This is a genomic window from Microbacterium hydrothermale (assembly GCF_004854025.1).
GTDB lineage: Bacteria > Actinomycetota > Actinomycetes > Actinomycetales > Microbacteriaceae > Microbacterium > Microbacterium hydrothermale.
In genome coordinates this window covers 111,782-166,675 of sequence record NZ_STGM01000007.1, presented here as the reverse complement: position 1 = coordinate 166,675, position 54,894 = coordinate 111,782, and the positions used below count along the sequence as shown (strand labels likewise).

Annotated in this window: 59 protein-coding genes and 1 tRNA gene (2 of these 60 only partly in view); 31 read left to right on the top strand and 29 right to left on the bottom strand. The window is 71.4% G+C overall.

The features are described 5' to 3' along the window. The 9 genes from tyrS to der form a co-directional block, all read left to right on the top strand. A protein-coding gene (gene tyrS, locus FB047_RS13965) for a tyrosine--tRNA ligase (protein ID WP_136587810.1) crosses the window boundary here: on the top strand, positions 1-1,025 show its 3' portion. Its footprint begins 289 nt before the window's first position; the window shows 1,025 of its 1,314 coding nt (coding positions 290-1,314); its start codon lies off the left edge, out of view; the stop codon is at positions 1,023-1,025. A 1-nt stretch (position 1,026) separates the two neighbouring features. Next, positions 1,027-1,827: a DUF4184 family protein gene (locus tag FB047_RS13960; protein ID WP_136587809.1), complete on the top strand. Its 801-nt coding sequence runs from the start codon at positions 1,027-1,029 to the stop codon at positions 1,825-1,827. A 272-nt stretch (positions 1,828-2,099) separates the two neighbouring features. Further along, a complete protein-coding gene (locus tag FB047_RS13955; protein ID WP_240752823.1) occupies positions 2,100-3,002 on the top strand; it encodes a ParA family protein in 903 nt (300 codons plus the stop codon). Continuing rightward, on the top strand, positions 2,986-3,930 hold the full coding sequence (locus FB047_RS13950; RefSeq protein WP_136587808.1) for a segregation and condensation protein A: 945 nt from the start codon (positions 2,986-2,988) through the stop codon (positions 3,928-3,930). The genes FB047_RS13955 and FB047_RS13950 overlap by 17 nt, the downstream gene beginning before the upstream one ends. Beyond that, positions 3,920-4,585, top strand: a complete 666-nt coding sequence (gene scpB / locus FB047_RS13945) for an SMC-Scp complex subunit ScpB (RefSeq protein ID WP_167494251.1) — start codon at positions 3,920-3,922, stop codon at positions 4,583-4,585. The genes FB047_RS13950 and scpB overlap by 11 nt, the downstream gene beginning before the upstream one ends. Continuing rightward, positions 4,582-5,343 carry a pseudouridine synthase gene (locus FB047_RS13940; RefSeq protein WP_136587807.1) on the top strand — a complete coding sequence of 254 codons (762 nt, stop codon included), beginning with the start codon at positions 4,582-4,584 and terminating at the stop codon, positions 5,341-5,343. The genes scpB and FB047_RS13940 overlap by 4 nt, the downstream gene beginning before the upstream one ends. Positions 5,344-5,398: 55 nt before the next feature. After that, positions 5,399-6,532 (top strand): prephenate dehydrogenase, encoded by a 1,134-nt coding sequence (locus tag FB047_RS13935; protein WP_136587806.1) that lies wholly within the window; start codon positions 5,399-5,401, stop codon positions 6,530-6,532. Then, on the top strand, positions 6,525-7,262 hold the full coding sequence (gene cmk / locus FB047_RS13930) for a (d)CMP kinase (protein WP_136587805.1): 738 nt from the start codon (positions 6,525-6,527) through the stop codon (positions 7,260-7,262). The genes FB047_RS13935 and cmk overlap by 8 nt, the downstream gene beginning before the upstream one ends. Continuing rightward, the gene (gene der / locus FB047_RS13925; protein ID WP_136587804.1) at positions 7,252-8,778 is read left to right on the top strand and encodes a ribosome biogenesis GTPase Der; all 1,527 of its coding nucleotides are present in this window, start codon (positions 7,252-7,254) and stop codon (positions 8,776-8,778) included. Before cmk ends, der begins: the two co-directional genes overlap by 11 nt. A gap of 171 nt (positions 8,779-8,949) precedes the next feature. On the opposite strand, the gene FB047_RS13920 is transcribed toward der, so the two are convergent. Continuing rightward, entirely contained in the window at positions 8,950-9,363 is a 414-nt protein-coding gene (locus FB047_RS13920; RefSeq protein ID WP_136587803.1) for a GNAT family N-acetyltransferase, read from the bottom strand. 80 nt (positions 9,364-9,443) lie between these two features. On the opposite strand from FB047_RS13920, the gene FB047_RS13915 reads away from it, so the two are divergent. After that, positions 9,444-10,346 (top strand): NUDIX domain-containing protein, encoded by a 903-nt coding sequence (locus FB047_RS13915; RefSeq protein WP_136587802.1) that lies wholly within the window; start codon positions 9,444-9,446, stop codon positions 10,344-10,346. A 217-nt stretch (positions 10,347-10,563) separates the two neighbouring features. On the opposite strand, the gene FB047_RS13910 is transcribed toward FB047_RS13915, so the two are convergent. Both FB047_RS13910 and FB047_RS13905 read right to left on the bottom strand, forming a co-directional pair. Beyond that, positions 10,564-10,947: an RNA-binding S4 domain-containing protein gene (locus tag FB047_RS13910; protein WP_136587801.1), complete on the bottom strand. Its 384-nt coding sequence runs from the start codon at positions 10,945-10,947 to the stop codon at positions 10,564-10,566. Positions 10,948-10,989: 42 nt separating this feature from the next. Continuing rightward, complete coding sequence (locus FB047_RS13905; RefSeq protein WP_136587800.1) at positions 10,990-11,568, bottom strand: GNAT family N-acetyltransferase; 579 nt, start codon at positions 11,566-11,568, stop codon at positions 10,990-10,992. 134 nt (positions 11,569-11,702) lie between these two features. Between FB047_RS13905 and FB047_RS13900 the strand changes: the two genes are divergently transcribed. After that, positions 11,703-11,776: transfer RNA gene (locus FB047_RS13900), tRNA-Pro, on the top strand. Between the two features lie 231 nt (positions 11,777-12,007). On the opposite strand, the gene FB047_RS13895 is transcribed toward FB047_RS13900, so the two are convergent. Beyond that, positions 12,008-12,631: a hypothetical protein gene (locus tag FB047_RS13895; RefSeq protein ID WP_167494250.1), complete on the bottom strand. Its 624-nt coding sequence runs from the start codon at positions 12,629-12,631 to the stop codon at positions 12,008-12,010. A 310-nt stretch (positions 12,632-12,941) separates the two neighbouring features. Further along, on the bottom strand, positions 12,942-13,100 hold the full coding sequence (locus FB047_RS16990; protein WP_167494249.1) for a hypothetical protein: 159 nt from the start codon (positions 13,098-13,100) through the stop codon (positions 12,942-12,944). A 286-nt stretch (positions 13,101-13,386) separates the two neighbouring features. Here FB047_RS16990 and FB047_RS13890 point away from each other — a divergent pair, with 286 nt between their 5' ends. Then, positions 13,387-14,235, top strand: coding sequence for a hypothetical protein (locus FB047_RS13890; RefSeq protein ID WP_136587798.1), 849 nt, complete (start codon positions 13,387-13,389; stop codon positions 14,233-14,235). A 218-nt stretch (positions 14,236-14,453) separates the two neighbouring features. Here FB047_RS13890 and FB047_RS16985 read toward each other — a convergent pair whose 3' ends face one another. The 8 genes from FB047_RS16985 to FB047_RS13855 form a co-directional block, all read right to left on the bottom strand. Further along, positions 14,454-14,600, bottom strand: a complete 147-nt coding sequence (locus FB047_RS16985) for a hypothetical protein (protein ID WP_167494248.1) — start codon at positions 14,598-14,600, stop codon at positions 14,454-14,456. Positions 14,601-14,724: 124 nt separating this feature from the next. Continuing rightward, positions 14,725-14,904: a hypothetical protein gene (locus FB047_RS13885; protein WP_136587797.1), complete on the bottom strand. Its 180-nt coding sequence runs from the start codon at positions 14,902-14,904 to the stop codon at positions 14,725-14,727. Next, positions 14,901-15,452, bottom strand: a complete 552-nt coding sequence (locus FB047_RS13880; RefSeq protein WP_136587796.1) for a hypothetical protein — start codon at positions 15,450-15,452, stop codon at positions 14,901-14,903. Before FB047_RS13880 ends, FB047_RS13885 begins: the two co-directional genes overlap by 4 nt. Continuing rightward, positions 15,445-16,056 (bottom strand): TetR/AcrR family transcriptional regulator, encoded by a 612-nt coding sequence (locus tag FB047_RS13875; RefSeq protein ID WP_136587795.1) that lies wholly within the window; start codon positions 16,054-16,056, stop codon positions 15,445-15,447. Before FB047_RS13875 ends, FB047_RS13880 begins: the two co-directional genes overlap by 8 nt. Before the next feature lie 95 nt (positions 16,057-16,151). Then, positions 16,152-16,502, bottom strand: coding sequence for a hypothetical protein (locus FB047_RS13870; protein WP_136587794.1), 351 nt, complete (start codon positions 16,500-16,502; stop codon positions 16,152-16,154). 85 nt (positions 16,503-16,587) lie between these two features. After that, positions 16,588-16,791, bottom strand: a complete 204-nt coding sequence (locus FB047_RS13865) for an alternative tryptophan synthase beta-subunit (RefSeq protein ID WP_205823028.1) — start codon at positions 16,789-16,791, stop codon at positions 16,588-16,590. Between the two features lie 245 nt (positions 16,792-17,036). Next, positions 17,037-17,282, bottom strand: a complete 246-nt coding sequence (locus FB047_RS13860; protein ID WP_205823026.1) for an alternative tryptophan synthase beta-subunit — start codon at positions 17,280-17,282, stop codon at positions 17,037-17,039. Positions 17,283-17,384: 102 nt separating this feature from the next. Beyond that, positions 17,385-17,573: an alternative tryptophan synthase beta-subunit gene (locus FB047_RS13855; protein WP_136587793.1), complete on the bottom strand. Its 189-nt coding sequence runs from the start codon at positions 17,571-17,573 to the stop codon at positions 17,385-17,387. Positions 17,574-17,734: 161 nt separating this feature from the next. Between FB047_RS13855 and FB047_RS13850 the strand changes: the two genes are divergently transcribed. Next, positions 17,735-18,082, top strand: a complete 348-nt coding sequence (locus FB047_RS13850) for a YnfA family protein (RefSeq protein ID WP_136587792.1) — start codon at positions 17,735-17,737, stop codon at positions 18,080-18,082. 328 nt (positions 18,083-18,410) lie between these two features. Next, positions 18,411-18,809 carry a barstar family protein gene (locus FB047_RS13845; RefSeq protein WP_136587791.1) on the top strand — a complete coding sequence of 133 codons (399 nt, stop codon included), beginning with the start codon at positions 18,411-18,413 and terminating at the stop codon, positions 18,807-18,809. A gap of 108 nt (positions 18,810-18,917) precedes the next feature. Here the strand turns inward: FB047_RS13845 and FB047_RS13840 are convergent, their stop codons facing one another. Then, positions 18,918-20,219: an ABC transporter permease gene (locus FB047_RS13840; RefSeq protein ID WP_136587790.1), complete on the bottom strand. Its 1,302-nt coding sequence runs from the start codon at positions 20,217-20,219 to the stop codon at positions 18,918-18,920. Further along, entirely contained in the window at positions 20,216-20,923 is a 708-nt protein-coding gene (locus FB047_RS13835; protein WP_136587789.1) for an ABC transporter ATP-binding protein, read from the bottom strand. Before FB047_RS13835 ends, FB047_RS13840 begins: the two co-directional genes overlap by 4 nt. A gap of 133 nt (positions 20,924-21,056) precedes the next feature. On the opposite strand from FB047_RS13835, the gene FB047_RS13830 reads away from it, so the two are divergent. The 3 genes from FB047_RS13830 to FB047_RS13820 all read left to right on the top strand — a co-directional run bounded on the left by FB047_RS13830 (position 21,057) and on the right by FB047_RS13820 (position 24,262). Then, positions 21,057-22,250: a sensor histidine kinase gene (locus tag FB047_RS13830; protein ID WP_136587788.1), complete on the top strand. Its 1,194-nt coding sequence runs from the start codon at positions 21,057-21,059 to the stop codon at positions 22,248-22,250. Further along, on the top strand, positions 22,247-22,912 hold the full coding sequence (locus FB047_RS13825; RefSeq protein WP_136587787.1) for a response regulator: 666 nt from the start codon (positions 22,247-22,249) through the stop codon (positions 22,910-22,912). The genes FB047_RS13830 and FB047_RS13825 overlap by 4 nt, the downstream gene beginning before the upstream one ends. 267 nt (positions 22,913-23,179) lie before the next feature. Further along, complete coding sequence (locus FB047_RS13820) at positions 23,180-24,262, top strand: hypothetical protein (protein WP_136587786.1); 1,083 nt, start codon at positions 23,180-23,182, stop codon at positions 24,260-24,262. Between the two features lie 153 nt (positions 24,263-24,415). Here FB047_RS13820 and FB047_RS13815 read toward each other — a convergent pair whose 3' ends face one another. The 3 genes from FB047_RS13815 to FB047_RS13805 all read right to left on the bottom strand — a co-directional run bounded on the left by FB047_RS13815 (position 24,416) and on the right by FB047_RS13805 (position 28,293). Next, the gene (locus FB047_RS13815; RefSeq protein ID WP_136587785.1) at positions 24,416-25,363 is read right to left on the bottom strand and encodes a hypothetical protein; all 948 of its coding nucleotides are present in this window, start codon (positions 25,361-25,363) and stop codon (positions 24,416-24,418) included. A 38-nt stretch (positions 25,364-25,401) separates the two neighbouring features. Then, entirely contained in the window at positions 25,402-26,376 is a 975-nt protein-coding gene (locus FB047_RS13810; RefSeq protein ID WP_136587784.1) for an alpha/beta hydrolase, read from the bottom strand. Positions 26,377-26,517: 141 nt separating this feature from the next. Beyond that, complete coding sequence (locus FB047_RS13805) at positions 26,518-28,293, bottom strand: Na+/H+ antiporter (RefSeq protein WP_136587783.1); 1,776 nt, start codon at positions 28,291-28,293, stop codon at positions 26,518-26,520. A 208-nt stretch (positions 28,294-28,501) separates the two neighbouring features. Between FB047_RS13805 and FB047_RS13800 the strand changes: the two genes are divergently transcribed. Genes FB047_RS13800 through FB047_RS13785 form a run of 4 tightly spaced genes read left to right on the top strand, consistent with a single transcriptional unit; the run spans position 28,502 to position 31,012 of the window. Next, entirely contained in the window at positions 28,502-28,768 is a 267-nt protein-coding gene (locus tag FB047_RS13800; protein WP_240752822.1) for an SAV_915 family protein, read from the top strand. Next, on the top strand, positions 28,765-29,061 hold the full coding sequence (locus tag FB047_RS13795; RefSeq protein WP_136587781.1) for a hypothetical protein: 297 nt from the start codon (positions 28,765-28,767) through the stop codon (positions 29,059-29,061). The genes FB047_RS13800 and FB047_RS13795 overlap by 4 nt, the downstream gene beginning before the upstream one ends. Then, a complete protein-coding gene (locus FB047_RS13790; protein ID WP_167494247.1) occupies positions 29,061-30,230 on the top strand; it encodes a hypothetical protein in 1,170 nt (389 codons plus the stop codon). Before FB047_RS13795 ends, FB047_RS13790 begins: the two co-directional genes overlap by 1 nt. Positions 30,231-30,232: 2 nt before the next feature. Next, entirely contained in the window at positions 30,233-31,012 is a 780-nt protein-coding gene (locus FB047_RS13785) for a hypothetical protein (protein WP_136587779.1), read from the top strand. 36 nt (positions 31,013-31,048) lie between these two features. Here FB047_RS13785 and FB047_RS13780 read toward each other — a convergent pair whose 3' ends face one another. The 8 genes from FB047_RS13780 to FB047_RS13745 form a co-directional block, all read right to left on the bottom strand. Further along, positions 31,049-31,522, bottom strand: a complete 474-nt coding sequence (locus tag FB047_RS13780; RefSeq protein ID WP_136587778.1) for an SDR family NAD(P)-dependent oxidoreductase — start codon at positions 31,520-31,522, stop codon at positions 31,049-31,051. 13 nt (positions 31,523-31,535) lie between these two features. After that, positions 31,536-34,880: an ATP-binding protein gene (locus FB047_RS13775; protein WP_136587777.1), complete on the bottom strand. Its 3,345-nt coding sequence runs from the start codon at positions 34,878-34,880 to the stop codon at positions 31,536-31,538. Next, complete coding sequence (locus tag FB047_RS13770; protein ID WP_136587776.1) at positions 34,877-35,611, bottom strand: DUF4194 domain-containing protein; 735 nt, start codon at positions 35,609-35,611, stop codon at positions 34,877-34,879. Before FB047_RS13770 ends, FB047_RS13775 begins: the two co-directional genes overlap by 4 nt. 3 nt (positions 35,612-35,614) lie before the next feature. Continuing rightward, positions 35,615-37,180, bottom strand: coding sequence for a DUF3375 domain-containing protein (locus tag FB047_RS13765; RefSeq protein WP_240752819.1), 1,566 nt, complete (start codon positions 37,178-37,180; stop codon positions 35,615-35,617). A 97-nt stretch (positions 37,181-37,277) separates the two neighbouring features. Then, complete coding sequence (locus tag FB047_RS13760; RefSeq protein ID WP_136587775.1) at positions 37,278-39,263, bottom strand: ArnT family glycosyltransferase; 1,986 nt, start codon at positions 39,261-39,263, stop codon at positions 37,278-37,280. A gap of 182 nt (positions 39,264-39,445) precedes the next feature. Next, positions 39,446-40,858, bottom strand: coding sequence for an APC family permease (locus FB047_RS13755; protein WP_136587831.1), 1,413 nt, complete (start codon positions 40,856-40,858; stop codon positions 39,446-39,448). A 205-nt stretch (positions 40,859-41,063) separates the two neighbouring features. Then, positions 41,064-42,458: an aspartate aminotransferase family protein gene (locus tag FB047_RS13750; RefSeq protein WP_136587774.1), complete on the bottom strand. Its 1,395-nt coding sequence runs from the start codon at positions 42,456-42,458 to the stop codon at positions 41,064-41,066. Further along, a complete protein-coding gene (locus FB047_RS13745) occupies positions 42,455-42,925 on the bottom strand; it encodes an Lrp/AsnC family transcriptional regulator (protein WP_136587773.1) in 471 nt (156 codons plus the stop codon). Before FB047_RS13745 ends, FB047_RS13750 begins: the two co-directional genes overlap by 4 nt. Before the next feature lie 168 nt (positions 42,926-43,093). Here FB047_RS13745 and FB047_RS13740 point away from each other — a divergent pair, with 168 nt between their 5' ends. Together FB047_RS13740 and FB047_RS13735 are read left to right on the top strand one after the other, a co-directional pair. Beyond that, positions 43,094-44,815 carry a cellulase family glycosylhydrolase gene (locus FB047_RS13740; protein ID WP_136587772.1) on the top strand — a complete coding sequence of 574 codons (1,722 nt, stop codon included), beginning with the start codon at positions 43,094-43,096 and terminating at the stop codon, positions 44,813-44,815. A 100-nt stretch (positions 44,816-44,915) separates the two neighbouring features. Beyond that, the gene (locus FB047_RS13735) at positions 44,916-46,949 is read left to right on the top strand and encodes an ArnT family glycosyltransferase (RefSeq protein WP_240752817.1); all 2,034 of its coding nucleotides are present in this window, start codon (positions 44,916-44,918) and stop codon (positions 46,947-46,949) included. Positions 46,950-47,223: 274 nt separating this feature from the next. Here the strand turns inward: FB047_RS13735 and FB047_RS13730 are convergent, their stop codons facing one another. After that, complete coding sequence (locus FB047_RS13730) at positions 47,224-48,024, bottom strand: alpha/beta fold hydrolase (RefSeq protein WP_136587771.1); 801 nt, start codon at positions 48,022-48,024, stop codon at positions 47,224-47,226. Between the two features lie 56 nt (positions 48,025-48,080). On the opposite strand from FB047_RS13730, the gene FB047_RS13725 reads away from it, so the two are divergent. The 6 genes from FB047_RS13725 to FB047_RS13700 all read left to right on the top strand — a co-directional run bounded on the left by FB047_RS13725 (position 48,081) and on the right by FB047_RS13700 (position 51,856). Beyond that, positions 48,081-48,647 carry a mismatch-specific DNA-glycosylase gene (locus FB047_RS13725; protein ID WP_136587770.1) on the top strand — a complete coding sequence of 189 codons (567 nt, stop codon included), beginning with the start codon at positions 48,081-48,083 and terminating at the stop codon, positions 48,645-48,647. Beyond that, complete coding sequence (locus FB047_RS13720) at positions 48,644-49,039, top strand: ribosomal maturation YjgA family protein (protein WP_136587769.1); 396 nt, start codon at positions 48,644-48,646, stop codon at positions 49,037-49,039. The genes FB047_RS13725 and FB047_RS13720 overlap by 4 nt, the downstream gene beginning before the upstream one ends. A gap of 135 nt (positions 49,040-49,174) precedes the next feature. Continuing rightward, positions 49,175-49,471: a DUF1905 domain-containing protein gene (locus tag FB047_RS13715; RefSeq protein ID WP_136587768.1), complete on the top strand. Its 297-nt coding sequence runs from the start codon at positions 49,175-49,177 to the stop codon at positions 49,469-49,471. Between the two features lie 16 nt (positions 49,472-49,487). Continuing rightward, positions 49,488-49,991, top strand: coding sequence for a prepilin peptidase (locus FB047_RS13710; protein ID WP_167494246.1), 504 nt, complete (start codon positions 49,488-49,490; stop codon positions 49,989-49,991). Positions 49,992-50,070: 79 nt separating this feature from the next. Continuing rightward, positions 50,071-51,132, top strand: coding sequence for a YihY/virulence factor BrkB family protein (locus FB047_RS13705; protein WP_136587766.1), 1,062 nt, complete (start codon positions 50,071-50,073; stop codon positions 51,130-51,132). Continuing rightward, positions 51,125-51,856 carry an NAD(P)H-hydrate epimerase gene (locus FB047_RS13700; RefSeq protein WP_240752815.1) on the top strand — a complete coding sequence of 244 codons (732 nt, stop codon included), beginning with the start codon at positions 51,125-51,127 and terminating at the stop codon, positions 51,854-51,856. The genes FB047_RS13705 and FB047_RS13700 overlap by 8 nt, the downstream gene beginning before the upstream one ends. Positions 51,857-51,969: 113 nt before the next feature. On the opposite strand, the gene FB047_RS13695 is transcribed toward FB047_RS13700, so the two are convergent. After that, positions 51,970-52,725, bottom strand: a complete 756-nt coding sequence (locus tag FB047_RS13695; RefSeq protein ID WP_136587765.1) for a glutamine amidotransferase — start codon at positions 52,723-52,725, stop codon at positions 51,970-51,972. A 123-nt stretch (positions 52,726-52,848) separates the two neighbouring features. Between FB047_RS13695 and FB047_RS13690 the strand changes: the two genes are divergently transcribed. After that, the gene (locus FB047_RS13690) at positions 52,849-53,076 is read left to right on the top strand and encodes a response regulator (RefSeq protein WP_136587764.1); all 228 of its coding nucleotides are present in this window, start codon (positions 52,849-52,851) and stop codon (positions 53,074-53,076) included. Further along, positions 53,073-53,717 carry a CYTH domain-containing protein gene (locus FB047_RS13685; protein ID WP_136587763.1) on the top strand — a complete coding sequence of 215 codons (645 nt, stop codon included), beginning with the start codon at positions 53,073-53,075 and terminating at the stop codon, positions 53,715-53,717. The genes FB047_RS13690 and FB047_RS13685 overlap by 4 nt, the downstream gene beginning before the upstream one ends. A gap of 158 nt (positions 53,718-53,875) precedes the next feature. Here FB047_RS13685 and lpdA read toward each other — a convergent pair whose 3' ends face one another. Then, positions 53,876-54,894 carry the 3' portion of a dihydrolipoyl dehydrogenase gene (lpdA, locus tag FB047_RS13680; RefSeq protein WP_136587762.1) on the bottom strand. 379 nt of this gene lie beyond the right edge of the window, so 1,019 of the gene's 1,398 nt are visible here — the last part of the coding sequence; its start codon lies beyond the right edge, outside the window; it ends in the stop codon at positions 53,876-53,878.

The window sequence follows — 54,894 nt, the reverse complement described above, 5'->3', positions numbered from 1 at the left end:
TGGGCGACCCTCGTCCCACGGCCGAGCGCACGCTCAACACGCGCGAGACCGTCGAGGAGTGGGTCGGCAAGCTTCGTGCGCAGGTCGAACGGTTCCTGAGCTTCGATGGCGACAACGCCGCGCGCATCGTGAACAACCTCGACTGGACCGCTCCGCTCAGCGCGATCGACTTCCTCCGCGAGATCGGCAAGCACTTCCGCGTCGGCACGATGCTGAAGAAGGATGCCGTCAGCGCGCGCCTCAACTCCGAAGCGGGCATCAGCTACACCGAGTTCAGCTACCAGATCCTGCAGGGGCTCGACTACCTCGAGCTGCACCGCCAGTACGGCTGCGTGCTGCAGACCGGCGGCAGCGACCAGTGGGGCAACCTCACCAGCGGCACCGATCTGGTGCGCAAGGTCGAGGGCGTCTCGGTGCACGCGATCGGCACGCCGCTGATCACCAACAGCGACGGCACGAAGTTCGGCAAGAGCGAGGGCAACGCGATCTGGCTGGATGCCGAGATGTGCAGCCCGTGGGTCATGTACCAGTTCTGGCTCAACACCGACGACCGCGACGTGGTCGAGCGCCTGAAGGTGTTCACCTTCCTCACGCGCGCCGAGATCGAGGAGTACGCCCGGCTCGTCGAGGAGGAGCCCTTCCGCCGCGCCGCGCAGAAGCGCCTCGCGCGCGAGGTCGTGACCACGGTGCACGGGGCCGAGACGACCGAGAGCGTGATCGCGGCGACCGAGGCCCTGTTCGGTCAGGGAGACCTGACCGCCCTGGATGCCACGGTGCTGCGTTCCGCGCTGCAGGAGCTCCCGCACGCCACGGTGCCGGCCGGGTCGTCGGTGGTCGAGGCGCTGACGGCCACGGGGCTGTCGTCGAGCCTGAGCGACGCGCGTCGTGCCATCGCGCAGGGCGGGGTCTCGCTCGACGGCGTGAAGGTGACCGCCGATGACGCGGCCGTGACGGGCACCCTCCCCGGCGGGGTCTCGGTGCTGCGGCGCGGCAAGAAGACGCTCGCGGGGCTGTTCGTCGACTGACATGCCGTTCACCGTCAGCCATGCGGTCGTCGCGCTCCCGTTCGTGCGGACGCCGCTGGTGCCGGCGGCGATCGCGATCGGGGCGATGACCCCCGACCTGCCGCTCTTCCTGCGGGGCATGTGGCCCGATTACACGCTGACGCACGATCTCGCGTGGCTGCCGGTGACGGTCGTCGTCGCTCTCGTGCTGCTTCTCGTGTGGCGCTGCGTGCTGCGGCCGGCGACCCGGGAGCTGCTGCCGCGCGCGGTCGCGGAGCGGTCGCCGGCGGCGTGGGATGCCGGGGCCGGTGCGGCGGCGCGCGAGACCCTGAACGGGGGAGCCGTCGGCATCCTGTGGCTCCTCGCCTCCCTCGCGCTCGGGGTGGTCACGCACGTGGCGTGGGATTTCTTCACGCACGAGGGCAGGGCGGGCGACGCTCTGTTCCCCGCTCTCGAGCAGCAGTGGGGACCGCTGCTCGGGGTGAAGTGGCTGCAGTACGGCTCGGGTGCCCTCGGGCTCGCCGGGCTCGCGGCGTTCGGCCTGTGGTGGCTGTCGCGTCGCTCGCCCCAGCCGCTGACCCGGGTGCTTCCGGATGCCGTCCGCGTGACGTGGTGGTTGTCGTTGCCGATCGCGCTGGTCGCGGCATCCCTCGTCGCGGTGACGGTCGCGGGAGGTTTCGGTGAGGACTACACCCCGACCCACCTGATCTACGGCGTGCTGGTGAAGGTCGCCGCGGCGTGGGGTCTCGCGACGCTCGTTCTGGCCGTTCTCGTGCAGGTGCGGCGCTCGCGCGACGTCAGTGATTCGCGCAAAGTCGGCTGAGCCTCGCGGTTTCGGGCTGAGGGTGTGCGGATCGCGGAGGATGTGCGCGCGAGGTGGGCTCCGGGGGGCCTGCTCTCGCGCTCGCGCGACGTCAGTGATTCGCGCAGAGTCGGCTGAGTCGCGGCGATTCGGGCTGAGGCTGTGCGGATCGCGGAGGGTGTGCGCAGCGCGCGGCGGGTTCAGCGCGGCGGGCGCAGGCGCGGGGCGGACCTCACCCCCGCCCGCGGGTCACTCCGGGCGGGGGAGCGGGCGGCGACTAGACTCGGGACGTTATGACGAAGGCGGGAGAATCGGTGTCGGCGAGCACGAAGGGCACGAAGTCGGGCGCGGACGAGGTCATCCTCGGCCCCACCGGGCGCCCCTACCAGGGGTTCCCCACCCCGAAGCCGCTCGACGGACACGGTCCCGCCCGCATCATCGCGCTGTGCAACCAGAAGGGCGGCGTCGGCAAGACGACGACGACCATCAACCTCGCCGCCTCGCTGGCCGGCTACGGGCGTCGCGTCCTCGCGATCGACTTCGACCCCCAGGGTGCGCTGTCGGCGGGTCTCGGCATCCAGACGCACGACGTGCCCACCATCTACGACCTGCTGCTCGACACCAAGCGCGACCCGCACGAGGTCATCGTGCACACGCGCGTCGAGGGGCTCGACGTCATTCCGGCCAACATCGACCTGTCGGCGGCCGAGGTGCACCTCGTCAACGAGGTCGCGCGCGAGACGATCCTGGCGCGCGTGCTGCGCAAGGTCGCGGCCGACTACGACGTGATCCTCGTCGACTGCCAGCCCTCGCTCGGTCTGCTCACCGTCAACGCGCTCACCGCCGCGCACGGTGTGCTCATCCCGCTCGAGTGCGAGTTCTTCGCGCTGCGCGGCGTCGCCCTGCTCGTCGAGACGATCGACAAGGTGCGCGACCGCCTCAACCCCGCGATCGAGCTCGACGGCGTGCTCGCCACGATGTACGACCCCCGCACGCTGCACTCCCGTGAGGTGCTCGAGCGCGTGGTCGAGGCGTTCGGCGACGACGTGCTCGAGACGGTCATCGGCCGCACGGTGAAGTTCCCGGACGCCTCGGTGTCGGGAATGCCGATCACGGAGTTCGCCCCCGAGCACGCCGCCGCACAGGCCTACCTGCGGCTGGCGCGGGAGCTGGTCGCCCGTGGCGCCGTCGCCTGACGACACCCTGGCCGATGCCGCGCCCGCGGCGTCTCCCTCCGCGGCTCCCGGTGGCTTCGACAGGCTCAGCCACCTCGCGGTCGGCGGCCCCGAGCCCTCCGAGCACACCGCGGTTGCTGAGCCTGTCGAAGGGACCGGGCCCGAGGCTCCCCGCTTCCGCGTCACCCTGCCCGACTTCGACGGGCCGTTCGACCTGCTCCTCACCCTCATCTCGCGCGCCGAACTCGACGTCACCGAGGTGGCGCTCAGCCGTGTGACCGACGAGTTCATCGCCTACCTCCGCGCTCTCGGCCCCGACGCCGACCTCGACGAGACCTCGGAGTTCCTCGTCGTCGCCGCGACCCTGCTCGACATGAAGATCGCCGGTCTGCTGCCGCAGGGTGAGGTGGTGGATGCCGAGTCGGTGGCGTTGCTCGAAGCGCGCGACCTGCTGTTCGCCCGCCTGCTGCAGTACCGCGCGTTCAAAGAGGTGTCGGCGTGGTTCGCCCGCTGCCTGCAGCGCGAAGACAAGCGGCACACGCGGTCCGTGCGCCTCGACGAGAAGTACCGCAGTGCCGTCCCCGAGCTGAAGTGGACCCTCAACGTCGACGACTTCGCCGCCCTCGCGGTCGTGGCCTTCGCCCCGAAGCAGATCCCCACCGTCGGTCTCGACCACCTCCACGCGCCGCTGGTCAGCATCCGCGAGCAGGCCGCGATCGTGGTCACGCTGCTGCGTTCGGCCGGCACGCTGAACTTCCGCGACCTCGTCGCGGGCGTCACCGAGACGGGGGTCGTCGTCGCGCGGTTCCTGTCGATCCTCGAGCTGTACCGCCACGCCGCGCTGTCGTTCGAGCAGCTCGAACCGCTGGGGGAGCTGACCCTGCGCTGGACCGCCGAGAGGTGGTCGGAAGAGAACCTCGCCGCCCTGGGAGCCGACTATGACCGTTGACCGCACCGAGACGGCGACCGATCCGCGCGCCGCGGAGCCCGCCGTCGCCGCAGCGAACCCTGCGTCCGAGCCGGCGCCCCCCGCGCGGCCGTCCGACCCGGCATCCGTCGCCCGTCGCCTCGAGGCGATCCTGCTCGTGCTCGACGAGCCGCAGAGCCTCGTGAGCCTCGCGGCGGCCGTCGCGGCCCCGGTCCCGGCCGTGCGCCAAGCCGTCGAGGCGCTCGTCGCCGACTACAACGGCGAGACCGGGGGACCTATCCGCGGTTTCGAGCTGCGCGAGGTCGGAGGCGGCTGGCGCCTGTACGTGCGCGAGGAGTACGACGACGTCGTCGGCGAGTTCGTCAACACGCAGGCCCCGGCCCGACTGTCGCAGGCGGCCCTGGAGACCCTGGCCGTCATCGCGTACAAGCAGCCCGTGACGCGCGGGCAGGTGGCATCCATCCGCGCCGTCAACGTCGACTCGGTCGTGCGCACCCTGCTCGCGCGTGGACTGATCGCCGAGGTCTTCACCGACCCCGACACGGGCGCGATCCACTACGGAACGACCGACCAGCTGCTGGTCCACCTCGGCATCAACTCGCTCGACGAGCTGCCGCACATCTCGCCGTTGCTCGACGACGGCTCGGACGGATTCGACGGAGAGGTACTGAAATGAGCGAAGCGGATGCCGAGGGCGTACGCCTGCAGAAGGTTCTGGCGAACGCGGGGGTGGCTTCGCGCCGCGTCTCCGAGCAGATGATCGTCGAGGGGCGCGTGCGCGTCAACGGCGTCGTGGTGACGGAGCTGGGCTCGCGCATCCACCCCGAGACCGACCTCGTCGACGTCGACGGAACGGCGATCCAGCTGGATTCGTCGAAGCGCTACGTCATCCTGAACAAGCCCACCGGCGTGGTCAGCTCGATGAACGACGACCGCGGGCGCCCCGACCTCCGCCGGTACACGAAGGACTGGGACGAGCGCCTGTTCAACGTCGGACGCCTGGATGCCGACACCTCGGGTCTGCTCGTGCTGACCAACGACGGCGACCTCGCGCACGTGCTCGCCCACCCGTCGTTCGGGGTCACCAAGGTGTACATCGCCAAGGTCGAGGGGCAGGTGCTCCCGCAGACCATCCAGCGGCTCATCAAGGGCGTCGACCTCGAAGACGGGCGCATCGCCGCCGACAAGGCCCGTCTGCTGGACTCGTCGAAGGGCGAGAGCCTGGTCGAGCTGACCCTCCACTCGGGCAAGAACCGCATCGTGCGCCGCATGATGGCCGAGGTGGGGCATCCGGTCGTCGAGCTGGTGCGGCGGCAGTTCGGACCCCTTCACCTGGGAACACTCCCGGTGGGCAAGGCGCGCGAGTTGACTACAGTAGAACGTGGTGCCCTGCTCACGCTGTCTCGTCGAGACGGTGACGCTCCGGTGGAGTGAGCCTCCCGGGCGTCTCGCGGTGCGTGCGGCACCGCCCAGGGCAGCAGGAGACCCGATGAGCGAATCGAACGAGGCGTCCGCGCGCGCGGCGGGGCCTTTGGCGACCCGCACGAGCGGCACGGTCCGCGTCGTCGGCTCGGGCCTGCTCGGTGCGAGCATCGGCCACGCGCTCACCGCGCGCGGCGTCGACGTCGTCCTCGTCGACGCGTCGCCGTCCCAGCTGCGGCTGGCCATCGACTACGGTGCCGGTCGTGCCGCACGCGACGACGACGCGCCCTCGCTGATCGTCGTGGCCGTGCCGCCCGACGTCACCGCCGACGTGGTGCAGCGCGAGCTCGCCGCGTTCCCGGATGCCGTGGTGACCGACGTCGCGAGCGTGAAGCTCGAGCCGCTGCGCACCCTGCGGGAGCGCGGGGTCGATCTGCGCCACTACATCGGGTCGCACCCGATGGCCGGGCGCGAGCGCGGGGGAGCGATCTCGGCGCGCGCCGACATCTTCGTCGGCCGACCGTGGGTCGTCTGCCGCGATGGCGAGACCTCGGCGCACGATCTGTCGCTCGTGGAGGGCCTCGCCCTCGACCTCGGCGCGACGCTCATCGAAATGACACCCGAGGAGCACGACGAGTCCGTCGCCCTCATGTCGCACGTGCCTCAGCTGGTCGCGAGCCTGCTCGCCGGACGCTTCGTCGAGGCCCCTGACGGCTCCCTCCGCCTCGCCGGTCAGGGCGTGCGCGACACGACGCGCATCGCGGCATCCGCTCCGGAGCTCTGGGTGCAGATCCTCGGCGCGAACGCCGCCCCCGTGGTGTCGGTGCTCGACCGGCTCTCGGCCGACCTCGCCGAGGTGGCCGAGGCGCTGCGCGACCCCGACGTGCCGGGTGCTCGTCGTGCCGTCGCCGACACGATCCGCCGCGGCAACGAGGGCGTCGAGCGCCTCCCCGGCAAGCACGGCCAGAACCGCCGTTTCGATACGTTCGTCGTCATGGTCGACGACACCTCCGGCCAACTGGGCCGCCTCTTCGGCGAGCTCGGAGACCTCGACGTCAACGTCGAAGACCTGCGCCTCGAGCACTCGCCCGGTGCCCCGTTCGGCCTCGCCGAGATCAGCGTCGTCCCCGACGCGGTCCGCCGAGCCGTCGACGGGCTCCAGCAGCGCGGATGGCGGATTGCGAGCACCACCCATGACTGAATCCCTCCTCAAGCCCGCCTTCGGCGCCCCCGTCGAGGGTTCCTCCGTCGGTGCGCCCGTCGTCGTCGCGATCGACGGTCCCGCAGGCAGCGGCAAGTCGAGCGTGTCGAAGGCCGCGGCCCAGCGCCTCGGGTACGGCTTCCTCGACACCGGAGCGGCCTACCGCGCCCTCGCGTGGCACGCCCTCGAGCACGGCGTCGACACCTCCGACGCCACCGCGGTGCTCGAGGTCTTCGGCGACTTCGACTACTCCATCTCGCTCGACACGGCCGACCGCTGGGTGCGCGTCGGCTCGGTCGACGTCACCGCCGCGATCCGGGAGCCCCGGGTCACCGATGCGGTGAGCGGTGTCGCCCGCGTCGCTCCGGTGCGGCACGCGGTGACCGAGCTGTTCCGTCGGCTCGTGGCATCCGCTGCTCTTCCGGGTGTCGTCGTCGAAGGACGCGACATCACCACGGTCGTGTTCCCCGACGCGCCCGTGCGCATCCTGCTCACCGCGGCGCCCGAGGTGCGCGCCGCGCGTCGCAGCGCCGAGCTGACCGATCAGGATGCCGCCAAGGTGGCCGCCGCGCTGCACAAGCGCGACGCCGCCGACTCCACGGTCGTCGACTTCCTCACCGCCGCCGAAGGCGTCGAGGTCGTCGACTCGACCCACCTCGATTTCGCACAGACCGTCGACGCCGTGTTGAGCGTCGTCGAGAACACGATGGGAGCCCGCGATGGGCGTTGAAGAAGACGAATACGAAGGCGGGCCCGACCAGCTCGCCGAGAAGATGCAGAACCTCGACGAGGCTCTCGCCGAGCAGCGGGCCGAAGCGCTGCGCGCGGGCCTGGCCGACTTCGACCTCGACGAGGACGACGCGGAGCTGCTCGCGGGCCTGGCCTCGGGCGACGGCGAGATCGAGTTCCTGCCGGCGCTGCCGGTGGTCGCGATCGTCGGCCGCCCGAACGTCGGCAAGTCGGCCTTGGTGAACCGCATCCTCGGTCGCCGCGAGGCGGTCGTCGAAGACACCCCCGGTGTCACGCGCGACCGCGTCACGTACAAGGCCGAGTGGCTCGACCGGCGTTTCTCGCTGGTCGACACCGGCGGGTGGGAGCCCGACGCGAAGGGCATCGACCGTTCGGTCGCCGCCCAGGCCGAGGTGGCGATCGACCTCGCCGACATCGTCCTGTTCGTGGTGGATGCCACGGTGGGGGCGACCTCGACCGACGAGCACGTCGTGAAGCTGCTGCGCAAGAGCAACAAGCCGGTGTTCCTCGTCGCGAACAAGGTCGACGACGCCCGTCAGGAGCCCGAGGCCACGGCCCTGTGGAACCTCGGACTCGGTGAGCCGCACCCGGTGTCGGCGATACACGGTCGCGGTGTCGCCGACCTTCTCGACGAGATCATGAAGGTGCTGCCGCAGGTCTCGGCCGTGGCGAAGTACGAGATCGGCGGACCGCGTCGCGTGGCCATTCTCGGTCGCCCGAACGTGGGCAAGTCGTCGCTGCTGAACAAGGCGGCGGGCGAGGAGCGCGTCGTCGTCAACGAGCTCGCGGGCACCACGCGCGACCCCGTCGACGAGGTCGTCGAGCTCGGCGGCAAGCTCTGGACGCTCGTCGACACCGCCGGCATCCGTCGTCGCGTGCACCTGTCGCAGGGCGCCGACTTCTACGCGTCGCTGCGCACCTCGACCGCGCTGGAGAAGAGCGAGGTCGCGGTCGTCGTTCTCGACGTCTCGCAGCCGATCAGCGTGCAGGACCTCAACATCATCGACCTCGTGCTCGAGTCGGGTCGCGCGCTCGTGCTGGCGTTCAACAAGTGGGATCGCCTCAATGACGACGACATGGAGAACCAGGATCGTCGCCGCTACCTCGAGCGCGAGATCGAGCAGGACCTCGCGCACGTCGCGTGGGCCCCGCGCGTGAACATCTCGGCCCGCACCGGCCGTCACCTCGACAAGCTCGTGCCCGCTCTCGAGCAGGCGCTCGAGTCGTGGGACACCCGCATCCCGACCGGCAAGTTCAATGCGTTCCTGTCGGAGCTCGTCGCCGAGCACCCGCACCCGCTGCGCGGCGGCAAGCAGCCCCGCATCCTGTTCGGCACGCAGGCGGCGACGCGCCCGCCGACATTCGTGCTGTTCACGACCGGGTTCCTCGACCCGGGCTACCGCCGGTTCATCCAGCGGCGCCTGCGCGAGATCTACGGCTTCGAGGGAACGCCGATCGTGCTGAACATGCGCATCCGCGAGAAGCGTCAGCGCTGAGTCGCCCCGCGAACGCCCCGGTTTCGGCCGGGGCGTTCGCTGTTGCGGTGGGGTGTCGTCGGGTTCGCGAGACTGCAGGTGCGTGACGTTTCGGCGGCATCCTGCAACCGAGATGTCGGCGGCGTGCAGTCTCGCGGGTGGGACGCGGCTGCGCGTCGGGAGGGCGCCGCGTCAGACGGAGGATGCCGGACGCACGAGGGCGGTCCGGTCGGGCTCGGCGAAGCCGAACTGCCGGTACAGGCCGTGCGCGTCGCTCGTGAAGAGCGTCCAGCGGAAGTGCGGCCCCGGCCCCTCATCGATCATCAGCGACACGAGGCCCTTCGAGATGCCGCGACCGCGGTGTTCCTCGACGACGAACACGTCGGCGAGGTAGCCGAACGCGACGCCGTCGGAGATCGCCCGGGCGAAGCCCACCAGCTCGCCCGTGTCGCGGGTGTAGGCGGCCACGAGGCGCCACGCGCTGTCGAGTTGCGCCTCCACATCGGCGCGCGTGCGCCAGCGGGCCCAATACGCTTCGGTGCTCAGCCACCGCCACACCGCGTCGCGGTCGATGCGCGCGGGGTCGTCGTCGAATTCGTACTCCACGAGAGAAGTCTCGCGCGTTCCGCGGCGGCATGTGACGCGCGCCGGCGCTGTCGCCCCCGGGCTGTGCCAGGCTGGACGGGATGACGATCGAACCTCCCGCCCCGGGCGAACCGCGGCGACCGCACGGGCCCCGCGACCCCGGCGACGCGTGGGTCGTCGCGCCCACCGGCGAGAGGTACTGGGGGCGCTTCGGCGCCGCCGGGCTGCTCGCTCTCGACCCCGCGCGCGGAGTGCTGCTGCAGCACCGGGTCTCGTGGAGTCACTTCGGCGACACCTGGGCGCTGCCCGGGGGAGCCCGGCACGAGGGCGAATCCGCCCGGGACGGTGCCCTGCGCGAGTCGGGCGAGGAGGCGGGGGTGCCGACGGATGCCGTGCGCGCGCGCTTCGAGAGCGTGCTCGACCTCGGCATCTGGTCGTATTCCACCCTGATCGCCGACGTCGTCACGCCGTTCGAGCCGGTCATCAGCGACCCGGAGAGCGTCGCGCTGGAATGGGTGCCGGTGGACCGGGTGACGCAGCTTCCCCTTCATCCGGGGTTCGCGGCGGCGTGGCCCGCCCTGAGCGCGGCACTCGAGGTGCGCCCGGCGATCGTCGTGGACGTGGCCAACGTCATGGGGTCGGTGCCCGACGGCTGGTGGAAGGATCGCGCGGGCTCCGCGACGCGTCTCGCGACGCGAATCTCGCGCCTCGCGGAACGGGGAGTGGATGCCGAGCGCCTCGACCTCTCCGCCACGCGCTGGTTCCCTCGCGTGGTCGCCGTGCTCGAGGGGCAGGCGAAGGCCGCGGATCCTGCGGCTCCGGCGATCGAGGTGCGCCGCGCCGCGGGCGAGGGCGATGACGAGATCGTCGAGGTGGTGCGCGACCTCGCGGCGACGTCGAGCCCCGTGGTGGTCGTCACGAGCGATCGCGGGCTGGCCGCCCGGGTCGAGGAGCTCGGCGCGACCGTGCAGGGCACGCGGTGGCTGTTGGACCAGCTGGGCTGAGGCGGCCGGCCGGGCCGGCACCGGGGGCGCGGCGTGAGTGTGGCCGCCGGGTTCCGTCTAGTTCGCGGTCCCGGTGAGCCGCGGGGCGATGTACCTGTCGCTGCCGAGTACGGTCGGGCTTTGCGGCCGTGCCGAGGGGCGCCTGCCACTCCCGGGTTCCGTTTGTTTCGCTGTCGCGCCGAGCCCCCGGGGTGCGACGCGCGTGCTCTCGCCGGGGTCAGTCGAGCTCGCGGCCGCGCAGCTTCTCGATCTCGCGGCGGTCGCGCTTCGTGGGTCGTCCCGCGCCGCGGTCGCGGACGGGCACGAACGGCATGCTCTCCTTCGACGGCGGCGGGGGAGTGCGATCGTCGACCGACTCCGCGACGAGCGCGGCGCCGACGCGCTTCGCGATGGTCTTCTTGACGATCAGAATGCGATCGAATCCCTGGATCCGCACGCGCAGTTCGTCGCCGGGTCGCACGGGCTGCGCGGCCTTCGCCCGTTCGCCGTTGACGCGTACGTGACCGGCGCGGCACGCCGTGGTCGCGGCCGAGCGTGTCTTGTAGACGCGCACCGCCCACAGCCACGCGTCGACGCGCGCGGTGGTCGTGGCATCCGTCATCTCGGGTCTTCCGTCGGCGAACCTCCATCGTACGTCGGGGTCTCAGTCGCGGAGGGTGAGGGAGACCAGCGCTCGGTCGGGCTGCGGGCGGGAGACGATGTCGAAACCGGCGTCTTGGAACACCGCCACCGTGCCGCGGAACAGTTGATTCGCCGAGCGCTTCGTCACGGTCGGGTCGAGCGGATAGCCCTCGACGACCCGCGCACCGCCCTCACGGGCGTAGCTCACGGCGGCGTCGAGCAGAGCGCGGGTGAGGCCGGTGCCGCGGTGCTGACGTCGGACGACGAAGCACGACACCGCCCACACGTCATCGGCGTCGAAGGGCTCGACGCTCGCGGTCTTGACGTCCCGCGTCCGCGCGATACGCGGCTGCGCGACGCGTGGCCCGACGCGGACCCAGCCCGCCGGCTCGCCGTCGACGTAGGCGACGAGTCCGGGCGCGCTCTCACCCCGGGTCTCGGCGCGGAGGCGCTCCGTCAGCTGCGCGCGCGATTCTTCGCGGAACTCGGCGCTCGTGAGCAGCCACCACTGGCACTGGCAGCCGGGCCCGTCGCCGCTGTCGAGCGCCGTCTCGGCGTCGTCGAAGCGGTCACCGGTGGCGGGGAGGATCTCGATCGTCATGCCGCGACCGTAGCGAGGGGGTCCGACATCGACAAGGGCGCGGGATCGGGGAGCGCCACACGCCCGGGGGGAGGCGTGGTTCGCGGTGGCGCCGGGGAGGGGCTAATATAGGGGAGTTGCCCGCTCGCGGGTAACGGGATGTGGCGCAGCTTGGTAGCGCACTTGACTGGGGGTCAAGGGGTCGCAGGTTCAAATCCTGTCATCCCGACAGATGAGGCCCGAACTTCCGCAGGACTGCGGGGTTCGGGCCTCTTGTCGTTCCTGCGATCGGTCTTCAACCACGACGCAGAATCAAGGCGTCGTTCAGAGCCCCTGTTGCCGATCGTGCTACCGGGGGTGACTCCGCTGTCCTGGTCTTCGACGAGCGGAGCGAGGGGTCGTTCGCATCCGACGGACGGTGATGACGTTGCGCCAGGCGGCGAACCATCGAGGGCCGGCGTCAGTCGCGGATGAGCCAGATACGAGCGCTGACGGCGGTGTCGTTGACGGGAGGGTCGGAGACGTTCGCGTCCCACTGGAAGCTCACGGAGTAATAGGTGCCGGGGCGGGCGAGGTTGTCGACGGTGAGGCCCCAGAGCCGCTTGGATGTGTCGCCGGGGTAGATCTGTTCCCATAGGCGCTCGGAGCGGCGCGTGTAGGGGTGGTTCCGATCCGGGTCGGGATCCCAGGTGGGGACTCCAATGGCTGAGGACCAGGTCTTGTTGCCTTTCCCATCCACCCAGGTGCTATTGCCGGGGGTGGTGAACGCGTCATGTCCGCGGGCGGTGAAGTCCCCACCGTAGGTCCAGTACCGGCAGGTGCCGGTATTGGTGATCCGTGTGGGGATGTGCAGCACTTCACCGACCTCGACTCGATAGACAGGCTCGCGCTTGCCGTTGATAGTCCGGTAGGCGTCTGGTTTCTCCACGGGGTAATTCGCGATATTCGCGTCTACAGCCGCGCCCACTTTTCCCGGCACGGCGATGCATTCGGGTACCCCCACCGCCTGAGCGGCGGTGGGCGCGGCGAGAAGAGTCACGGAGAGCAGGGCTGCGGCAGATAGGCCGACGGGTCGAGCGCGCATGGCACCCCTTCGAGGTCGATGCACCGAACTCTAGGTGCGCGCATCCGCTCGAAGCACCGGTTGCTTCGCGACCTTCTCATCCGGTACGGCTCGCTGACCCGCAGCATTGTTCGACCGCCGACCAGCACCGTGCAAGACGCGGGGGCGAGTCCGCTGCCTGACGAACGGGCCCCGCCTTTGCAATAAGGCGCCCCCGAAGGCGCCGGGGCGCCTCATGCGTGAGTGCTGCCCCGCTCTTAAAGTGCCTGCCGCTGCGCGATCCGCCGACGATGATGACAGCCAGAATCGCTCCAACAGCAGTCCTCGAGCATCACTCTGCCCTTCGCAGTTCAGCCATTGCGTCCCGGTGACGGCTGAGCGCGGCTCCGACCGCGAGGCGGATGATCCAATACGAGATCACCCAACTGATGATCAGGCCGAGCAGACTTCCGCAGACGATCATGATGACGAGGGCTGTGGGTTGATCCATCTTCTGACCGTAGCGGTCGCCTCAGCTCCGTCGACTACGCCGATACGGTCGCCCGGGGCCTAGTCGCGCGTGCCAACCATCCCGGCGTCTCGAACAGCCACCCCGCACCCACACGCGGCGCGAAACGCCCCACCGCGTACGACGCAGCAGAGGCTACGACACCCACCAGCACCGGCGCGCCCCGAGGCGATACGAATCGTCCCCGACCGCAACCTCGACACAAGCTGAGCGGCAGCTATGCTTCCGCTGGGCGCACCTCATGCGCTCACGGGCTTTGGGGGAGCACATGCGCAAGACGTTGGCGGCAATCGGGGCGATCGTAGTGGTCACCCTCTCGCTCATCGGGGGACCCGCGTCAGCGGCAACCACCACCACCTCCGCCTCGGCGGCAGCACCCCGAGCGACATCCGACATCCAACTCCGCTGGTGCTCCTGGGGCAGCGGCGAGCGATGCTACCCCCGCAAGGACGCCGTCGTCCCCTCCGGCGCCACCGTCAACGCAGTCTGCTGGGGAAAGGGCGAAAACGTCACCGGCGCATACCGGACCGACCACTGGATCTACATCGCCTACGGCTCCCTCAAAGGTTGGGCCCACTCCTCCCGCATCGCCAACAGCGGCCTCCACGTCCAAGTCGCCAACGGAGACGACGAGCTCTCGAGCTGCGACGCAACGCGCCAAGACATCTCCGCCACCAACTACGCCCTGCAGTTCGTCAACCGCGACTCCATGCCCAAGGGTCTCGCGCGGGAGCTGTTCCCGGAGGCCGAGTGGGGCTATTCCGGCAAGGCATCACTCGTCGGCCGCCTCTCGGGAAACAGTCCCAAGCTTCCCTACTGGGGCTACCACGCCACCGGCAAGGAGATCCCCGGCGCCGGCAAGGCGATCGACATCTTCAACCAGCACTACTCCGGCAGCGCGACCACCTCGGGTGTCCCCCCGATCGGCGCGCTCGTGTTCTACGGCCCCGACGTCACCAACGGGTTCCAAGGCCTCGAGGGCATCAGCGTCGGCAGCGGCAAGGTGTTCATCGCCCCGGGGAAGCGGACCGAAGACCGCAACTCCCACTCGTGGACCAAGATCGTGGATGTCACGGGCGTGCCCTCCGGCCAGTACCTCGGATGGGTGATGCCCTGAGCGCGACGATCCCGTGGCGCGGGCGGGACGTAAGCGGCCCGCATTTCGCGGTGCAGCTCGATCGTCTGTGGTCGATGCGACCATGAACACACGCCTCGCGGGATAGCCGGTCCGCCTCCTGTCATCCATACAGACGAGGCTCGACTTTCCGCAGAGCCGCGTGGATTCAGCTATCCTCCGTTTCCCCGGCCGCCGCAAAGACGCCTCCACGGCGCCTCCTACTCCCGCCGCCCCCGCCGCTCCGCAGCCGCGACGCCCTGCTGCGCCGCGAGCCGCACGAGGGCGTAGACGGCGAAGATCGCGAGGGCGATCACCGCGAGGACGCCGATGATGATGAGAGCGTGCCAGCCGAGGAGTCCGGTCATCCCTCCAGCCTGCCCCACGAGCCGCGAAATCACGAGGACCCTCACGGCGACCGACGCCCCACGAGCCGTGATATCGCGAGGGCGCCACGGTGACCGCTGCGCTGAGGTCGCGGGCGCCTCGGCCTCACGGCGACCGCCGCCCCGCGGTCGCGGGCGCCGCGAGCACGAGCGCGGTGAGCAGCAGCAGCGCTCCCGCATCGGCATCCGTCGTCAGAAGAGCCGCGCCGGCCGCCGCGCTCGCGACGATCGCAACCCACAGGGCGGCGCGCCACGCGGAGTGAGCGCGCGGGCGACGCCTCGTCATGGGCGCCGGTTCAGCCGCTCGCTGAGGTCGGCGACGGCCAGGAGGTCTCGCGCGAGGCCCTGCAGGTGGGCGGTGTCGGCCTGGATCTCGCCGACGGGCGGCTCGATGATGGCCTCCCAGGCGTCCCGGTGCTCGCGGGTGAGCAGGACCACGCCGCCGTCGGCGAAGCGGAGGAGCACGACGGCGGGATCGATGCCGAGGTCGGGATCGGTGAACGTCAGCTCGGCGGTCATGCCGCTCCCGCGATGATCGCGCACGAACGCGGCGAGGGTCTCGCGCACCTCGGCCAGAAGTTCCTGTGGTCGGACGGGCTTCGGCGCGACGGGGGCCGGCGCCGCCCGCGTGAACACCGCACGCACCTCGTCTTCCTGCGCCGAGGATGCCAGGGGCGTCAGATCGGGATCGAACGCCACGTACCCCTGCTCGTCGAGGCCGACGTATCCGAGCACGGCGGCCCCGCGGCGGGCGAGCCACACCGTGTCGCCGAGTCGGCTGAAGTCGACGCGCGTGCTCCGCTCCTGCCGGGCCCGCGAGAGGTCGTCACGCATCGACGGAGAAGAACCGCTGCACGTGCCGGCGGACGGCGGCGGCCACGTCGACGTCGGCGTCTCCGCGCAGCCACTGCAGGAAGAGGCCCTCCGCCAGTGCGAGGCTCTCCCGTGCGATCTGCGCGGTGGGCACGTCGGTGGTCGCGCGCCCCTCCGCGGACATCACGGCGAACGCCTCGTCGAGGGCGTCCGCAATCGCGGCGAAGCGGCGGGCGAAGTGAGCGTGCGCGGGATGGTCCGGGCGCAGGGCCTCGGCGGACAGCGCCCCCTGCACCCGCATGACGTCGGCGAGCGCCTGATCGCCGTCGAAGAGCGACAGGATGCCACGGACGACGTCGACCCCGCGCCGACCCTCCATGTGCGTGTCGATGACGGCGTCGCATCGGGCCAGGGCGGCGGCGAGCACGTCGGTCTTGGTCGCGAAATGATGCAGGATGCCGGCCCGACTCATCTCGGCGCGTCGAGCGATGCCGTTGATCGTCGCCTCCGCGAAACCGACCTCGATGAACTCCGCGAAGGCGGCATCGACGATCCGCTCGCGTTGCGCGGGGGTTTTCGCGTAGCTCCCGCGGAGCTTCGGAGCGGCGCTGACGGAGGTGCTCATGCCAGGGACTCTACCCGTGAAATCCGACACGTGTGTCGGATTTCACCGAACGGTAACACCGTGCCCCGCCCGCGGTGCGGCGGGGGAGACGCGGCCTACGCCGGGCTCGAGGCGCCCGCCTCCGCGGCATCCGTCCGCTGCTGCAGGTACTCGCAGAGCTTGCCGGTGGTGAAGAGCTCCTCGCCGAGGGCGATGAGGTGGCCACCCTTGAGGGGGAACTCGCCGGACCGCTCGGTGAGGGTCGCGGTCCACGATCGTTCGCAGTCGACGTTGAGGTAGATCGATGCCGGACCGTGATTGAGGTGTACGGCGACGATGCCCGATTCGGTGTGCTCGGGGTCGTCCTGGGGAAGCACGTGGACCGTGGCGTGCGCCACGCGGTCGGTCTTCTCGTAGTCGGCGACCCACTGCGTGATCTCGTCGAGGGTGGGCCGCGTGCACGTCATGCGCCCAGGGTATACGCCCGGCGCGCGGGACCCGCGCTGACCGGGGGGTGCGCTACAGAGGCGCCGTCGCGCGAGATGACCGCGCTCAGCCGTCGACGTGACCAGCCGCCTGCAGGAACTGCACCATCGAGTGGTTGTAGGGGCTGCGGAATCGGCGCTTGGCGCGGATCATCGTGTACCCCTGTGCACGCAGAGCGAGCGCGTTCGGAATGTTCAACCGCTGCTTGGGCACGGCTTCCCACCCGCCCGGCAGTCGATAGGCGTGCGTGATCGTCTGCGATCCTGACACCGGCATTGCCCCCTTGAATGCATCCAACCGATCCCATCGACACTACCCGCCGGGGGAGCGCCGGGGACCGTGCCGACTACCGGGATTGTCCGGGGTCGTTCGTCAGGGTGCGGGCGATCTGAGGGGAGGTCTCCCGGTCGATGGCCGCGGCGGGTCGTGCGCGGAAGGTCCGAGAGAGGGGTCGAGTGGGGCGATCCGCCGGTTGCCGGGCAGGCGCGCGGGTTCGGTGCGGCGCCCGAGGCAGATCAGGCGGCCGACGACCCGGACGGGCGGATGTCGGAGTCGGGCCACTGCGTGGCGCCCGCGGACTGCTGCGTGTACAGCGTGAGCGAGAGCTCCTTGGAGTTCACGAATCCGCGACGCGCGCGTACGAGGGTGTAGCCCTCGTCGCGAAGGGCGCGGGCGTTCTCGGGGGTGAGGGGGCGGTGGGGGAGGTCTTCCCATCCGCCGGGCATGCGGTATGCGTGGGTCACGGTGCGGGGGCGAGTCATGTCCACTCCAAAAGGCAGGCTTTCGAGGGGGCTGCGCCATTGGAGCGGGGGATTACGACGCTACGCGCCGTGGGGGGAGCTGTCTGTCCCCTCTTCGGGGGGTCAGCGGGTCGGGGGATACGCCCGCAGCGAGATCTCTCGCGTATCGAACAGGCCGCGGCGGGCGCGGACGAGCATGATCCCCTGTTCGCGCAGCGCGGCGGCCCGCTCCGGCGTGAGGGGCTCGTGGGGGGCTTTCTGCCAGCCGCCCGCGAGCGTGTAGGTGTGCGTCAAGGTGCGAGGTCGAGTCATCATCACCCCCTCCGGGGAGGCTAACGCGTCGGACCGCGCCTCGACCGAGATTTTCCCTCCGCGTAATCTGCCCGTGAACAGCCGTAACCGGGGCGTCCGCGCGGCGTCTTCCGCGGCCCGCGGATGCCGCGTCGAAACGGCCGGGACGCGATAATGACCCGATGACCACCGTCCGCATCGTCGTGCTGTTCGCCCTCGCCGCGGTCGCCGAGATCGGCGGCGCCTGGCTGATCTGGCAGGCGGTGCGCGAGAACCGCGGTTGGTGGCTGGCGCTGCTCGGGATCGTCGCGCTGGGGGCCTACGGTTTCGTCGCGGCGCTGCAGCCCGATGCGCACTTCGGGAGAGTGCTCGCGGCGTACGGCGGGGTCTTCGTGGCCGGCTCCCTCGCGTGGGGGATCGTCGTCGACGGCTTCCGCCCCACCGTGTGGGACTACGTCGGTTCCGCCGTCGCGCTCGTGGGGGCGGGGATCATCGTGCTCGCGCCGGTCGTGGCTCCGGCGCCGGAGTGACGGCATCCGGAGTCTTTCTCGGGCAGCGCAACGGCAAGTTAGAAAGGCGAGTAGTTAGCTAGACGAGATACCGGCGAATTGTCAACCATCCTCTGACGGGGGCTTTCGCCGGGCACACTCGATCCATGCAGTTCGACACCACGCCCCACGAGGGCATCGCCGACGACTTCTCCGCCTCCGAGCCCGCGCGCCCCTTCGGGTCGTACCTCTCGGTGATCAACGGCGGAGACTGAGCGTCCTCGCGGCCCGTCCCGGGCCTCTCACGACAGGACCGGATGCCGACAGGCTCCGGTCCTTCGTCGTTCACTCAACCCGTATTGGAGGGCGGATGCCGCGCGAACGCGTGATCGAGATCGACGGATCGCGGGTGCACGGCATCTCGTCGCTCTACGCGGAGCTGAACCGCGTGTTCATGCCGGGTGAGTCGTGGACGCTCGGCGAGAGCCTCGACGCTCTCGACGACCTCCTGTACGGCGGCTTCGGGGTGCTCGACGGGTCCGAGCCGGTGCGCGTGCGGTGGCGCGACGCGGCCACGGCGAGGACGGCACTCGGGAACGAGACGACGAAGGCGTATCTGCGGCAGAAGCTCGCCCGTCCGGAGGTTTACGCGACAGCGCCGGCACAGCGCGCCCTTCACGAGCTCGAAGCCGGACGGGGCGAGACGTACTTCGACCTCGTCGTGCGGGTGTTCCGGGATCACGCGAACATCGAGCTCATCCTCGCGTGATCGGGGCCCCGCGCCCTGTGCGGGCCGAGCGTCGCGAACCGAGCGTCTGACGGCTGGGGCGGGGCGCCGAACGGGCCCGAGGTCACCGACCCCGGGCCCGCTCCGCCGTCACTCGTACCGCAGCGACTCCACCGGATCGGCGCGCGCCGCCCGAGCGGCCGGCAGACTCCCCGCCAGGAACGCGATGGCCATGATCGCCACGGTCGTGACGAGGATCGACAGGGGATCGAACGCGATGAGCTGCAGCCCCGGCAGGTCGCTGAACAGGGTCTGACCGAGCTGCGCGCTGACGGCCGTACCGACGCCGATCGCGACGACCGCGCCGATGAGGCTGCCCAGGAGCCCGAGCATCACCGCTTCGAGGCTGAAGAGCGAGAACACCCGGCCGCTGCCCATGCCCATCGCCTTCATCAGGCCGATCTCGCGCGTGCGCTCCTGCACCGACATGAGCAGGGTGTTGACGATGCCGAAGCTCGCCGCGAGCAGGGCGATCACCGCGAACGCGTTCAGCACCAGCACGATGCCGTCGATCACCGCCTTGAACGTGCCCAGCTGATCCGAGACGGTCTGGCCCGAGAACCCGGCATCCGTCAACGCGGTCTTCGCGTCGTCGACTGCCTGCGGCGTCGACGACGACAGGGTGACGCTCGCGCTCGCGTAGCGGTCGAGCTGGTCGGCGGGCACCCCGGTGTTCTGCGCCGCGAAGAGGGCGTCCTCGAGAGCCGGATCGGTGGTCAGCGCCGTGGCGGAGGCGAAGGCGCCCTCGGTCACTCCGGTGATGGTGGCCGAGATCACGTGCTGCGTGCGCACGGGGTCTGAGACGGCGATCGAGAGGGTCGCCCCCACCGCGTCGGCGGCGTCGGCGAAGCCGAGGGGTCCCACGAGCGACTCCGGGATCGCCACCTGCAGGGCGTCGGTCGCGCCGTCGGGCGCGTTGCCCGCCGCGAGCTGCGGTGTCTGCCCGCCGATGAGCGAGCCCGCGCTCGCCACGTACCGGTCGCCGCCGTCGACCTGCACGTAGTCGATCTGCACGGCCTTGGTCGGCGTCACGGCGGCGACGCCCGGGAGGGCGCGGAGGTCGGAGATGTCGGCATCCGTCAACGCCGAGACGGTCGCCGTCGCCCCGGGGCGACCCGGATTCGTATTCGACGCCGACACCGCCTCGGGGTCGTATTTCTGCGGTTCTCCGGATGCCGCCGCCCCGGTGCCCGTCTTCGTCACGGTGAGCACGTCGGCCGAGCCGATCGCCGACACGGTGTCGTCGATGAAGCGGTTGATGCCGGTGCCGAGACCGTTGGTGAGCGTCAGGGTGAAGGCTCCGACGAAGATCGCGAGGACCGTGAGGATCGTGCGGGTCTTCGAGCGGAACGTGTTCGCCGCCGCGGTGGTGACGAGGTCGCCGGTCTTCATGCCGCGCTCCTCTCCTCGGCCACGATCACGCCGTCGCGGATTTGCACCCGCCGGTCGCAGCGGGCGGCGAGGTCGTCGTCGTGGGTGACGACGATCAGGGTGATGCCGTGCTCGCGGTTCAGGCGGAAGAGGATGTCTTCCACGACCGCCCCCGTCGCGGAGTCGAGGTTGCCCGTCGGCTCGTCGGCGAAGATCACGCGGGGGTCGTTCACGAGGGCGCGCGCGATGACGGCGCGCTGCTTCTGCCCGCCCGAGAGGGCCGTGGCCTTGTTCTTCGCCTTGTCTTGCATGTCGAGCTCGGCGAGGGCCGCGAGCCCCCGGCGGCGCCGCTCCGCGCGTCCCACACCGGCGATCTTCAACGGCAGCACGACGTTCTCGAGCACCGAGGCGCTGGGAGTGAGGAAGAACTGCTGGAACACGAAGCCGAACGTCTTGTTGCGCGTGCGGTTGAGGTGGCGTCCGCGCAGGGTCGCGGCATCCTTCCCCTCCAGGCGCACGGTGCCGCTCGAGGGGGCATCCATGAGCGCGAGCAGGTGCATGAGGGTCGACTTTCCCGACCCGCTCTTGCCGACGATCGCGATGCTCTCGCCGCGGTGGATGTCGAGGCTCACGCCGCGCAGGGCGTCGAAGCGGGCCGATCCGCGGCCGTACGACTTGTGCAGGTCGGTGACGGAGAGCAGTGGGGGAGGAGGTTCGGATGCCATGACCTCACTGTCGCTCGCGAGGGCGGTGATCCGCGTCGCTCCGGCGGGGTGAGGGCCTACCCCCGTGGGGGGAGATCGCGTCTGCTCCGAGCGGGCGATGGTGAGACGCCCGCGCGCGCGTCAGACTGGGACGATGCGACCCGACCCGACGACGGACACCGCGCCGCGTCTGATCCCCGCCGGTCGCGCCTGGGTGCTCGACGTTCTCGCGGCGGTGCTCGTGATCGTGCCGGTCTTCGCCCCCGTGCCCTTCCCGGAGCTGCGCGCGTCGAACCCCCTCGAGTACGCGATCGCGATCGTGCCCGCCGTGCTGCTGCCGCTGCGCCGCCGGCGACCGCGCACCGTGCTGCTCACCTGCATCGCGCTGTACGTCACCGCACTCGTGCTCGGTGTGCTCCTTCCCGGGGTGGCGCTGTCGATGGTCATCGCGGCGTACGCGATGGCCGACCGGCTGCCGCGTCGAGAGGCCGCTCCCGTGGCCATCCCGGCGGTCGTGGGTCTGGTGGCCGCGAGCATCGTCGTCGAACTCACGGCCGGACTCGACACCCGCTTCCTGCAGGTGGGGCTGATGGTGAGTCTCGCCGGTGCCCTGGGGGATGCCGCACGCTCGCGCCGGGCGTACGTCGAGGCCGTGATCGAACGCGCCCGCCGCGCCGAGCAGACGCGCGAGGCCGAAGCGCGACGGCGGGTCACCGAGGAGCGCCTGCGCATCGCACGCGACCTGCACGACGCCGTCGCGCACCGCATCTCGGTGATCAGCCTCAACGCCGGGGTGGCGACATCCACGCTCGAGACGCGGCCCGAGCGCGCGCGCGAGGCGCTGTCGACGATCCGCACCGCATCGCGCGACGTGCTCGGCGAGATCGGGTCGCTCCTCGCCGTGCTGCGCGCGCCCGAGGAGGCCGCCCCGCGCGAGCAGCCCGGGCTCGCCCGACTGGACGACATCGTCGAATCCGTGCGCGTCGCCGGCTGCGACGTGGTCGTGCGCGACGAACTCGCCCGCGACGACCCGGCCGACGCGCTGCCGCTCTCGGTCGACATCGTCGCCTACCGCGTCGTGCAGGAGGGGCTCACCAACGCCCTCAAGCACGGAACGGCTCGTCGTGCCCACGTGCTCCTGCGCCGCGACCACGACGAGGTCGAGATCGTGATCACGAACCCCCTCGATCACGCGCCCGCGACCGCCTCGCCCTCGGGCTTCGGTCTCGTGGGTCTGCGCGAACGCGTCGAGTCGGTGGGCGGGCACCTCGACGCCGGGCTCGCACCGGGCGGCTATCGGCTCGCCGCCCGCCTTCCGCTCGCCGCCGCCCCCGGAGGTACCCCATGACCCGCGTGCTCGTGGTCGACGACCAGGCCCTCATCCGATCCGCCGTGCGCGACCTTCTCGACGCCGCCGACGGGATCGAGGTGGTCGGCGAAGCCGTCGACGGAGAGGAGGCCGTGGCGCTCGCCGCGAGCCTCCGGCCCGACGTGGTGGTGTGCGACATCCGGATGCCGCGCATGGACGGCATCGAGGCCACCCGGCTCATCTGCGACGACCCCGCGCTTGCCGAGACGCGCGTGCTCGTGCTCACCACGTTCGAGGAGGATGATTACGTCGTGGCGGCTCTTCGCGCGGGGGCCAGCGGTTTCATCGGCAAGGGGGCCGAGCCCGACGAGATCGTGCAGGCCGTGCTCGCCGTCGACGAGGGAGGGGCGCTGCTGTCGCCGGCGGCCACCCGGGCGATGATCGAGAGGTACGTGCGGAGGACGGAGCCCGCAGCGCCGCGTGACGCGCCCGCCCTGGCGGTGCTGACCGAACGGGAACGCGAGGTGCTGCAGCACGTCGCACGCGGGCGGTCCAACGACGAGATCGCCGCGGCCCTCTTCATCTCTCCGCACACCGCGAAGACGCACGTGAAGAACACGATGCTCAAGCTCGGCGCGCACGACCGGGCTCAGCTCGTCATCGCGGCGTACGAGAGCGGCCTGCTCGTTCCCGGCCAGTGACGGCGGGGCCCGCGGGGTCGCGAGCGGTCGTCGCGGCGGTGGGTCGGAGCGGGCCGGGTGGCGCGCGGGCGGACGCTGCGCGGGGTGGCGGCAGGGCCCGGGGCGAGCGTTGCATGGGGCGGGTGGCACGAGACGCGGGCCGGTCGGTGCGTGCCGTCGGAGGCGTCCGCCGACGGGCGATCCGGTCGAATCCGGCGGCGGCTCATAGGATCGAGGAGCCGGTCATCGTCGAGGGGCCGATGGCGGCGGACCGATCGGGGGGATCGTATGACCGCAGGGCACGGCCGAATCCATATGCGCGCGCTGCTCGGACATCCGCTGCTCTGGGCCGTGCTGTGCGGACTCGCGGCGCTTCGCCTGCTCGGGACGAATGTCGACTTCGCGGGGTTCCTGCTGTGCCTGATCGCCGGCTGGCTCGTCGCTCACGCGGTCGTCCGCGGGCTGATGGCGTTGCGCTCTCCCGGCCTGTCGTTCGGCCTGCACGTCGGCGTCGCCGCAGCTGCCGCAGCAGCTCTGTTCCTTCTGACGCGCGGGGTGATCCCCGGCGCCGTCGACGCGTCGGTGACCGCCGCGCTCTCGTTCTCCGCGGTTCCGGCGGCCGGGTGGATCTGGCTGACCCTCATCGGGCGGGTGTCCGGCCTCGTCCGGGCCGATTCCGCCCGGCGTACGGCCCGGCTCGTGTCCCCGGACTGGACGCGGACGAACGACGTGTGGGAACTGCGTCTGCCCGCCGTCGCGCTGCGCCTGTCGACGTACCGCGGCGTCGTCGGCATCCTGTTCGCCGTTGCGGCGGGCGTGCTCAGCGTGTTCGTGGTGGTCTTCTCCGACGTCGCGATGCGGATGAGCCCGCTGATGATCGTCGTTGTGCTGGGCTGGCTGATCGGCCTGCCGATCTACGGCGCCATCCTGCTCATCGCGCGGGCACGCACGGTCGAGGTGCTCGTCCGCGTCACGCGCGGGCGTCTCGTCATCGAGCGGACGACGGAAGAGAAGACGGATGCCACGAGGGTCGTCGACCTCGCGTTCGGCGAGGTGCGGGCGCTGAGGTGGGCGGCTCGCGACGCGCCGACGCGCGTCGAGGTGCGGCCGGTCGCGGGGTCGGGCGTCGTGCTGCTGTTCGGTCTGGCGCGTCGCCCGGCGGGGATGGCGGCGACCCTGCCGGCGCTGCCGACGGGCCTGCGCCGGCGGCTGGAGGAGGCGGGGCTGTCGGCGCGGGCGTCTCGCGGCGGCGACCCTCGCGGGCTCAGCGGTCGCGACGCCGATCTGCTCCTGACCCGTGACGCCTCGGCATCCGCGCGCTCCCTGACACCCGTGGGGGAGCGGGATCGACAGGCGCCATCCGCGCGGTGATGCGTCGCCGGTGCGGGTCACCGGAGCGGGAGCCGCAGGCGCCGCCCGCGGGGTGACTTTTCGCCGTGAGGGCTAGCGGTTGCGAATCGGTGCGGCGGGTGGTGCGTGACCGCTCGATCATCGATTCGGTGCTCACCTCGTCCGATCACGGAATCACTGCAGCCGCAGGAGCAATCTCGCGGCGAGGAAGCGGGCGCGCCCGCGGGGACTGAGCGGGTCGTAGCCGAGCTGGCGTGTCCACGTCTCGTGGCGAGCCTGCAAGCTGCTGTGGTGCATCGACAGGCGTGTGGCGGCCGCGCGGATGCTCTCACTGTCGACGACGACATCCAGAGCGTTGAGAGCGCGGGCGTCGAGGGCACCGAGTGCCGCGACATCCGGATGTTGCGGCGCGGATGCGTCGAACGATCGCGCCAGCACGATGAGCACCCCGAGGTCGAGGGCATCGATCACCCGATGCCGATCGTCGGCGAGGCGCAGCGCGAGACGAGCATCGGCGCAGGCGCGGGGGAGGTCGTCGAGGTCCTGCGCGACGCTTGTTCCGACGGGGCCGTCCGCCGGGATGACGTCGCCGAGACCGATCCACACCGCCCCCTCGTTGGAGGCGAGCACGGTTGAGGCTCTGTGCGAGTGGCGGGAAATGGGAGGGGCCGCGACGACGCGCACCGCGCCGCTCAGGCGCAGACGATGGGCGGCGGCCTCGCGATCCACTCGCGAGGCCGCCGCGTCGATCACGGTTTCGACTGCGCTCATCGTCGGATCCGCGCGCGCGACGATGATCGAGAGGGCGACCTGCGCGCGGTCGACGATCATGGCGTCGTTCAGACCTGGGCCATCGCGACGATCGAGCCATACACGGGGCGCGTCGACGGCATCCGCCCCTTCGGGCTCGTGCGGCGCGGTGCGCCCACCGTCGACGTCGATGCCGATGAGCCGGCTCCCCACCCGCGCGCCCGCGGGCACTCCGCTCAGGATTGCTGCGGCGCGCACGATCGACTCTGCACCGGCTCCGCCCGCGACGAGCGAGTCGAAGTAACCGATGATCTTCACCGACTCGCTCGCCGCCGGGTCGAGCACCTTCAGTCGTCCCGCCAACTCCTGCATGGGTCACTCCTTCAACGCGCCCAGCATAGGACCGTGGCTCAGCCGAGCAAGCGGCGGATCCAGCGATCGCGCGCGTCTACGGCGTCGTGCGAAAGGGCGGCTTGAGGCGCGAGTGATTCGGAGGCGTGGAACGCTCCCGGCCAGACGTGCAGCTCGGCCTGCCCGCCGGCCGCCCAGATCGCCGAAGCGTAGGCCACGTCCTCGTCGCGGAAAACCTCGGCGCTGCCGCAGTCGATGAACGCCGGGGGCAGGTTGGAGAGATCGGTGGCTCTCGCGGGCGCGGCGTAGATCGACACGTCGTCGGTGGACCGGCGTTCACCGAGCAGCGAATTCCAGCCCAGCAGATTGCTTCCGCGGTCCCACACGCCGACGCCGTCGATCTGACGCGTCGAAATGGTCGCATCGCGGTCGTCGAGCATCGGGTACATCAGCATCTGTCCGACGAGGTGAGGTCCCCGACGGTCACGAGCGAGAAGTGCGACGCCCGCGGCGAGGCCCCCGCCGGCGCTGCCCCCGGCGATCATCAGACGCTCGCTCTCGATGCCGAGCCGTTCGGCGTTCTCGGCCGTCCAGAGAAGGCCCGCGTAGCAGTCCTCAACGGGATACGGGTCGGGAAACTCGGGGGCGAGGCGATACTCGACGCTGACGAGTACGGCGTTGTACCGGTGGATCCACTCTGCGAAGCCGGCGACGCCCGCGAATCGGTCACCCATGATCATCCCGCCGCCGTGCGTGTGGAAGATGCCGGGGCCGATGCCGGTGCGCCCCTTCGACTCGATGACCGAGACGACGATGTCGGCCCCTTCGAACCCCGGGATCGTCACGTCGCGCGACTGAAGCTGCGCGGACTCGAGGATCTCGGCGGTGGTCGGCATGCCCGGAATGGAGCCGGTGCGCAAGGCGGGCAGCATCTCGGCGGTCAGCGTGGGCGGGAGCATCTGGCCGAGCACCTCGAGCATCGGAGCGAGCTCGGGGTCGAAGGGCGGGCGGGACAGGGTACCGGGAACGGTCATGGTGACTCCTTCGTCGGGGACGCAACGTCGCGTACGTTTCGATCATGCGGCTCGACAGTCGCGATGCGTCCCCGCCGACTGGCGGGAGAACAGCGGGTGGATGCCGCCGGCTGGCGGGGCGGGGCGACTCCTCCCGTCGCGTCACTCGCCCGACTTCTCGAGCCCTCGCGCGCGGATCTCCTCGATGTCGAGACCGGCGAGGATACGCCGCGCGACGAGGTCGTCGATCGTGCCCTCCCGACGCAGGCGCAGCAGCACCTCGCGCTTGCGGTCGAGGATCGCGAGCCGCAGGCGCTGCGCCTCTTTGTGACGCAGGAGGGGAGATCGCTGGGTGACGTCGATGTCGTCGCTGACCGCGATCATCTGAAGGGGGCCGGTGAAGGCCGCGCCCTCGGCGTCGTCACCGGCGACGGCGCGGTCGCCGCTGCGCCGGTCGGTGTCGGAAGCGTCGGGCGGAACGGGTCCGGTCGCGGCGCTGTCGTCGTCGAGCGAGGCGTCGAGTTCGGCGAGGTCGCGCTCCTCGATCGCGCGCTGACGGGCGACGGCGCGCGCGTTCGCGAGTTCGAGCCGCTCGTAGCCTTCCCGACGGGCGCGGTCGCGCACCCGGTCGCTGATGCCGTGTTCGACCGCGAGATCGTCGAGGGCCGCCAGGGCCGCACCCGAGATCGCCCGCTCGGCGAGCTCGAACTCCTCGGTGGCCGCGTCGTCGTTGGGCAGTTTCGCCCACCGGATGACCGCCGGCAGCAGGGGCCCCTGCACCAGCAGGGTGAGCACGATGACACCCGCCGTGACGAACACGATCGCGTCGCGGCCCGCCACCGGGTCGCCCGCGGCCGTGGTGACCGGCACCGACAGGGCGATGGCCAGCGACACGGCTCCGCGGAACCCGGCCACGGTGCTCACGATCCGCGACCGATGCCGAAGAGATCGCGAGGATCCCGCGGCGGGACGCGAGAAGGGCGAGAACAGCCATTGGAACAGGTACCGCACCACGAAGAGGGCGATCCAGGCGGCCACGGTCACGAGCAGAAGGATGCCGATCTCCGACCCCGAGATCTCGTGCAGCACGAGCTGCACCTCGAGGCCGATCAGCACGAAGAGCGCGCCGTTGAGGAGGTAGACGCCGAACGGCCAGGTGGCATCCGCCGCCCGCCGCGACATCGCGGTTGTGATCCGCGGCGACACCCACGCCATGATGAGGCCCGCGAAGACGACGGCGAGCACCCCGGATGCGTCGATGAGTTCGGCGATGAGGAACGACACGAACGGCACCAGCACCATCGTGAGGTTGATCGTCAGCGTCGACTGCATCCGTCGCAGGGCGAAGAACGCTGCGGCAGCCACCGCGATGCCCGCGGCCGCTCCACCGAGGTACGACAGCAGCACCATGCCGGTGATCTGCAGCGGGGTGATCTGATCGCCGAGCAGCAGGGCGACGGCGATCGCGTAGAGAACGAGCGCGGTGCCGTCGTTGGTGAGGCTCTCGGCCTTGAGCTTCATGAAGGTCTTGGCGGGCAGCAGACGTCCGAGCGCTGCGACGGCGGTGGCGTCGGGCGGAGCGACCGCGGCACCGAGCACGAGGGCCGCCTCCCACGGCACTCCCATCCAGGTCGCGACCCCGGCGACGGCGAACGCGGATGCCACGACGAGAAGCGTGCTCATCGGGATGATGTAGCGCAGCGACCGGCGCACCGACCTCAGAGAGGTCGTCCACGCCTCGCGGAACAGCATGACGGGGAGGAACAGCAGCAGCACGGTCTCGGGCGGGAGCTCGATCTGACGGAGCTCGGGGATGAAGCCCAGGGCGAGGCCGATGACGAGCAGCACGAGCGGTGTGGCCACGCGCAGTCGCGGTGCCAGGACGGTGCCCACGAGCATCGCGAGCCCCAGCAGAACCGTGATCTCGAGTCCCTGCATGTGTCCCGCCTTTCGCCGTCCCCTCAGCACTCAGCGTAGAGAGCGGCTCGGACATTCCCGGTCTGTGACGTGCGCGAGGCTCGGGGCCGCACAACAGGTGGGCGGGCTTACCTCGACCGCACTAGGCTGTCGGAACGGTTCGGGGATGGGGGGATCTGTGATGTCGCTCGGCGGAACACGGGGAGACACGATGCGGAGTGAGGTCATCGTGCCACCCGCTCTCTACCTGCCCCTGGTGGACGACCCGGAGGGGCGTGGCCAATTGGCCGTCGTGCAGAAGCTGGTCGATGGTCGCCGCGGGCTGCTCGCCTACACGGCGCTCGACCGGCTCGCCGACGCATGCGGGCGCGAGCAACCCTGGATGCTGCTGATGACCTCGGAGCTCGATCGGATCCGCCAGGCGCAACCGTTCGACGTCGTCGCCTTCGACCTCGAGGTGCCCCCTCATTCCCGTCGAGGAGGGCGACTCGGATGAGCGATCCGATCTTCGTGGACCGCGTCAACATGACGCGGCGGATGGGACTCGTCGTCGACGAGCTCGACAGCGTCGACGAGGCGCTCGCCTCCATCCCCGGAGCGGCCGATGGCGGAGCCGCCTCGGCGCTCATCGGCTTCATCGCCGGCGCCGCGGCGGAGGCGGCGAATGAATACGCGGGAGCGGTCCGCCTCGTCGCGGCGGTGACCGACAGCGTCCTCGATGACGTCGAGGCGACGGAACAGCAGACGGAAGACGAGATCTCGCGGCTCGAAGAGGGGCTCGCGGACTGATGCCGATCGACGCGAGGATTCCCGGTGATCCGGCGAGCGTGCGCGCGGTCGCGGACTGGCTCGACCGCGTCAAGGGGGCCTACACGGGCGCCGATCTCGAACTGAGCTACCTCTGGGGCGATTCGAACAACTACTGGACGGGCGAGGCCGGAACCGCGTGGAGGTCGGTCGTCGGCGACATCCGCAGTCGAGCCGATGAGGTGCTCGGCTACCTCGGTGACGCGGTGGAGGTGTTCCGCGCGTACGCCGGACGGCTGGAGCGCGCGCAGGAAGACGTCGCGACGCTTCGCTCCCAAGCTGCGGCGGTCGGCCTCGACGTCGTCGGCACGAACGTTCTGCCACCGTCGACGGCTCTGACGTACTGCCCGGGCCCCGGCGCGCCGGAGGACGATCTCGAGGTGTACGACGAGTACGTTTCCCTCATCGCCAGCTACAACGATCTCGGCGCACAGGTAGGCACGATGACCGGTGAGCTCGACGCCTGGGTCGGCGAGCACATGGCTCCGCTCATCTCGCGTGTGGAGGGCCTGCAGAAGCTCGCCGGGACGGTGTCGGCCATCGCCGCGAAGGGGAACGAGTCGCTTGCGACCTCCGTGCTCGACGGTTACGAGAGCTTCTACGACCAGACGCTGAGCACGTGGCGCAAGGACCACGATGCGCTGCAGTCCGCGGCCGAGACCTTCCGCGACCAACTGCGCTCCGGTAATCCCGCACTGCGTGCGGCCGCTGAGGCCGCGGATCCGCACGGGATGCGGGCAGGGGTGGAGGAGCTGGCGGAGCACATCGGTCGCGTGTCGAGGGTGACCCGCGTGCTCCCGATCGCGGGGAACGTCATCGATGTCGTGTCCCTCGCCGCCGATGTCGCAGATGGTGGTTCGCTCAGTTCCGGCGTCGCGGAGATCGCCGGGGGGATGGCGGGCGGTGCCGGAGGCGCGGCGGCAGGTGGGGCTGCGGCCGTCGCGCTTGGCAGCAACCCGGTGGGATGGGTCATCGGTGGAACCGTGATCGGCGGGCTCGCCGTCGGTGCGGGTGCCCGGTGGCTGTGGGAGGCCGCCGTGCCCCTCGATTCGCGCGAAACCGTCGATGATTTCTTCACCGGTCGCCAGCCACGCCTGGAGGGGTATGTCCCGCCGTCCCCTCGATCGCAGCCCTACAGAGGAGAGAATTGACCGTGGCCATCAGCACCATGTCTCCCCGGCTTCCGTCCACCGACCCGCGAATCCCGGTCCTCCCGAACGGCCGGCGCCCCACCTGGCTCGTCGTCGTCGTCGTTCTCTTCGCGGTGCTGCCCGTCCTCATGGCGGTCGCCGATGAGCGCATCGGTCTGCGCCTCGTGATGGGAGCGCTGACCGTCACCATCCTCGGGGCGGCGGCCTGCCTCCATGTCCTCTTCGGGACGATCCAGGAGCGATTGCTGCGCATCGACCCGTCGGCATCCGGGATCTGGTTCCGCCCCGCCCCGGCTGCCACCGCGGTGCCATTCGTGCTCGGGGGCTTGCTGCTGCTCCCCGCGGTGGCTCAGATCGTCGTCGATGCGGGGGACCTGCCGACCATACCGTCGTTCCTGCTCACGCGTGCGCCCTACGCCCTCGGGCTGCTCGGCCTCGGAGTGATCGTCATGAGCGCTGTGCGTCTGCGCGAGCCGGCCGGGCTGCACCTGACGACCGAAGGACTCACCGGCATCCGCGGTCGTGGCCGCGTCGACTGGCGGTGGGACGAGGTCGCCGAGGTGGGGATCGGCACGGGTCCCGTGGCCAAGCTCCACCTCATCGCCGACGGAGCCGGCCCCCGCGTCGAAGCACCCATGCTGGCGCTGGGGTCCGATCCGAATCAGGTCGCCACGGTGGTGCGGTACTTCCGCGACGTGCCCTCGGCGCGCGCGGACCTGCACGGCCTCGGACCCGTCGTGCTGCGTGGCGTCGACGACGCGCTCCGCGCGCGCGAGGGCTGAGCGCGCACAGCAGGGTGGCCGGGGCCGAGGTGGGCGTCAGCGCGAGGCCGGGCGCATCGCCCGTTCGGCGATCCGCAGGACGAGGCGCTCCGGCAGGACTGCGGCCACGCGCAACGACAGGGCATTGGCCGAGCCGTCGATGACGGTCGGGCGCCCCCGGCGCAGGCCGTTCAGGGCGCTGTCGACCACGCCTTCGGGCGTGCGGCGCGGGCCCACCGAGGTGTCGTCGCCGGCGGTGGCGAAGAACTCCGTCGCGGTGGCGCCCGGGCAGATCGCGACGACATCGACGCCGGTTCCCCGCGTCTCGTGCCACAGCGCGCACGAGAACGACAGCACGTAGGCCTTGGTCGCCCCATAGACCGACATGTGGGGGAGGGGCTGGGACGCCGCGGTACTGGCCACGTTGATGATCGCGCCGCGGCGGCGCTCCAGCATGCCCGGGAGGAGCAGGGCGGTGAGCGCGGTGAGGCTCGTGACGTTCACGGTCGTCTGCGCCGCGACCTGGCCAATCGAGCGGGTGACCTCAGTCCGCGACGCCCACCTTCGCCTTCGCCCACGATCGCCCGCGGGTGTCCTTCAAGATGTCGTACTCGACGTCGACGTGCGGCTCGATCGCGCTGTACTTGTCGTTCGGGGCGCCGATGACGAGCTGGAATCCGAGCCCGCGCCATGCGCCAATCGCGCGCTTGGTGAAGTGCGCGTCGGCCTTGATGAGCGCCTCGTCGAGGAACACCGGGGCGTAGCGCGGACGCTCCGACCCGGCATCCCCGAGCTGGTACCGCAGGGCCGCGCCGACGATGAACGCGATCAGCTCCTGCGATTCGCCGCCGGACTTCTCGCCGATGTGGTCGTACAGGGCCACGTGCTCGCCCGTGTCGGCGCGGAAGCGCTCGGCGCTCACCCGCACGTGGTTGCGCACGTCGACGAGGTCGGCGAAGTCAGGGGCGGTGGGGCGGATGCGGCCGATCAGCCGCGCCATCCGGCCGTACACCGCCTCGCGCTCGTCATCGGATCCGGCCTCGTCGATCGCGGCCCGCACGTCGCGCAGCTCGCGCCGGAACCGGCGTCGCACCTCGGACTGGTTCTCGCGCGGCACGATCTGCAGGCGGTGCTCGTCGTCGTAGAACGGCAGGTCCTGCATGATGTCGTTGATTGGCGCGATGCGCTCGCGGATCTCGCGCAGGGCGCGCGTGAGCGCCGAGTCGAGGCTGGTCAGGTCGTTGCCCGACAGCCGCAGGAGCGAATCGCGCCACTCGGCCTCGAGCTCGTGCAGACCGCTGGCCTCGAGGTCGGCGAGGATGCGCTCGAAGTCGCCGAGCGATTCGTCGGGGTCCGCGAGCAGGTTGGGGCTCGGCCACCGATCGGTGAACGCGGTGAGGGTGCGCCGCAGGCTCTCCCGCTGATCGCCCCAGGTCTCCTGCGCCGCGCGCTGCTCCTCGAGCAGTCGCTTCGACGCGGACTCGAGGGCGGCGTCGAAGCGCGCGAGCAGCTGCGACGGCGAGGCGTCGTCGGCGGGGGCGACGAAGAGCCCGTCGAGGTAGGCGGCTTCGTCTGCGGTCAGCGTCATGGCGGCATCCTCGGCCCGCTCGAGACGCGCGTTGGCGTCGTCCACCTCGTCGGTGATCTCCGCCCAGCGGGCGGCGAGGGCCTGCTGCTCGGTCTTGGCGGCGCCGATCTCCTCGCGCAGTCGCGCCACGCGGGCGCGCGCACCCGAGATCTGCTCCTGCAGTTCGGCGATGCGGGGGTTTCCCGCGGTGACCTCGACGATGGTCTCGTTCCAGCGGTCGAGCTCGCGCTGGACGGATGCCGTGTCGACCTGGTCCCAGGTCAGGTCGACGATCTTCTCGAGGGCGCTGCGCCGTTCGTCGAAGGCGTCGAGCGCCGCGGCGGCCTCGTCGACCGCGGCCTTCGCGGACGCGAGGTCGCGGCGCGCGGTGACGATCTGCTCGCCGAGCTCGGTGAGGCGCACGCGCGACGAGAAGCCGAGGATGCTCTGCCGCGTCGACCCGCCGTGCGCGCCGCGCGCGCCCTGGCTGGTCTGTCCGGCGATCGTGAGCGCCAGGCGGTGGCGCGAAAGGTCGCTCGCGGCATCGACGCAGACGAAGGAGAACTGCTGCTCGAGGCGGTCCTGCAGCCACCCGGTGAAGGGGGATCGCCGGTACTCGAGTCGGCCGGGCAGGGTGGCGGGGTCGAGGCCCGTGCGCTCGGGAAGGTCGGTCGACACGCCCTCGAAGCGCAGTCTCTCGCTCAGTCGTACCCCGTCGATCGCGGAGCGGAAGGATGCCAGGTGGGCGGCATCCACGAGCAGCGTCGTCGCGAAGCCGCCGAGGGCGAGCGTGAACGCCCCGCGCCACGGCTCGTACTCGGTGCGCACGTCGACGAGCTCGGCGACGAAGGGCAGTTCGGCGGCGGTGAGTCCCGCCGCCTCGGCGAGGGCCTCGCGCGCTTCGTGCAGGCGCGGCGGGATGTTGTCGTCGCGGGTCTGCGTGCGCCGGTGCTCGGCCTCGAGCGCCGAGAGCTGCTGGCGCAGGTCGGTGTGCCGGCTGCTCGCGGCGACGAAGGCGTCGCGCACGGCGGTCTTCGCGTCCGCGTCGCCGAGTGTGCGTCGTGCGTCGTCGACGATCGCGGCGAACTGCTTGGCCGACGACACCTCGACCGAGAGCACCGCCAGAGCGGCCTCGAACCTCTCGCGGTCGCGCTGCATGCCGGCCAGTCGCCGCTCGAGGGCGCGGAGCTCGCGCTGCGCGGCGTCGAGCTGGTCGCCCCCGGCCGCGCGCAGTACGTCGCCGAGACCCTCGCGCTCGGCCTCGGCGGCATCCGCCAGCGCCTGCCGCTCGCGCACCAGGGCGTCGGTGGCGTGGGTGCGTTCGCGCAGCTCGGTCTCGACGGCGGTGAGGAGGTCGACGCGGCGCTGCGCGCGCCACAGCGACGCGCGCGATTCGGGGTCGCCGAAGCGTCCGAGCGCGTCGATGAGCCGCAAGCGCTCGGCGGCCTCGTCGATGCGCGTCTTCATCGCGCGGATGGGCTGCAGCGCCCGCACCTGCTGGCGCGCCTCGAGCATGCGCGTGCGCGTGCCCTCGAGTCCGTCGAAGTGCGAGACGACGGCCTCGGCGACCGCGAGGGTCTCGGGCTCCTCGAGCACCATGCGCTTGTAGAGGTCGTCGACCGTGGTGATCTGCTGACCGGCCTGGATGCGGGCGAGAAGGCTCATCGCCTTCGTCCCCGAGCCGGCCGCGCCGATCCCGAGCACCGCGTGCAGGCGCGCCGAGAATTCGCGGTCGGTCGCGAGGGTGTCCAGGCCCGTGGCCCGCACCGCGGAGTCCGACAGGTGGCTCTGCGCCGCCCGCTCCAGCTGACGCAGGTCGAACGCGCCGTGCACGGTCGCGCGCACCTTGACCGCGTCGTCGAGGGTGCGCGCCGCGGCGGGGATGTACCAGGCCCGCACCGCCGTGAACCGCGCCCCGTCGTGGTCGGCCCACGTCATCGCGATCGCCGTCCAGGTGTCGACGCCGTCGCCGCGCAGCACGCGCACCTTCGTGCCCTCGTCGGTGCGCGACTCGTCGAGCTTGCCGCGGCCGTACGAGAGGATGTTGCGCTGCTCCTGCCCGCGCGGGCGTCCCACCACGGCGCCGTTGGACGCGCCGTTGAAGGGGGTCGTGTGCGGCATCATGAGCGCGACGTAGGCGTCCATGAGCGTCGACTTTCCCGAGCCCGACCCGCCGCACAGCAGGGTCGCCGTCGGGGCGAAGCGCACGCGGTGCGTGCCGTCGTAGCCTCCCCAGTTGATCAGCTGCAGGTCTTCGGCGACCCACTGCTGGCCGCGGGAGGCGGCGGGGATGAGTCCGAAGAGGGTCTCGAGCATGGTCATGAGAGCTCTCCCTCAGTCGTTCCGGATGCTTCGGATTCCGCTTCGGGCTCGCGCGTTTCCCGCGCCGGGGGCGCGGCATCCTTCGTCTGCTCGTCCAGCCAGCGCTGCAGCTCGCGCAGGATCTCGGCGCTCAGCACGACCTCGATGAGCGGGCCGATGCGATAGCGCCCCTCGGACTCCTCCTCGATGATCCCCTCGCGGTCGAGGCGGGCGATCGCGGTGCGCACCGCGCGCTGCTGGCTCGCGCGCGTGCCGTCGCTCTCGGAGAAGTACGTCAGCACGGTCTGCTCGACCTCTTCGACGTCGACACGGGCGGATGCCGTGCCCGCGGTCGTCTCGCGCTGGAAGACCGTGCGCAGGTAGACGAGCACGAGGGTCTCGGCGCGCGAATAGGCCTCGTCCTTCAGCAGGATCGGCACGTCGAGCTCGTCGCTGCGCACCTGCTCCTTGTAGGCGACGCCGCGGGCGTGGTCGACGACGAGCCGCACGAACAGGTCGTTCAGGCGCGACTCGATCATCTGCTGGTGCTCCAGCAGCAGCTTCCACTCCGCGGGGGACGACTCGGCGAGCAGGAAGCGACGCTGCAGGATGCGCACGAGCACGCGCCGCACCTCGGCGTCGAGCACTCCGCGGTCGCCGGCGAAGAGCGCGTCGGGGTCGTTCTCCATCGCCACGGGGGCGATGAAGACGGGGGAGTCGGCGTCGGGGACGGACAGGTCCACGTCAGTCATCGATCACACTTTCCTGTCTCGGTCGAGGGGGAGGTCGGGGCTCCGGGGCGGTTCCGCAGGGGCCGCCGGCCCCGGTGGCGGTGCCGGCTCGCGCTCCGTCTCGGACCAGGCCCCACCTCGCGCCGTGACCGCCCCGAAGGCGAAGCGGCGGGTCGTGCCGTCGGGGCGCACGGCCTCGACGATCGAGACCTCGTCGGTCTCGACGAGACCCCCGCGGTGCGCGATCTCGAGCAGCCCGACGAGGTCGACCGGGCGCCGCGTCTCGGCATCCGCCCCGGCGAAGGCGGCGGCGAGGTCGAAGGAGTCCCCGAGACCCGCGACGTAGGCCTCGAGCTCGGCGTAGTGCGGACCGCCCCACGCGCGCGTGTCGACCGCGGCGAACTCGGCGTCGTCGACCTCGGAGGCGGATGCCAACGGCTCCGGCGCCCCGGGCGGACGCACGTCGCTGAGCGATCGGCGCAGGTGCCCGATGTCGGCGAGGGGGAGGGTGCGCACCGGCTCGACGCGACCGGGCGCCCGCGTCTGACTCCAGCGGTGCAGGCCCGCCATCACTCCGCGCAGCAGATCGTCGACCTGGCGGTCGCGGATCGGGTCGTGCGTGCGCACCTGCGCGGTGATCACGTGCGACGCGCGGCGCTGGGCGGTGAGCACCTCCTGCACGCCCGCCTCGACGCGGCGGGCGATGGCGTCGAGCTCGCCACGCTGCTCGGGCGTCATCAGCCGCGAGAACGGCTGCGTGAGCACCGCGTGCAGCTGCTCGGTGAGGTCGTCGATGTGCTCGGGATCGCCGATCAGGCGCAGCGCCCCCTGGAACGCGCGCCCCTCGGGGGTGGCCTGCATCACCTGCCGCCCGCGTTCGAGGTACTCGCGCAGCACGTCGCCGGTGGGGCGCACGTCCCGGCGCAGCTCGGCCACCACGTCGCGCTGCATCGCCGCGATCGACTCCGCCACGCGGGAGAAGTCCGCGGGGAGCTCGCGGGCGAGGTGGATGACGTTCTCGGCCTCCTCGAGCAGGTGCTCGTCGTCGAGCGGCTCGACGATGCCCTCGTCGAGCGCCGCGATCTCGGCATCCAGGGCGGCGCGTTCCTCGAGGAGCGCCTCGCGTCGACGGACCGGATCGCTCTCGGCGTCGCGCGACAGGCGCTCGACCGCGTCGAGGAGGGTGCGCACACGCGAGCGCGAGACCCGCGCGCGCCCGCCGCCCGCGCGACCGGCGATCTCGAGCGCTCCCACCGCGTGCGCCGAGAGGCGGTAGACCTCGACGTCGTCTTCGATCTGCAGCCCCAGCCAGCCGACCCGCACCCACCCGCGGCAGATCTCGCGGGCGGTACCGGCAGGGATGCGGCGGTCGTCGTCGGAGTCGATGCCCGCGGCGCGCAACTCCTCGATCGCCTCCGCGACCTCGACGTGGGCGTCGGCGACCGCGACGGCGGGGCGATCGGGCGTGAACACCACCGACAGCACCGCCACGACGAAGGGGGCGAATCGCCCGTGCAGCAGGTCGAGAGTGGGGTTCTTGAACGCCGTCGCCGAGCGCAGATACGCGGCTTCGGCTCGGGTGCGGGTCACTGGCTGAAGTCTACCGGCGGTGCCGAGGCGACTGCGATCGGAAGACCTTCCCGAGCGCCTCCGGGGGCGTCCTTCCGCACGCGCCGGCCGGCCGCCGTCAGACGCCGCACCCGTAGAGCGTCACTCCCGAGGTCTTGTTCACGTCACCGCCCTCCTTCTTGGACGCGAACGACCAGGCCTTGAGTTCGCGGCATCCGGATGAGGTCGCCACCTCCCGCACCGGGTCGGACTCGGGGGCGCCGTCGGCCACCGCGAACAGGCGGACCCGACCGGTGTGCACGAGATCCTTCAGCCGGGCGGCGGTGAACACCGGCACGTGCCCGGAGTAGCCGCCGTCGGTGAGCACGTCCGCCCCCGTCGCGTCGATGATCTGCGCCGAGATCGCCCACGAATCGGTCACCATCAGGGCCTGCCCGCCCGTGCCGCCGCCGTGGGCGCGCGCGGTGTCGACCAGCTGCGACACCGCCGGGGTCAGTCCCGCGGTGCCGCCCCAGGGGGCCGGGGGCGAGACGGTGAACGTCTCATCGGGGTTGCCCTTCTGCGCGGTGACGCCGACGTAGGCGTCGCCTCCGCTGCCGTCGCGCGCGTCGTCGAGCACCTGCAGGCTCGTGGCGATCGGCAGGCACAGCAGCGCCAGGGCGAGGGCGGCGGGGGCGACGCGGGCGAGCCGGCCGGCCGACACCGCCGCGACGATCCCGACGACCGCGCCCGCGGCCCCCACCGCGACGGCGGGGATCAGAAGGATGCCGGGAAGTCGCGCCTCCGACACGAGCACAGCCCACCAGGCCCCCTGCGCGAGCGCGATCGCGGGGAGGACGAGCCGGCGCGCGCGGGACGCCGAGCGGAGCAGGCGCACCCCCTCGCCCCACGCGACGGCCGTCAGGAGCACGAGCGGCACGCCCAGGGCCGCGACGTACGCGGTGTGCGGAACCCGGGTGAACGACAGCACCGCCGCCGAGGTGACGAGCCAGATCGCCGCGACCGCCACCAGCGCGAACCGAGCGCGCGCGCCGGGCACGCCCTCGTCCGGGCGCGGACCGGTGCCGACACGCCACGCGCGCGGCCACCACCGCCAGAGCCCCAGGACGATACCCGCGATGGCCGCGGGGTAGAGCCAGCCGATCTGGGTCACGAGGGGCAGCTCGAAGAGCTTCGTCGCCGACGACGACGCTCCCCCCGAGGCCGCGCCGTGACCCGCGAGGGCGTGCACGATCGCGCTCAGCGTCGCCCCGACGCCCCCCGTCGAGGTCGACGATCCCACCGAGCCGGGAACGGCGCCCGGGGCGAAGCGATCGAGGCCGTTGTAGCCGAAGACCATCGCGAACACGTCGTCGTCGGTCGAGCCGTCGATGTAGGGACGCGACCCCGCGGGCACGAGGGCGATCGCGGTGATCCACGCGACCGAGGCGACCACCGCAGACGCCGTCAGCGCCCCCGCGCGCACGAATCCCCGACGCAGGCCGTCGCTAGCCAGCAGGGTTCCCACGATGAGGGCGGGGAGCACGAACCAGGCCGACATCATCTTCGCCTGGAAACCGACGCCGATGAAGACCGCGCAGACCACCAGCGGCCACCAGCGCGCCGTGAGCACCGCCCGCTGCCACCACACCACGGCGACCGCGAGCGCCATCGTGAGCAGGCCGTCCTCCATCGGGTGGGCGAACATCGACACGAAGATCGGCGTCGACGCGGCGGCCGCGGCGGCCACGAGGCCCACCCCGCGGCCTCCGAGGCGCAGGCCGAGCACCGCGCACGCCACCACGGTCACGACGCCCTCGATCACCTGCGGAAGCGCGATCGCCGAGATCGACATGCCGAAGAGGCGGATGCTGAGCGCCTGGGGAACGGCGAAGCCGCTGAGCTTGTCGAGGGTCACGGTCGCGGCGGGATCGAACGCGCCGAAGAGCAGCGCGTGCCAGGACGACGCCATCGATCGGGCGGACGCCTCGTAAAAGGAGAAGTCGCCGCCGCGGGCGAGGTTCCAGCAGGTGAGCACGACGAACGCGACGACGATGAGCGCCAGCGATACGCGGGCCCACCTGGGTTCGCGCCACCAGCGCGCGAGGACGACGGGAGAGGTCACGTCGAGAAGAGTGCTCCCGGGGCAACGGCGCGGCGTATGCACAGCCTATCAGCTCGCTGTGACTGCGATCGGCGGGCGCGTCCGGCGCCGTCGCGCGGATGCCGTCCGTCGGCGGATGCACCGAGGCCGCGGCATCCGTGTCGGGATGCCGCGGCCTCGGGTGCTGCGGTGGGGGCGTGCGCTCAGATCTCCGAGCGCGGACCCGGAGCGACCTTGTTCACCCCGGTGACGGGCTGGTTCTCGTCGAACGAGGCGATCGGGCGGCGGAATCCGCGCGTGAGCACGACCAGGTAGATCACGCCGATCGTCGTCCAGATCAGACCGCCGATGAGGGCGTGCATGTCGAGGTTCACCCACAGCAGCGCCGTCAGCAGCAGACCGACGCCGGGCATCACGATGTAGCGGACGATGTCGCCCGGCGTCTTGTGCAGACCCCGGCGGATCGCGAACCACGCGATGACCGAGGTGTTCACGAACGAGAAGGCCACCAGCGCGCCGTAGTTGATGTACGCCGCGATCTGCTCGAGCGTGAACTCGATCGCCAGCAGGCTGACGGCACCGACGATGATGATCGACAGCGTCGGGGTGTGGGTCTTCGGGTTGATGAAGCCGAAGATCCGCCGCGGCAGGACGTTGTTGCGGCCCATCACCATGAGCATGCGCGAGACCGAGGCGTGCGACGCGAGCCACGAGGCCAGGGTCGCCGCGAAGCCCGCGGCGGTGAGCACGGCCTGCAGCACGGGACCGCCGACCTGCACGCCGATCTCGGGCAGCGTGCTGTCTTCGATCGCCTCCTGCGGGAACGCGGTGGAGTCGGGGAAGCGCAGCTGCGTGACGTACGAGGCGATGAGGAAGATGAGACCGCCGACGATGAGGGTCAGCACGATGGCCCGCGGCATGATCTTCGGGGTCTTCGCCTCTTCGGAGTACATCGACACCGCGTCGAAGCCGATGAACGAGAAGCACACCACGGTGGCACCGGCCAGGACCGCCCCGAACTGCACGTCGCTGTGGGCGAACGGGGCGAGCGACACGGCGGTGCCGGCTCCCGCTCCGCCGACCAGCTGCACGACGACCATGACGACGAACACCGTCATGACGAGGATCGAGAACACCAGCAGGATCATGTTGACGTTCGAGGTTCCCCGCATTGTGAGGTAGATCACGCCCGTCACACCCACGGTGAAGACGACGACCCAGATCCAGCCGGGGATGTCGGGGAAGAGCGCCTCCATGTAGCTGCGGATGATGAGCGCGTTCACCATCGGCAGGAGCATGTAGTCGATCAGTGCCGTCCAGCCGACCACGAAACCGACGCCCGGGTGGATCGCCTCGCGCGCATACGTGTAGGCGGAGCCGGCGCTGGGGATGACGCGGACCATCTTGCCGTAGCTGACGGCGGTGAAGACGAGCACGATGAGGGCCACCGCGTAGGCGGCCGGGACGACGTTGTTCGTCTTCTCGGCGACGAGGCCGAAGGTGTCGAACACAACGGTCGGGGTCATGTACCCCAGGCCGAGGCCGACGATCGACCAGAGACCGAGGGTGCGGGCGAGCTTCGCGCCCGGGTTCGCGGGTGCCGTGGCGGCACCGATGTTGTCGTTCGTGGCTCCTCCTAGAGGGTGCGGTGCGCGATCGGGTGTCGCGTCCGTGGGGCTGATGTCGGGGTACAGCGTGCGGAGCACCGCTCGGGGTGGGAGCGGAACGGTCGGCGGGGTGGTGCCGGAGGGTGGGCTTCGACGGGTCGGCCGAAGAGAGGGGGGAGGGATGCCGACCGTCGTGGGGTCGGCATCCCGTGCGTCACAGGCGCGTCCAGGCCTCGGTGAGCGTCGCGCGCAGGATCTGCTCGATCTCCGTGAACTCGGACGGTCCGATGGTCAGGGGCGGCGCGAGCTGGATGACGGGGTCGCCGCGGTCGTCGGCGCGGCAGTAGAGACCGGCGTCGAAGAGCGCCTTCGAGAGGAATCCGCGCAGCAGGCGCTCCGACTCGTCGTCGTCGAAGGTCTCCTTCGTGACCTTGTCCTTGACGAGCTCGATCCCGAAGAAATAGCCGTCACCGCGCACGTCGCCGACGATCGGGAGGTCGAGCAGCTTCTCCAGCGTCGAGCGGAAGACGGGGGAGTGGGTGCGGACGTTCTGCAGCAGCCCCTCCTCTTCGAACACGTCGAGGTTCTCCATCGCGACAGCGGATGACACGGGGTGCCCGCCGAAGGTGTAGCCGTGCGGGAACGACGCATCGCCGTGCGCGAACGGTTCGTACACCCGGTCGCTGACGATCGTTCCGCCCAGCGGCGAGTAGCCGCTGGTGACGGCCTTGGCGAAGGTGATCATGTCGGGCTGGTAGTCGTACGCCTCGGCGCCGAAGTAGTAGCCCAGGCGACCGAACGCGCAGATCACCTCGTCGGAGACGAGGAGCACGTCGTACTTGTCGCAGATCTCCCGCACGCGCTGGAAGTACCCGGCGGGGGCGGGGAAGCAGCCGCCCGCGTTCTGCACGGGCTCGAGGAACACCGCGGCCACCGTCTCGGGACCCTCGAACTGGATCATCTGCTCGATCCGGTCGGCGGCCCACAGCCCGAACTCCTCGGGGGTGCCGCCCCCGAAGCCGCTCTCCTCGGCCCGGTAGTAGTTGGTGTTCGGCACGCGGAAGCCGCCGGGGGTGACGGGTTCGAACATGTGCTTCATCACCGGCAGGCCGGTGATGGCGAGGGCGCCCTGCGTGGTGCCGTGGTAGGCGATCGCCCGTGAGATGACCTTGTGCTTGGTGGGCTTGCCCTGCGTCTTCCAGTACTGCTTGGCGAGCTTGAACGCCGTCTCGACGGCTTCGCCGCCGCCGGTGGAGAAGAAGACGTGGTTGAGGTCGCCGGGGGCGAGGTGCGCCAGCCGGTCGGCCAGCTCGATCGCCGCGGGGTGGGCGTACGACCACAGCGGGAAGAACGCCAGCTCCTCGGCCTGCTTGGCCGCCGCCTGGGCGATGCGGCGTCGACCGTGGCCGGCGTTGACGACGAACAGTCCCGCGAGCCCGTCGATGTAGCGTTTGCCGGTCGCGTCGAAGATGTGGTGGCCCTCGCCCTTGACGATGATGGGCACTCCGGGGCCCTCGGTCATCGTCGACTGGCGGGAGAAGTGCATCCAGAGGTGATCGCGGGCTTTGGTCTGCAGGTCGGCGTGCTGATTCGTTTCGATGAGGGTCATCGCGTTCCCCAGTTGTAGAGCTGACGGTGGAGCTTGAGATAGACGAACGTCTCGGTCGAGACGACGTCGGGAAGAGACCGGATGCGGTCGTTGAGCAGGTCGATGAGGTCGTCGTCGCTCTCGCAGACGACCTCCACGAGCAGGTCGAACGAGCCCGCCGTCGAGACCACGTAGATCACGCCCGGCAGTTCGGTCATCTGCGCGGCGACGACGCGGGTGTCGCCGGAGACGCGGACGCCGATCATCGCCTGCCGGGCGAAGCCCAACTGCAGCGGATCGGTGACCGCGACGATCTGCAGGATGCCGGCATCCTGAAGCTTCTGCACCCGCTGGCGCGTCGCGGTCTCGCTGAGACCGACGGCTTTGCCGATCTCGGCATAAGAACGACGGCCGTCCTCTTGCAGCTGCTCGACGATCGCCTTGGAGACGCGATCGAGGGCGGGACTGCGTTCGGCCGGGGGACTCATGATGGGCGACGGTATCAGCGCATATACGGCTATATCAATGTTGATCTCGACATTTACGGAGGCGTAACAGCGCGGAAACCGTCGTCACGGGGGATGCCGCGCCTCTTCGGCGCGCGGAACGCGCACGCGCGGGTCCCGCGCGCCGCTACGATGACCGCGGAGGTGCGGATGTCGGGGTGGCTCGAACGGTGGTCGTCTGCGCGCCGCACCGTCCGGCGTCTGACCGCCGCGGCCGCCGTCGCCGCGCTCGCCGTGACCGGGGCCGTCACCGGAGCCGTCGCCGCGCCGAACGCGACCGCCGCCACCGCCCTGCCCGGCTGGCTCTCCACCCGCGGATCGAGCATCGTCACCTCGGCGGGCACGCCGTACACGATCAAGGCCGTCGCCTGGTTCGGCATGGAGACCTCCAACTGCGCCCCGCACGGACTCTGGTCGATCTCGCTCGACGAGGGGCTGCGGTCCATCGCCGGCATGGGCTTCACGACCATCCGTCTGCCCTTCTCGAACGAGTGCCTGGCCGCGTCCTCGACGAACTCGATCAACACCTCCGTCAACGCCGATCTCGTCGGTCTCAGCCCGCTCCGGCTGATGGACACCGTGATCGCCCGCGCGAAGGGCTACGGCCTGACGGTGATCCTCGATCGTCACCGCCCCGACTCCGCCGCGCAGAGCGAGCTCTGGTACACGGGCGCCTACAGCGAGAAGCGCTGGATCGACGACTGGAAGATGCTCGCCCAGCGCTACAAGAACGAACCCGCCGTCATCGGCGTCGACCTGCACAACGAGCCCCACGGGCCCGCCTGCTGGAACTGCGGCGACCCGGCGCGCGACTGGCGCGCTGCCGCGACGCGGGCCGGTGACGCGGTGCTGTCGGTCAATCCGAAGCTGCTGATCATCGTCGAGGGCGTCGAGCGTCAGAACGACGGTTCGAGCACGTGGTGGGGCGGCGGTCTGCGCGATGTCGGCGCGGCACCCGTCGTCCTGAAGGTGAAGAACCGCGTGGTCTACTCCCCGCACGACTACCCGGCGACGGTGCACCAGCAGCCGTGGTTCTCCGCGCCGAACTACCCCGCGAACCTCGAGTCGGTCTGGGATGCCAACTGGGGATACCTCGTGCGCAAGAACATCGCCCCGGTGCTCCTGGGCGAGTTCGGGACGAAGCTCGAGACCGACAGCGACAAGGCCTGGATGACGACGCTCGTCGCCTACCTGGCGAAGACGAAGATCAGTTACGCCTACTGGTCGTTCAACCCGAACAGCGGCGACACCGGCGGACTCGTCACCGACGACTGGCGGACGCTGCAGAAGGCCAAGCTCGCGGCGCTGCGACCGATCCTCGCCCCGGTCGCGGTGCCCACGCCGAAGCCGACCGCCAGCCCCTCGGCCTCGCCGAAGCCGAGCACGTCGCCGAAGCCGAGCACGTCGCCGAAGCCGAGCGCGAGCCCCTCGACGTCTCCGAAGCCCAGCACGTCGCCGAAGCCGACCGCGAGCCCGTCCGCCTCGCCGAAGCCCACGATCTCGCCCAAACCGAGCGCGAGCCCGTCGCTCTCGCCCAAGCCCACCGCGTCGACCTCGCCGAAGCCCTCGACGCCCGCGAGCCTCTCGGCGACCTGGGTGCCGCAGAACGCCTGGGGAGAGGGCTACGTGGCCGAGCTCTCGCTGACGGCCGGCGCGGCCGTGAAGGCGTGGTCCGTGTCGTTCGAGGCCCCGGGCACCACGGCGGTCACGAACGCGTGGGGGATGTCCTGCACGCTGAGCGGGTCCACCGTGACGTGCAGGGGAACCGAGTGGGCGGCCTCCCTCGCCCCCGGGCAGAACGTGCGGGTGGGTCTGCAGGCCGCGGCCACGCGCGCCCCGACGACCCCGCGTCTGTCCGTCTCGGCATCCTGAGCCCCCGACGTCTCCCGACGCCCGCCGGGGCGCGAATTCCATCGCTCACGCATAAGCGGCGTGAGGGTTCGTCGAGGGGAGCGCTGCGTACGCTGCGCGGGTGACTGCCGTACTGATGCCCGCCTCGACCTCCGCCGTCTCCTCTCGGACCGCGCGTCGACGTCCCGGCGCGTGGGCCCTCGGCCTCCTCGCGATCGGCCTGTCGGCGTTGGTCCTGACGGGGTGGCAGGTGTGGGCGGGCGCGCCGAGCGAGTACTACGCCTCGATCGCGCTGTCGATGAGCAGGTCGTGGTCGAACTTCTTCTTCGGCGCCGTGGACCCCGCCGGCACCGTGACCCTCGACAAGATCCCGGGGTCGTTCTGGATCCCGGCGCTGTTCGTCCGCGCCTTCGGATACTCGGCCTGGGCGGTGATCCTGCCGAACGCCCTCGCCGCGGTCGGGGCCGCGCTCATCACGGCCGTGACCGCGAGACGACTCGCGGGCGTGCGCGCGGGACTGTTCGCCGGGGCGATCGTCGCGGTGACCCCGATCCTCGTCGCGGTCGCCCGCTCGAATCAGCCCGAGACCTTCTTCGTGCTCGGTCTCTCGCTCACCGCCTACGCCGCGGTGAGGGCGGTCCAGCAGCGCAGCCTCGGTTGGCTGGTGGGCGCCGGAGCCCTGGTGGGGCTGTCGTTCCAGTTCTACATGCTCGAGGCGTGGGCGGTCTGGCCCGCGCTCGCGGCGGCGTACCTCGTCACCCGGCAGTCGTGGGCCCGGCGGCTCGGGCACCTCGTCGTAGCAGGGGTCGTGAGCCTCGCGACGTCGCTGTGGTGGGTCGTGATCGTCTCGCTGATCCCCGCCGGCAGTCGCCCGTACATCGGCAGCACGCTGTCGAACGACCCGTGGGAGATGGTCTTCGGCTACAACGGCCTGGGCCGCTTCAGCGCCACGAGCGACAGCAGCGCGTACGAGTCGTTCACACCGCCGTTCTCGGGCGACCCGGGCGTGCTGCGGTTGTTCAACGCCCAGCTCGCCGGGCAGGTGGCGTGGCTCATCCCCGCCGCGATCGTGGGGATCGCGGTGCTGTGGATCCTGCGGTTCCCCCGCCCCGCGACGGTGCTGCTGACGGTGTGGACCGCGACGTTCGCCGCGATGTTCTCGGCCGTGGCCGGGATGCACCAGTTCTACACCGCGGCGCTGGCCGTCCCCCTCGGTCTCGTCGTGGCGACGGCGCTGGCCGCCGCCCACCGCGCGGGCCGCGCCTGGCCGCAGGTGGCGATCGTGGGCGTGGCGGGGGCGACCGCGCTCGGCATCGGGCTCGCCTCGGGCGGTTACAGCGTGCCGGTCGCGATCGTGCAGGCCGTGGCGGCCGCCGTGGCGATCGCACTGCTTCTGCTCCGCCGGGGTTCGGGGTTGGTGACCACGGCGTTCGTCCTGGTCGGGCTGCTGTTGACCCCGGCCGTGTGGTCGGCGGTGACCGTCGCGCACCCCAATTCGATCAACCCCGTCGCGGGAGGCGTCTCGGAGATGTCGGGCGGCGGTTTCGGCGGGGGAGGGATGCCGGGAGCGGGCCGCGGGGCCGCGGGCTCGGGCGCGTTCCCGGGCGGCGGTGCGGCGGCGGGCGGCAGCGCGCCGGGCGGGTCGGCGCAGGGCGGTAGCGCGCAGGGCGGCTTCGGGTCGGGCTCGAGGCCCGGCGGGTCGTCGGCGCGCGACGGGGCCGGGCGCGCGGCCGGCGACGGCGGAGCGAGCCGCGGCGGAGGGACCGGTGCGGGCTTCGGTGCCGGAGCCTCGACCGCCGACACCGCCCTGCTCGCCTGGCTCGAACAGAACGCCGCGGGATCGACCTACCTCGCCGCGACCTTCGGGGCGCAGTCCGCGGCATCCCTCATCGTCGCGAGCGACGGAGGATCGTTCCTGCCCATCGGCGGATTCAACGGAACGGATGCCGTGCCCACCCTCGACGCGTTCATCGCGCTCGTGAAGGCAGGAGACGTGCGCTACGTCATCGAGGGTCAGGAGCGCGGCGGCGGCGGGTTCGGGGCGTCGGGTACGTCGAGCTCGACCTCGACCACGTCGGCGCAGATCCGGGAGTGGGTCGGGCAGAACTGCGCGATCGACACCAGCGCCCCCTCCACGGTCTACGCCTGCGGCTGAGGTCCCGGCGCGCACTCCCGGGCTCGCCCGCTCGCGCGCCCGTCCGGGCAGTCGCGTGCGCTCGCGCGCCCGTCCGGCACTCGCGTGCGCCCGCGTGCCCAGCCCGGTCCCCGCGTGCACCCACGCGCGCGTCTCGGCGCCCGCGAGCGCCCGCGCGCGCGGCGTCGAGTGTCCAAGACACCCGGAGCGCGGGTAAGTGCGCGGGAGCGCGAAACCGCCCGGGCGCCCCGGGCACTCGGCGGGGAAGATGCGCCGGGGAGCGCGGATGTGCGCGTCAGCCGCGACCGCGGCCGAGGAATTCCAGCCCGGCCTCGCGGAACGCGCGCGCCCCGGGGGCGTTCACGTGGTGGCGGCCGGGGATGTCGGCGAACTCCCCGCGCGGGAGCAGCCCCGCCAGGTGCGCCGACTGGTCGTGGATCGGGTCCTCGGTCCCGGTCGCGATCAGCACGGGCTGCTGCGGGGGAGTCTCGGGGTCGGGATCGGTCTCGCCGAGCCGCATCCCCTCGGCGATCGCGACGAGGGCGCGCAGGTCGTTGCCCGGGACGCGCTCGGCGAGCGAGACGTAGCGCTGGGTGGTGGCATCCTGAACCGGCTCGCCGTGATCGAGGAACGCCCGCGCCTGCTCGACCTTCAACCGCGCGAGGGGGCGACCGTCGGGGATGCCGCCGAGCACGGCGCGCTCGACGTGCTCGGGCGCGTCGACGGCGAGCTGCCAGCCCACGCGTCCGCCGAGCGAGTAGCCGAGGTAGCGCACCTGGTCGACGAGGTAGGTGTCGAGCACGGCGACGAGGTCGGACACGAGGGTCGGCATCGTGTACGACGCGGCGTCGTGGGGCTTCTCGCTCGCCCCGTGTCCGCGCTGGTCGACCGCGATCACGCGGAAGCCGGCGCGCAGCAGGTCGCGCACCCACCCGGTGTTGACCCAGTTGTCGCGCGTGCTCGATCCGAAGCCGTGCACGCACAGCACCGGATCGGCCTCGGGGTCGCCCCACGAGTAGGTGGCGAGGCGCACGTTGTCGCCGACGATGACGAACTGCGCGGGAGGGACCTCGGTGAGGGCGGGCACGGCATCCATTCCTCCGATCCTGGCAGAATCCCGGTGCCGCCCCGGGAAGTGGTCATAGTGGTCTCATGGGTTTCACGCGCGCCGAACTCGAGTCCTTCCGGGATGCCACGGTGCCCGACCTCGTGGAACCCGGGGTGCGCCTGTTGTTCGTCGGCATCAACCCCGGGCTGTGGACCGCGGCGACGGGGACCCCGTTCGCTCGACCGGGCAACCGCTTCTGGCCGGCTCTCGTGGGGGCGGGGATCCTGCCGCACGCCCCGGCCTACTCGGCGCCGCTCGGGGAGGCCGATCGGCGCCTGGTGTTCGACGCGGGCATCGGGGTGAGCAATCTCGTCGCACGCGCCACGGCCCGTGCCGACGAGCTGTCCCGCGACGAGCTGCGCGCCGGCGCTTCGGCCCTCGCGCTCCGCGTCGCCGCGTGGAACCCGCGCGTGGTCGCCGTGGTGGGCCTGACCGCCTATCGTCAGGGGTTCGATCGGCCGAAAGCCGTCGCGGGGAGGCAGGGCGAGGAGATCGCGGGGTGCGAGACGTGGGTCCTGCCGAACCCGAGCGGCCTGAACGCGCACGACACGGTCGCGACCCTCGCCGCCGCGTACGCGGCCCCCGCGCGCGCCGCCGGGCTGATCGGATGACGCGGCGGATCGCGGCCCTCGTCGCCCTCGCCGCGGTGATCGCCGCGGGGCTCGCCGTGCACCGCCTGCTGCCGTCGTCGGTGGCGTCCGACGTGGGCGGCGACGCGCTGTACGCCGTCGCGGCGTACAGCGGACTCGTGCTGCTGTTCCCGCGCGCGCCGCGGCCGGTGCCGGCCGCCGGCGCCGCGCTGTGGTGCATCGGCGTGGAGCTGCTGCAGCTCACCGGGATCCCGCTCGCCCTCGCAGAACGGATGCCGTTCGCCGCCCTCGTGCTCGGCTCGGGCTTCGACCCGCGCGATCTCGTCGTGTACGTGCTCGCCGTGGCGAGCGCGATGGGGATCGATCACGCGGTGTGGACCCGGCGGCGAGTGGAACGCACCGCGCCGCGGTGACGGCGGGCGCGCCTCGGCCGACGCGGCGTCGGGGGGAACACCCCCGCGGTGCACGGCTCCTCCCCGGGGACGGATGCCGCGCCGCTCGCGCGCTCGGGAGTAGCGTGACGGTTCGGCGAGAAGGGGAGGATCCGCGTGATCGTGCAGTTCGAGGGCGTCGTGTTCCGGTGGGAGGCCCGCAGCGACAGCGACTGGTACTTCGTCGCCCTGCCGCCCGTGCTCAGCGACGACATCCGTGAGACCCAGACCTTCCGCCGCGGCTTCGGCGGAGTCCGCGTCGACGCCGTCATCGGGGCGACGGCCTTCCGCACCTCGATCTTCCCCCAGGCCGGTGGGGTGTACGTCCTCCCTCTCAAGCGCGCGGTCCGCGACGCGGAGGGCATCGATCCGGGCGCGACGGTCGTCGTCGAGCTCGTCGTCCTCGACGCGTGAGGCCGCGACGGTGGGGGTGCATGCCGTCGCGTCCGTGCTGACGGCCGGGTCGCGGCCCGGGGAGCCGGCGGCCGTTGCCGCGTACGCCCTGTTCGCCGTGGTGAGCGTCGTTCTCGCGGTGATCGACGTGCGACATCACCGCCTCCCTGACGCCGTGGTCCTTCCCGCGACCGTGTCGGGGGTCGTGCTGCTGTCGCTCGCCGCGGCGGCGACCGGTCGACCGGAACGCGCGACGGAGGTCGCCCTCGGGGCGGCGGGGGCGTTCGCGGCGTGCCTGCTCCTCCACCTCGCCCGCCCCGGGGCGTTCGGGGGCGGAGACGTCAAACTCGCCGGGCTCGTCGGAGCGCACCTCGGCTGGTGGGGCCTCGAGGCCGTGGCATCCGGGATCGGCGTCGGCTTCCTGGCCGCGGGGGTCGCCGCGGCGGGTGTGCTGGCCGCGCGGGGGCGCGGAGTCGACCTGCCGCTCGGGCCGTTCCTGCTCGGGGGCGCCTGGGCCCAGATCCTGGCGCGGGCCGGTTAGGAGACGCCCGCCCTGTCGCGCGACGCGCGGGCGGTCAACCCCGCCGGGCGTCGCCCGCCCGCCCGGATACCCTGACCCCATGGCCGACCTCATCCGTCGCGTCACCGCGTGGGCCCTGTCGCTCCGCCTCGTGCGCGCCTTCCTCGTCTACTCGGGGGCACGCGGCCCCATGCTCGCCGACAGCGTCACCTACCGCACGCTGTTCAGCCTGTTCGCCGCAGTTCTCATCGGCTTCTCGTTCGCCGCGGTCTGGCTCTCGGGCAATCCCGATGCCTTCGCCGCCCTCGAGCGCTCGGTCAACAACGTCGTCCCCGGTCTCGTCGGATCCGACGGCCTCCTCGATGTCAGCGAGATCACCGCGCCCCGGGAGTTCACCGTCGCCGGCGTCATCGGAACCATCGGTCTCATCGGCGCGGCGATCGGCGCGATCGGTTCGCTGCGCTCCGCGCTGCGCCAGATCGCGGGGGTCACCACCGACGACACGCTCCCCGTGCTCGTCATCCTGCGCAACCTCGCCGTCGCCGTGGGGATCGGCGTGGCCCTCGTGGGAGCCGCGGTCGTGACCTTCCTCGCGACCGCCGGTCTCGCCTTCGTGCGAGAACTCCTCGGCATTTCGGCCGACTCGTGGGTCACGGCGGTGCTGACGTGGCTGCTGTCGACGGTCGTCGTGCTGGCGCTCGACACCGCCGCGGTGGCGGTGGCCTTCGCGGCGCTGTCGGGGGTCAAGACCCGTCGCCGCACGCTCGTGCGCGGCGCCCTGCTCGGCGGTGTCGGCCTGGTCGTGCTGCAGCAGTTGTCGGGGCTCTTCGTCGGCGGAGCCGGCAACAACCCCCTCCTGACCACCTTCGCGTCCCTCATCGCGCTCCTGCTGTGGCTCAACCTCTCGAGCCAGGTCATCCTCATCTCGGGCGCGTGGATCACCGTCGCGACCGAGGAGGACCACGATCGCGTCCGCGCCAAGTACGGCGCCTCCACGATGATCCAGTTCCGCGTCCGCCGGGCCGAGAAGGCCGTGCGCGCGGCGACCGGGGAGCTCGAGGCGGCGCGAGCGGCGGAGCGCAAGGAGCGCGAGACCCTCGCCGCGAACGACCCCGCCGCCGCGCAGCGCGAGGACCAGGCCGAGGCGGACTCCCGTGTCTGACACCGCGCCCCGCCCCGCGCGCGTCTCGGCGTACACCGCCGACGCCGTCCGTGCGGCCGAGGCGCCCCTGCTCGCCGAGGGGCGACCGCTCATGCGGTGGGCCGCGCACGCCCTCGCCGAGGTTGTGGCCGCGGAGCGCCGTGACGCGCCGGGCCCGGTGCTGGTGCTCGCCGGGGCGGGAGACAACGGCGGAGACGCGCTCTACGCGGCCGCCGAGCTCGCGGCGGCCGGGGGCGACAGGGTCGACATCGTGCTCGTCCGCGACCGCGTGCACCGTGCCGCTCTCGATGCCGCCGTCGCCGCGGGGGCGACCGTGCGGCAGACCTCGGAGGTCTGCGGGGCGATCGACGACTACGCGCTCGTGCTCGACGGCATCCTGGGCATCGGTCGCCTGGCGGATCGGCGGCTGCGTGGCAGCGCGCGCGCCGTGGTCGAGTGCCTGCGGGCCCGCCCCTCGCTCCCGCGGGTCGTGGCGGTCGACCTGCCCAGCGGTCTCGACCCCGACGACGGATCAGCGGATGCCGCGGTGCTCCCCGCCGACGTCACCGTCACGTTCGGCGCGCTCAAGGCCGGCCTCGTGCGCGGTCGCGGGCCCGCCCTCGCGGGGCGCGTCCATCTCGTCGACCTCGGCCTGGAGCCGTACCTGCGGCTCGCCCATCCGGCCGTGACCGCCGCGATCGGGGTCGTGCGGATGCCCTCGCCCGGGGCGCTCACGGAGCACTGAGGCCGCGGGCCGTGCCGGGGTGCGCGGCGCGGGTGCCGGGGCACGGGTCCCGGGGTGCGCGTGTCGACGCGCCGGTGACCCGCCTCCCGGCCGGATGCGGCGGTCGACGCGGGTCAGCGCGCGTAGCGCTCGACGAAGGTGCGCAGCAGGCGGGAGGGCGCCGTCACCGGTGCGCGACGCACGGCGGCGAGCGTCAGGTCGAGTTCGTCGGCGCCGAAGTAGCCGTAGCCGGCGTAGGCGTGGATGCGGGTGACGATCCCGTCGACGTCGAGCTCGGGGTGGAACTGGGTCGCGTAGACGTTGCGACCGAGACGGAACATCTGCACGGGGCACGTGGGCGACGACGCCAGCAGGGTGGCCGAGGGCGGCAGCGCGCTGATCGCCTCTTTGTGCCCCACGAAAGCGGAGAAGGTCGCGGGCATCCCCGCGGTGAGCGGGTCGTCGCGTCCCGCGTCCGTCAGCGAGACCTCGACGACGCTGATCGGCTCGGCGTAGGTGCCGTCGATCGGGGCGTCCAGGTGGGTGCCGAGGGTGCCGACGCCGTAGCACGCGCCGAGGAAGGGCGCATCGCGCTCGACCACCTCGGCGACGAGCTGTGCCATCTCGGCCTCGACGCGTCGCTGCACGGCGGACTTGCGCTCGAGCGGATCGGAGGCGTTGAACGGGCTCCCGCCCACGAGCACGCCCGACACCGCGTCGAGGTCGATGGCCGGCATCGGTTCGCGCTCGAGGCGCACGCGCCTCAGCCGCTCGGGCGGCAGACCGGTGTAGCGCAGGAAGAGCGCGTACTCCTCGTCGGCGGGACCGTCTTCGGCGCGCGTCGCGAGCAGCACAAAGGGGCGGTCACCGGGCAGGTCCGTCGAACTCACCCCGCGAGTCTAGGCGGGCGGATCCCCGGCCCGGCAGCCGGCGCGGCCGCGGGGGATCGGCGCGAGGCGTCGCGCGGTGTCAAGTCACCGGGCGGTGTCGGGGGCGCGGTCTACGCTGGCGGCATGGCTATTGCACGACTGACCGGAGGCCCGCTCGACGGGCAGGTGATCCCGCTCGAGAACGAGTCCGACGACACGCTGATCATGCCCTACAGCGAGGGTCAGCTGGTCTACCGCCGCGAGGGCGAGCCCACGAACACCGGAGACGCCGACGGCCCCACCCAGGCCGTCTTCGCGTTCGCCGAAGAGACCGAGGACATCAACCCCGACGCCGACGGACGCGACGATTGAGCGCAGGCCCGAGCGGGTCGTCGAGCGTCGAGGTAGAGGCGAAGTACGACGTCGACGACGACACGCCGCTGCCCGACTGGTCGGCCCTCCCGGGAGTGACGCGGATCGGCGAGCCGGAACCGCGGGACCTCGACGCCCGTTACCTCGACACCCCCACGGCCGAGCTGGCTCGCGCGGGTGTGGCGGTGCGGCGGCGCCTGGGCGGCCCCGACGCCGGGTGGCACGTGAAGGGACCCGCCGAGGGCGGGGGGCGCACCGAGACGCAGTGGCCCCTTGAGGACGACGTCGACCCCGACGCCGAACCGGTGGTCCCCGCCGCCGTTCAGGATGCCGTCTCGTCGATCGCCCGACCGCCGTTCACCGCTCTCGCCCGCGTGCGCAATCACCGCACCGCGTACTCCCTTCAGGATGCCGAGGGGCGCGAGGTGGCGGAATTCGTCGACGATCGCGTGCGCGCGCGTGACGAGCGGCGCGATGAGGAATCGTCGTGGCGCGAGTGGGAGGTCGAGCTCGGTCCGGCCGCCCCGCAGGACGACGCCGGTCGCACGGCCTTCTTCGCCGCGGTCGACGCCGCCGTGTTCGCCGCGGGAGGCCGCCCCGCGGCATCCGGATCGAAACTGGCCCGGACGCTCGGTCGCTGACTCCGCAGGTCGCTGGCCTCCCAGGTCGCTGACCCCGCAGGTCGTTGACCCCGCAGGTCGCTGACCCCGCGGGTCGCCGCCCCCGCAGGTCGCTGCCTCCCCACCATGCAGAAGGCCCGCCCGGTCGAACCGGGCGGGCCTTCTGCGTCGTGCGGGGATCAGAGGTTGATCATGTGCCCCGCGAGGCCGTGGAACGCCTCCTGCAGACCCTCCGACAGCGTCGGGTGGGTGTGCACGTTGCGAGCGGCCTCGAGCGCGGTGAGGTCCCACTTCTGCGCGAGGGTGAGTTCGGGCAGGAGTTCGGAGACGTCGGGGCCGATGAGGTGGCCGCCGATGAGTTCGAGGGTTTCGGCGTCGGCGACGAGCTTGACGAAGCCGACGGGCTCGCCGAGGCCGTTGGCCTTGCCGTTGGCGGAGAAGGGGAACTTCGCGACCTTGATGTCGTGGCCGGCGTCGCGCGCCTGCTGCTCGGTGAGGCCGAAGGAGGCGACCTGCGGGTTGCAGAAGGTGGCGCGCGGCATGTTGCGGTAGTCGCCGAGGGTCTGGGTCTCGGCGTTGCCGATGGTCTCGGCGGCGACCACGCCCTGCGCTTCAGCGACGTGGGCGAGCTGCAGCTTCGCGGTGACGTCGCCGATGGCGTAGATGTGGGGGACGTTGGTGCGCATGTGGTCGTCGATGTCGATCGCGCCGCGCTCGGTGAGCTTCACACCGGTGTTCTCGAGACCGAAGCCGTCGACCTTGGGGGCGAAGCCGATCGACATGAGCACGCGGTCGGCGTCGATCGACCCGGTCTGGCCGTCCTTGGCGGTGTAGGCGACGGTGACCTTGTCGCCGTGGTCGGTGACGGAGTCGACCTTGGTGGAGGTGAGGATGTCGACGCCGTAGCCCTTGTACTGCTTCTGGATCTCCTTGGACACCTCGGCGTCCTCGTTGGGCAGCGCCCGGTCGAGGAACTCGATGATCGTGACCTTCACTCCGTAGTTGGTCATGACGTACGCGAATTCCATGCCGATCGCGCCGGCGCCGACGATGACGATCGAGGAGGGCAGTTCGCGGGTGAGGATCTGCTCTTCGTAGGTGACGACGTTCTCGCTGAGGGTGACCCCGGGGAGCAGGCGCACGGTGGAGCCGGTGGCGATGATGACGTTGTCGAAGGTGACCTGCTCCTTGGAGCCGT

Bases quoted from the DNA above. Each gene is read 5' to 3' on its own strand.
- FB047_RS13960 (WP_136587809.1), top strand. From the start codon at position 1,027: ATGCCGTTCACCGTCAGCCATGCGGTCGTCGCGCTCCCGTTCGTGCGG.
- FB047_RS13955 (WP_240752823.1), top strand. From the start codon at position 2,100: ATGACGAAGGCGGGAGAATCGGTGTCGGCGAGCACGAAGGGCACGAAG.
- scpB (WP_167494251.1), top strand. From the start codon at position 3,920: ATGACCGTTGACCGCACCGAGACGGCGACCGATCCGCGCGCCGCGGAG.
- FB047_RS13940 (WP_136587807.1), top strand. From the start codon at position 4,582: ATGAGCGAAGCGGATGCCGAGGGCGTACGCCTGCAGAAGGTTCTGGCG.
- FB047_RS13935 (WP_136587806.1), top strand. From the start codon at position 5,399: ATGAGCGAATCGAACGAGGCGTCCGCGCGCGCGGCGGGGCCTTTGGCG.
- cmk (WP_136587805.1), top strand. From the start codon at position 6,525: ATGACTGAATCCCTCCTCAAGCCCGCCTTCGGCGCCCCCGTCGAGGGT.
- der (WP_136587804.1), top strand. From the start codon at position 7,252: ATGGGCGTTGAAGAAGACGAATACGAAGGCGGGCCCGACCAGCTCGCC.
- FB047_RS13915 (WP_136587802.1), top strand. From the start codon at position 9,444: ATGACGATCGAACCTCCCGCCCCGGGCGAACCGCGGCGACCGCACGGG.
- FB047_RS13910 (WP_136587801.1), bottom strand. From the start codon at position 10,947: ATGACGGATGCCACGACCACCGCGCGCGTCGACGCGTGGCTGTGGGCG.
- FB047_RS13905 (WP_136587800.1), bottom strand. From the start codon at position 11,568: ATGACGATCGAGATCCTCCCCGCCACCGGTGACCGCTTCGACGACGCC.
- FB047_RS13895 (WP_167494250.1), bottom strand. From the start codon at position 12,631: ATGCGCGCTCGACCCGTCGGCCTATCTGCCGCAGCCCTGCTCTCCGTG.
- FB047_RS16990 (WP_167494249.1), bottom strand. From the start codon at position 13,100: ATGGATCAACCCACAGCCCTCGTCATCATGATCGTCTGCGGAAGTCTG.
- FB047_RS13890 (WP_136587798.1), top strand. From the start codon at position 13,387: ATGCGCAAGACGTTGGCGGCAATCGGGGCGATCGTAGTGGTCACCCTC.
- FB047_RS16985 (WP_167494248.1), bottom strand. From the start codon at position 14,600: ATGACCGGACTCCTCGGCTGGCACGCTCTCATCATCATCGGCGTCCTC.
- FB047_RS13885 (WP_136587797.1), bottom strand. From the start codon at position 14,904: ATGACGAGGCGTCGCCCGCGCGCTCACTCCGCGTGGCGCGCCGCCCTG.
- FB047_RS13880 (WP_136587796.1), bottom strand. From the start codon at position 15,452: ATGCGTGACGACCTCTCGCGGGCCCGGCAGGAGCGGAGCACGCGCGTC.
- FB047_RS13875 (WP_136587795.1), bottom strand. From the start codon at position 16,056: ATGAGCACCTCCGTCAGCGCCGCTCCGAAGCTCCGCGGGAGCTACGCG.
- FB047_RS13870 (WP_136587794.1), bottom strand. From the start codon at position 16,502: ATGACGTGCACGCGGCCCACCCTCGACGAGATCACGCAGTGGGTCGCC.
- FB047_RS13860 (WP_205823026.1), bottom strand. From the start codon at position 17,282: ATGACTCGCCCCCGCACCGTGACCCACGCATACCGCATGCCCGGCGGA.
- FB047_RS13855 (WP_136587793.1), bottom strand. From the start codon at position 17,573: ATGACTCGACCTCGCACCTTGACGCACACCTACACGCTCGCGGGCGGC.
- FB047_RS13850 (WP_136587792.1), top strand. From the start codon at position 17,735: ATGACCACCGTCCGCATCGTCGTGCTGTTCGCCCTCGCCGCGGTCGCC.
- FB047_RS13845 (WP_136587791.1), top strand. From the start codon at position 18,411: ATGCCGCGCGAACGCGTGATCGAGATCGACGGATCGCGGGTGCACGGC.
- FB047_RS13840 (WP_136587790.1), bottom strand. From the start codon at position 20,219: ATGAAGACCGGCGACCTCGTCACCACCGCGGCGGCGAACACGTTCCGC.
- FB047_RS13835 (WP_136587789.1), bottom strand. From the start codon at position 20,923: ATGGCATCCGAACCTCCTCCCCCACTGCTCTCCGTCACCGACCTGCAC.
- FB047_RS13830 (WP_136587788.1), top strand. From the start codon at position 21,057: ATGCGACCCGACCCGACGACGGACACCGCGCCGCGTCTGATCCCCGCC.
- FB047_RS13825 (WP_136587787.1), top strand. From the start codon at position 22,247: ATGACCCGCGTGCTCGTGGTCGACGACCAGGCCCTCATCCGATCCGCC.
- FB047_RS13820 (WP_136587786.1), top strand. From the start codon at position 23,180: ATGACCGCAGGGCACGGCCGAATCCATATGCGCGCGCTGCTCGGACAT.
- FB047_RS13815 (WP_136587785.1), bottom strand. From the start codon at position 25,363: ATGCAGGAGTTGGCGGGACGACTGAAGGTGCTCGACCCGGCGGCGAGC.
- FB047_RS13810 (WP_136587784.1), bottom strand. From the start codon at position 26,376: ATGACCGTTCCCGGTACCCTGTCCCGCCCGCCCTTCGACCCCGAGCTC.
- FB047_RS13805 (WP_136587783.1), bottom strand. From the start codon at position 28,293: ATGCAGGGACTCGAGATCACGGTTCTGCTGGGGCTCGCGATGCTCGTG.
- FB047_RS13795 (WP_136587781.1), top strand. From the start codon at position 28,765: ATGAGCGATCCGATCTTCGTGGACCGCGTCAACATGACGCGGCGGATG.
- FB047_RS13790 (WP_167494247.1), top strand. From the start codon at position 29,061: ATGCCGATCGACGCGAGGATTCCCGGTGATCCGGCGAGCGTGCGCGCG.
- FB047_RS13775 (WP_136587777.1), bottom strand. From the start codon at position 34,880: ATGACCATGCTCGAGACCCTCTTCGGACTCATCCCCGCCGCCTCCCGC.
- FB047_RS13770 (WP_136587776.1), bottom strand. From the start codon at position 35,611: ATGACTGACGTGGACCTGTCCGTCCCCGACGCCGACTCCCCCGTCTTC.
- FB047_RS13750 (WP_136587774.1), bottom strand. From the start codon at position 42,458: ATGACCCTCATCGAAACGAATCAGCACGCCGACCTGCAGACCAAAGCC.
- FB047_RS13745 (WP_136587773.1), bottom strand. From the start codon at position 42,925: ATGAGTCCCCCGGCCGAACGCAGTCCCGCCCTCGATCGCGTCTCCAAG.
- FB047_RS13740 (WP_136587772.1), top strand. From the start codon at position 43,094: ATGTCGGGGTGGCTCGAACGGTGGTCGTCTGCGCGCCGCACCGTCCGG.
- FB047_RS13730 (WP_136587771.1), bottom strand. From the start codon at position 48,024: ATGGATGCCGTGCCCGCCCTCACCGAGGTCCCTCCCGCGCAGTTCGTC.
- FB047_RS13725 (WP_136587770.1), top strand. From the start codon at position 48,081: ATGGGTTTCACGCGCGCCGAACTCGAGTCCTTCCGGGATGCCACGGTG.
- FB047_RS13720 (WP_136587769.1), top strand. From the start codon at position 48,644: ATGACGCGGCGGATCGCGGCCCTCGTCGCCCTCGCCGCGGTGATCGCC.
- FB047_RS13705 (WP_136587766.1), top strand. From the start codon at position 50,071: ATGGCCGACCTCATCCGTCGCGTCACCGCGTGGGCCCTGTCGCTCCGC.
- FB047_RS13690 (WP_136587764.1), top strand. From the start codon at position 52,849: ATGGCTATTGCACGACTGACCGGAGGCCCGCTCGACGGGCAGGTGATC.